Source organism: Streptomyces sp. NPDC005281, assembly GCF_040607495.1.
In the GTDB taxonomy this organism is placed as follows: Bacteria; Actinomycetota; Actinomycetes; order Streptomycetales; family Streptomycetaceae; genus Streptomyces.
On sequence record NZ_JBEXGX010000029.1, the window covers coordinates 57,474 to 112,405 of the forward strand.

The window sequence follows — 54,932 nt, forward strand, 5'->3', positions numbered from 1 at the left end:
TCGCCCTGCGCTACAAGAAGATCGCCTGACGCCCCGCCCGACGCCTCGAAGGCCACGCCGATCAGGCGTGGCCTTCGAGGCGTCCGCACGCCCCGCACCCTTGGAGATATCCGTCCCGGCCATGCTCCGGCCCACGCCGAAAAGGGCGGCGCCCCCTCGGTTCGAGGGGGCGCCGCCCTTCAGGTCAGGTCGACGGGACACGGCCGCGGCGCGCGGCTGCCGGGCGCGGCCGGCGGCCTACTGCCAGCCCGCGTCCGCCGGAGCGACCTGCCAGCCCGCGTCAGCCGGAGCGGTCTGCCAGCCCGCGTCAGCCGGAGCGGTCTGCCAGCTGGCGTCGGAGGCGACAACGGAGGAGGCCGGAACCGCGTCCGCCGTGGACCGGGGCATGGCCACCGGGGCGGCGAGAGCCGCGGCGACGACGAGGGAGGAGACCGCGGCGGCCTTGGCGATGCGGGTACGAAGCATGGCTGTTTTCCGTTCCTTCCGGGACGAGATGCGGTGTCCGGCCTGCTGTCGCGCCCCGCGGTGGCGCTCGGCTCGGCCGGTGATTCATAGGTTCGTCGCAGCTCAGGCCCGAGGAAAGGGTTCACGGATGGACGGAAGCGGCCTTGGACCGATGCGTCCACGGGGGCCGCCTCGGTCCACCGTCCGCGGTTCGAAGGCCAGGGGCATCAGCGGTACTCCGGCGCCGGTCGGCCGCGCCCTGGCCAACTCCGGTACGGCGCGCAGCAGTCGGCGGGTGGTGCGTACCGCTCTCTCCTCCGCCTCTTCGAGCGCGTCGGCCAACAGGTAGAAGCCGAGCGTGAGTTCAAAGGAGGAGACGGTATGCACGGCGACGTGCTCGACACCGTCGCGCGGGATGATCGCCGATCGCACCAGAGTCCTGATGTTGCATGGCAGTTCGTCGCCGGACGGCAGTTCCAGATATGTGTGGACCAGGTACATGCAGTCCAGAATCTCAACAGGATGTGCCAGCAAGTCTGCTTCTACGGTGGCCAGTTGAGGCCCTGGCCGCTTTGGGCCTCCCCCTGCGGCGATCCCCGGTCCTCTGCGAAGATCATCGTGGGACCGGGGAGGGTCTGTGGAAACTGGGGGGAACCTGATGCTGACCGCGCTTGGACTCGATACCGCCGCCGAGACGGTGTATCGCGCCATGCTCAGAAATCCGGCCGCCGGTGTCGCGGCCCTCGCCGACGCCGTGGGGCTGCCCGGGGAAGAGGTGCGCGACGCCCTCGACACGTTGAGCGAGCTGGCCCTGGTGCGCCCCGCCGCGGGGGACGCGGGCCGGCTCCGGGCCGTCTCCCCCGATATCGGCATGGAGATCCTGATGGGCCGCCAGCAGGCCCAGTTGGCGGCCCATCAGCAGCGCCTCGAATCCTCCCGGGCGGCCGCGGCGCAGCTCATCTCCGAGTACGCCGAGCTCCGCCCCGCCACCAGCCATCCCGGGGTGGAGCAACTCGTCGGCCTCGACCAGATACGCGACCGGCTGGCCGTACTCACCCGCGAGGTGCGCGAGGAGTTCCTGGCCTTCGCCCCGGGCGGACCACAGACCGCGGAGAACATGGCCGCGTCCCGGCCGCTCAACGAGGACCTCCTCGGACGCGGGGTACGCATGCGCACGATCTACCTCGACAGTGTCCGTACGAACCGGCCCACCGTCGAACACGCCACCTGGCTGGCCCGGCTGGGCGGCCGGGTCCGCACGGTTCCGTCCCTGCCGACCCGGATGATCCTCATGGACCGGCTGACCGCCATGATCTCGGTCAGCAGCGACGACACCGCCGCCGGCGCCGTCCTGCTGACCGGCCAGGGCACCCTCACCGCCCTGTGCGCGCTCTTCGAGACAACCTGGGAATCCGCCCAGCCGCTCGGCGAGACCGTGCCCACCGACCCGACCGGACTCACCGGCCAACAGAGGACCACCCTGCGGCTCCTGGCCGAGGGCCACACCGACGAGACCATCGCCAAACGGCTCGGGGTGTCCCACCGCACGGCCCGCCGGATCGCCTCCGAACTGATGGAACGCCTCGACGCTCGTAGCCGCTTCGAAGCCGGCGTACGAGCCGTCCAACAGGGCTGGCTGCCACCGCGCCCCTGAACCTTCACCCAGGCATCCCACGCTGGATCGACCGCGAGGCCGCCCGCCAAGACATCCGTTGCCTCCCCGCCCCGGGCGCGGTCCGTGAAGGCGTCGAGCACCTTCGCGAGCATCTCGCCGTCCGTTTCCTCGGCCGCCCAGGCGGCCAGGAGTTCGCTCTCCTTCTCCTCGTAGCGAGACATTGCAGGGCGTGAGATCTCCGCGGAGGTTGGACCAGAACCCGGATTTGGGCAGCACTTGTCGATCGCAGAGCCCCGAAATATCGATGCGAACGGACACCTCTGAGGGGCGATCCCTAGCTCGGCTTCCAGGCCGTGAGCTGGAAGAGCCGGGCCGTATGCATGTAGGGCGGCCGGGCGGTGGTGGCGAGTTCGAGGCGTTCGAGGTCTGCGTAGAAATCCGGTTCGTGCTTGCGTGCGTCGTCGGTGATGTAGTCGCAGAAGCTGCGGATGCCGTAGTGGGCGATGTCCCGGCATCCGAGCTCCCGCAGGGTGGGGATGATCTCTTCAGCCGTATGCAGTGTCAGTGCGGAGTCGAACATCTGCGTCCGCGCCTGATCGGTGTCGAGTGCCGCGAGCGCGGCCGCGGGGTCCATCTCCCGGACGGCGATGTTCAAGGGCGCCGAATGCCGGTTGATCGCCATGACGGAGACCAGGCCACCGGCCTTCAGCGGGGAGAGTGCCGAGGCGAGAGTGCCTGGGACGTCGTCCATGTATTGCAGGAGGTTATGGCAGAGCACGACGTCGAATTCCGCGTCGGCGAGATCGCGGGGCAGATCGGTCGCGTCGGCCTCGACACAGTCGATCAGCTCCGTCACACCGCCTGCCACAGCTCGCTCGGTGGCCGCTGCGAGCATGGCGGGTGCGTAGTCGACGACAGTGACGTGGTGCCCGCGGGCCGCGAGGCGGATGGCGTCTCCGCCGTCGCCGCCGGCGAGGTCGAGTATCCGCAGCGATTCGCCGCCCAGGCCGTCGAGATGACGGAGCAGGTTGGCCTCAGCGATCGAGTAGCGCAGTCGGCCCCAGGGGGCGTCCTGCCACTCCTGCCAAGTGGTCATCGCGGTGTTGAACTTCTCAGGAGCTTCAGGCATCTGGCGACGATAGCTGCCTGACGTCCTCAGCCGGCGTTGTCTTGTGCGGCGGCCCGGGCCTGGGTAAGGGTCAGGCGGTCGGAATCGGTGCCGAACTCGCGAGTGGTACGTCCAGCACGAGCGGGAGCGGGCTCGGGCTCGCCCGGCACTCGTCGCGGCAGTGGCCCGCCACCACGTTCCCAAAAGCGCGGGAGCGCAAGCAGCGGCGTGCCGCCCGCCCGGATGTTCTCGGCGAACCGCCGAAATGCGGTGCTCGGTAACGGAAATGCGCGGGTCGCAAGGGCAGTCCGCTGGACGGCTGCCGATCCGTGGGCGCTCGCGGGACACCGTCATGCGTCGGTGCCCCTACCCGAGCTTGCGCAGCACCTCGGTGATGTTGGCCCGGTACGCACGCAGCGCCCGCAGCCCGGCGGCGTAACGGTCGCGGTGCTGTGCGATGTCCACGGCCTGTTTCTGCGCCCGAACAGCGTGCCAGAGCTCGGCCGTGCGGTGGCGGCGCTTGCAGGTGACGTCCGCGACGGCGGTGGCCCGTTCCCGCCGCGACTGGCGGGTGTTGCCGTCACTGCCCCGCTGCCAGGCCTCATCCGTGTACGCCGCGATGGGGGTGCGATAGCGGGTGAATCCCTGGTCCGCCACACAGCGGGACCACACATCCCAGGCCGCGCGCAGGCGCGCGTCGAGCATGACCGCCTTGGCGACCTCGACCTCCCGTGTGGTTGCGTAGCGCCAGTCCCGCAGGTCGATGCCACGCATCAGCCGCCGGTTCGCCTCGGCGCCGCAGGCCGGCAGGTCCGCAAACTCGGCGTTGGTCATCCGGCGATCCTTCGGCCCGGGGACCAGGGGCTTTGCCGGGTCCCAGCCGTAGCCCCAGCGGCGGGCGTCGGCGAGATCCAGGGCGCCGTAGCCGGTGGCGACCGCGGTCATGCTGACGCCGTCGCCGGGATAGCGGGGGTCGAGCGGGAAGTCCCGGTGGCCGCGCTTGGCCATGCACTGCCGGATCAGCAACGCCGATGCCTGCTGCGATCGCTGATAGTCATGCGGCGTGTATTCGTAGCGGTCGGCCGGGAGCGGGCCGAGGCCCGCCCCGGCGCGGATGACCTCCGAGCCTTCTGGACCGGAGGCACAGATCGCAGCCAGCAGTGCCACCCCCGCAACAGCACCCAGCCGTAACCCCCGCCTCGTCATAGGACGGGATGCTAGCGGGCGGCATGCAGCGGCCGGCCGGGACCCCCAGCAGCTCATCCACGCACGCCGAAACCCCAAGCGACAGAAGTTTCGACCAGGCGATACCTGTCCCCTTCGCGGAACTCACTCTGTCCAGCCACGTTTCAACAGGTCAGCGGACTATGTCAGTTGACCGGGAGCCGCGCCACCGCCGTGGCGAGTGACGCTCGGGCAGGGGTAGCGTCATCGCTGCTCCACGGCGGGATGCCGGGGCGCAGGAGGGTGGTGGCGAGGCGGATCGCGCCGGGCCCGAGAGCGAGGGGCCTGGGCGCTGAGAACGGCCGGGGCAACGCGCGGGCCGTTCGGCCAGGCCAGTGCGACCGGCCCGATGTCGCCGTGCCGGGCGCGCGGCAGCACGTTCCGGCTTTCGAACCCTCCAGGTGAGGCCGGGCAGGTACCCAGCCGTGACAGGATGGCTTCATGTTGATCCGAAAGGGCGATGCCGCGTAGGCGTCCCGAGGCCGTCCGCGCAGAGCGGTGCCGGCCACGATGGCAGTACCCGGTCTCGAAGGTCCACGGTGTCTCCGCGCGGACTCGTGCGGCAATCCGCCGGGTCGAAGAGCAAGAGATGTGGCCGGACGCGGTCGCCAACGCACTCTCTTGTATCGAGTGGGCTTTCAAGCAGCCTGGCCGATACCTGGATGCCTCCGCATTCTGCTCGCCCGGGACAAACGATGCCCGTGATGACCTGGAGTGGGCGATGCGGCACCTCCCTCCGGGAGCCAAACGGGACTTGGGCCGACTGATCACGCGCATCGACGAGGAACTCGAGCGCCGTACCCTGCCTGAACCCAACTACCTTGAGCTGGCTACGTTCGGCTGGTGGTGGACCAGAATGCGTGAACGCTGACGGGCCTGGAGCCTGTGTGCCTCCCCTTCCATCGAACGCACCGTCACCCTCCGCGACCGTTCCTCAGGATCTGTGCCAGACCCGAGAACTGGCAGCAGGCAGTTGCGCCGGAACCTGAGTGACGTCAAGCAAACGTTGACCGTAGGCTCTCGGAGAAAGGCAGGTGCAGTGGACGTCACAGTGCAGTGGGTCAAGACGTCCTGGACGAAGCAGTCTCGGGGCGGAAAGGCCGCTGCCCGTAGGAACGCGGCGCCGGTCGGCTTCTCGTTGCCTCAGGTGCCCCCTGGGTTTGCCCACTTCGTCCAGATGTCCGAGCGTGACGGCTTCGAGCTGCGTTCGAGCCAGAAGGACCTTCGCGAGATCGGTGTCAGCCTGCGAGACGAAGGCGATCGGCTCCGAGTGCTGGCTCGAGTGGAGCCGCTCTTCGGCTTGCCTCCTCGGCCGCACAGGCCCCCGGCAGTTCGTCTGCTTCCCGGGCAATGGGTTCGCTGGCAGTTGAACTACCGGTTCTCCAGCGCCCTGGGAATCCGCGGGTGGTCGTACTGGCTCGACACGTTCAACATCGCTTACGGCCCCGTCGACCGGGATGTCTTCCTCTCGGAGCCGACCGTGCTCGTCGATGAGTGCGGACCAGTTCGATAGAGCACGTGGACTGCGCTCAGACAACAGCCGGGCCTCGCGAGGACGGTGTGCTGACCGAGCAGCGCGAGGGCCTGGACCGGCTCGGTCTTCAGGGGCCCGGCTTGCTGCCTGTTCACTGCGAGGGGTGGACCAGGCCGCCCTCGTAGGCGGCGATGACCAGGTGCGCCCTGTCTCTGGCTCCCAGTTTCACCATGGCCCGGTTCACATGTGTTTTGGCCGTGAGGACGGAGATGCCGAGGTGATCCGCGATCTCGTCGTTGGACAGTCCCACGGCTGCCAGCGTCACCACCTCGCGTTCTCGCGCGGTCAGACTCTCCAGCATCGGCGCAGCGTGCCGTGCGGGGCGTCGGCGGGCGATGAAGCGCTGGATCAGCGACCGTGTCGCTGTGGGCGACAGCAGCGCGTCACCGGCGGCGATCGTCCTGATCGCGTCGATCAGTTCCTGCGGGTTGATGCCTTTGCCGATGAATCCACTGGCTCCCGCCTGCAGTGCATCCGCTACGTGCTCGTCGGTCTCGAACGTGGTCAGGATGAGTACCTTCACACCGGCCAGGGCCTTGTCACCGGTGATGAGCCGTGTCGCTTCGATCCCGTCGAGACCGGGCATGCGGATGTCCATCACCACCACATCCGTCGGCCGGCTCCGGACTTGGTCCACGGCGTCCGAACCGTCGGATGCCTCACCGACCACCTCGATGCCCGGCGTGGCCTCCAGCAGGATGCGAAAGGTCCCTCTGAGCAGCGCCTGGTCATCGACCAGGAGGACGCGAATGCTCATTCGCTCTCCCGGGGACTTGCCGACGCAAGGCCGTCGGAACCGATGGGCAGGAGCGCGTGAACGCGGTAGCCGCCCGACGTCCGGAGGCCGGCCTGGAGGGTTCCGCCCGCCGCGTGCACGCGTTCAGTGAGGCTGATCAATCCCAGGCCCGTGCCGGAACCGTGACTCGGTCCGGTGCCCCCGTCGTCGGTGACAGAGACTTCCAGGTGGGTCCGGTGATCCGCGATGACCACGGTCACACGGGCGTCGGCAACATGCTTTCGCGCGTTGGTCATCGCCTCCTGGACCACCCTGTAGGCGGCCAGCTCCGTCAGGGGCGGAAGAGTGGCGGGCGGCCCGTCGCATCGGGCTTCCACGCGGAGGCCGGCATGGCGGAACGAGTCCAGCATCGCCGGCAGATCACCCAGTCCTGGCGCCGGGGCGAGGGGCTGGTCGAAGTCGTCGGCCTGACGCAACAAGCCGACGGTGGCGCGCAACTCGTCAAGCGCTGCTCGGCTGGTGTCGCGGATCTGCCCGAGGGCCAGATAGGCGCGCTCGGCATCCTGGCGAACCAGATAGTGGGCCACTCCGGCCTGCGCGTTGACCAGGGTGAGGTGGTGTGTCACCACGTCGTGCAGTTCCCGGGCGAGGCGCATGCGCTCGGCGACGACCTGTCGGCGCGCTTCCTCTTCCCTGGTCGCCTCGGCGTGCTCCGCGCGCTCCTGATAGGAGACCAGCAGTTCGCGTCGGCTCCGTACGGCGTCCCCGACCGCCGTGGGCAGTTGGGTCCACGCCAGAAGCGCGAGGTTCGACTCCACGGCCGACAGTTCGGGGCGTACGACGAACGCGGCAGCAGTCATCACGACCCCCACAGCCACGCCGGTGCGCACAGCCGTTCGGCGGTCCGTCCGGGCCGCGAGGAGGAAGAGCGCCGCGACCGCCGGCGCGGGAGGCGGCGACGCGTCGGGCACGAGGGCGAGGAGTACCACGCTGGTGGTGGCCGTTGCCCATGTCGTCACTCGTGGCCATCGGTGGGCACACAACACCAGCAGACTGCAGAGAGCGGATATCGCCCCGGCCGGACGAAGATCGGCCTGGCCCTGGTGCGACACCAGCATCATGATCGGTCCGGTGATGAGCACACAGCAGACAGCGGCCAGGGCGTCCACGGCGAATGGCCGCCGTGCCGAACGGTCGGCGAGGTTCCGCATCGCCGCCCGGAGGCCTGTGACTGGCGCCATATCCCTTCCTCTGTGTGTTGCGCATCACGCCCCGGCGAGCGCCGATGCGACCACGGTGCGATCGGGATTTCCCGTCACCGTGGTTCGCGGAAGTGATGCCGGAGTGGAAGCCTTCGGCGGTCTTCATCTCGGACTGATCCGGTGCCTGCGGTTCTTCGGAACAAGCCTCGGATGTCACGGTTGCGGTGGGTACAGGATGACACCCGCCCTGACGACGGGGTGTGTCAGGGCTCCTGGGCCGTTGCGGGCGCCGGGTTCTCCTCCTCCCACAGCGGGTGGTGGTGACGCGCCCAGTCCCGTGGAACCTGTCCGGTGCGCAGCCCACGACGGGACTGCGCGTCGCGGACGGCCATCCGTATGTGGCCGAGGACCAGAGCCGCGATGAGCAGGGCCAGCCAGTCGTGGACGAAGGTCGCTCCGGTACGCCACACGATGGGCGCAAGACGAGGGAACCACAACAGCAGCCCCGTGCCGATCATGACGAGCAAGGCCCCGGCCAGGACGTTCGCGTACAGCTTCTGCCCGGCGTTGAACTTACCGGCCGTACGGGGCCGCCCGTGAAAGGCGGCACGCACCCAGCCGCGGTCGTGCGGGCCGAACCGGTTCAGGCGGCTCAGATCGGCACGAAACGCGCGGGAGACCAGGCCCGCCAGAAGCGGGACGGGCATGGCGATGCCCGCCCACTCGTGCACGGTCACCAACAGCCGGCGCCGCCCGACGAGTTCGGCCAGCACCGGCAGGTAGAGGAAGGCGGCGGTGACGAGGGCGGTTCCTACCAGAGCGGCTGTGCCCCGGTGTATCCAGCGTTCGGCGGCGGTGAAGCGCTGGATCAAGTCCGGCTGTTCAGCTGGTCGGGTCATCATCGCGTCCGTTCGACTTGCCGACCCAGCCGTCCACCTCGTAGCCGCGACGCTCCCAGTAGCCCGGCTGGACGCGGTCGGTGACGGTGATGCCGGACAGCCACTTGGCCGACTTGTAGAAGTACATCGGGGCGGCGTACAGGCGTACCGGGCCGCCATGGGCAGCGCTCAGCGGCTCGTCTCGCATCTTGTAGGACACCAGCATGTCGTGGCGTCGCGCCTGCTCCAGGGTGAGGCTTTCGGTGTAGATCCCGTCGAAGCAGGTGAAGCTCACCGCGGCGGCGTTGGACTGCACTCCGGCGAGGTCGAGGAGATGAGACAGCTGTACGCCGGTGAAGGCGGTCTGGGGAACGCGCCAGCCGGTGACGCACTGCACGTCCCGCACCAGGCGGGTGCTCGGCAGGGCGGTCAGTTCGTCCATTCTGTACGAGGCGGGGTGGTCCACCAGACCGTCCACGGTCAGCCGGTAGTCGTCGGCGGAGAGGTGCGGGACCTTGTCGGCGACGGAGTAGAAGCGGAAGCCGCCGCCACCGGGCAGCAGTGAGACAAGGCCGGTGGGGTCCTTGCTGGCTATCCCGGCGAGTGTGTCGTCAAGCCTGCGTTGCGCGGGTGCGCCCACAGCCACTCCCAGGGCGCCGAGCCCCAGCGCACCGAGGATGATCCGTCGTCCGACGGGCCTGTCCTCGCCGTACCCTCGGCCGGAGCCGTCAGCACTGTTCGCACTCACCGTCGGTCTGCCCGCAGCTTCCTGATACCACCGACGAGGAGCGTCACACCCACGACGGCCACGACCAGACCGATACCCAGCCACTGCGATTCGCCGGACATCACTTCACTGTTGTCGACAACGCCAGAGCCCTGCAGCGACCACACCACACCTATGAAGAGCAAAAATGCCCCGACGACTGGCCGTACCCACTTCTTCATCTGCTGCTCCCTGGATTCTGCATGCGTCACCTGCGACGCGTCATGTCGAACGGGACCAGTCTCCCTGCGCACTGCTCTCCGGCAGTCATCCGCAGGAACGGAATGGGGCTACCACCGCTGCGGTGGACATCACTGCCGCGTACCACAGCCGCGGTACACGGCAGTGGGCGCGCCATTGCGAGCACCGGTCCGCGGGTGGAGGCAAATGCGGTGACGACGCCGACGGTGATCCGTACCGGCGCTCAAGTCACTCGTTCACGACCTGATGGCTCGCGCCGAGGCCCTGCGCTCGGCTGCCCCGACCACCAGCCCAGCCCTGCGACAGCAGCCCACACGGACGGCTGCCAGACCGCCGCCGAGCAAGAGATCGGATAACGCCGACGTCCTGGCCCGAGGAAGGAATCGGGATTGGGGTGGCTTTGCGCGTGGTGCCCGTAGAGGGTGAGAAGACGTGGTTGTTCCTGCGCCGAGCAGTTACTCGCATCCCGCTCGCCGAGCTGCATGCGGCCAGCAAGCTCGACTGGACTCGCGCATACATGTGCCCTGTCAATTACGTAGGGCCGCCGACGTGTAGGCCCCATACGTGTGAGGGCCCGGAACCGTACGGTTCCGGGCCCTCCACGTGGTAGTAGCGGGGACAGGATTTGAACCTGCGACCTCTGGGTTATGAGCCCAGCGAGCTACCGAGCTGCTCCACCCCGCGTCGGTAGGAACCACCCTACGCCATCGCAGCAGGCACTGAAGACCATGTGACTGCCGGGCGGCCGCCGGCCGCGGTGACGACGCCGACGATGCCCTCGCCACAGCGATGAACGAACTCGATGCGGCTCACGAAGCCGAGGCTCCGGCCGGTTCGGGTTCGACGCCGCCGAACTCGACCTGCACCAGGCGGAGTCCACACTCGGCCGGGCCGCCGACGCCCGCACCCACGCCGAAGCCTCGCTCAACCAATGCTCCACCGGCCGTCCACCGAGCTGTCGAAGGTGGGCGGTGCAGGCGGGAAACTGCAACATCCATTGGAACCTACTTCTCGCCCGCGGAGCCGACGGTATCGGCGTGCCGGGCCTCCATCGCGGCGATCACCCGCTGCCGAGCCACCCGCCGGGCCAGCTTGAGCTTTCCGTCGGCCAGCAGGAGGGGCGCGTACCAGAGCCAGCCCCACACGCTGTACGAGACGGTCCCGCTCAATACCAGCGCCTTGTTGGTGGCAAGGACGAGCACGAACGTGGCCGCGTAGGCGGCCGCCCGATGACGGACCATGAGCCGCAGCGGGGCCTGCCACGGACCGGCCAGCAGCTCCAGCGCGGCCGTCACCTCGGCGGCCCGCAGGTCCTCGGGATGTGCGGGTGCCTGCCCTCCCCGCTCCAGCGCTTCTGCCACATCAGTGCTGTGGGATGCCAGAGCCGCCCGCTCGGCCCGCACGGTGGCCGTCCTCTCCCGTATGTCCTGCCAGTAGCCCCGCCCGGCCCGGCCGAGCGCGTCCTCCACCCGCGCCGCCTCGGGCGAACCCGCCGGAGCCAGGACGGCGATCCGTTCCTTGAGCACGACAGCTCGACCGCTACGCCCCGGGTACGTCCAACTGTCGGCCCGCAGGCACAACTCCAGGTAGGAGACGAGCAGTCCGAGGTCGTCGGGCCACTGTGCGAGCCCGGCCTCGTAGGCCTTCTCCGCCTCGGAGTCGTGGTCGTCCTCATCCTCCGCCGCGTGTGCCAGGCCGAGCCATCGGTAGAGCACCGGATCGGGCCCAAGCTCCTCCAGGCCGGCTTCGGACAGCTTCCGGACCTGCGCGAACCCGTCCACAGCGAAGAACTCCTCGCAGCGGTCCGCGTATTCGTCGTGCGTCATGCTTCCCACCCCAGTCGATCAGTACGGCCACTCTCAGCCACACAAATCCACTGGTCAAGGCATTGTCGGCGGCTGTCAGGAGTTCGTTGACCGCAGCCGCTTCAGCGTCAGAACCAGTGCTCTCAGTTCGTCCACCAGCACATGCGCATGCCGCCCTCCGGCAACATCAAGGACTGCGTTGTCAGTGGGCGTGCGTAGGGTCACCGACAAGATCACCGGCTGGTGGAGGCCGGGGCTGTTCGGAGTGATCGCGGGGATGTGCCGGTGAGTTGGTGGACCAGGAAGCCGGAGTCACCGCCCTCGCGGCACACCGGCGGATCGTTCCCGGCATAGCGGCGTCGAGTGGTCGACCGGCTTCAGGCCTCACCGCGACACCGTGGTGCCTCTACGCCGTGGTTCCGATCGGCTCCTCGTCGGAATCGAGGATCGAAATCTCCAACTTGCGCAGCAGCCGCGCGAGTTGGCGGCGTTCGGACGGCGACAGCCCGCCGAGCATGAGGCGTTCGTTGTCGAGATGCTCCGCGAACGCGGTGTCCACCGTCGCGAGGCCCTTGTCGGTGAGGCGCGAGTAGACGACCCTGCGGTCGTCGGCGTCCCGCTCGCGGACGATGAGGCCGTCCTTCTCCAGACGGTCGATCCGCAGTGTCACGCCCGCCGAGGACACCAGTCCGGAGTCGGCGAGCTGTCCGGCCGTCAGCCGGTACGGATCCCCGGACCGGCGCAGCGCGGTCAGCACGTCGAAGCCCGCCACGGACAGACCGTGGCGCTCGATCGATGTGGTGAGTTTGGTGCTGTACCGCAGGAAGGAGCGGTGGAGGCGTGCGAGGATTTCCAGCGGGCTGGTGTCCAACTCCGGCCGTTCGCGCGCCCACTCCTCGATCACCTTCGCGACCGCGTCCCGGTCCGACGGCTTCGATGCAGCCATGCCCATCCCCTCGTACAGCGTCCGCCCAGCTTCTCACGGTGCTGAGAATCTTACCGCTGAAGCGATCGGTGGGCGGGGCCACCCGGCAGGGGTCACCTGCGAGTACGCCGCCTCAGTGCCTGGATCACTACGACGGCGAGCAGTACGGCTGCGGCAGGCGCGGCAGTCTTCCGCAGGAGCACGGGCAGCACCGCCGCTCCGAGGTCCACGGCCTCCGGCTCGCGCGAGAGCGGGCTGTCGGCCGTGCCCGGCGTGTTCTGCCCGGTGTCCCGCAGCAGCTCTTCGAGGCGGGTGGCGAACTGCTGGACGATGCGGTCGCCGACCTCGGTCATGATGCCGCGGCCGAACTGCGCGGGACGGCCGGTGATGTCGAGGTCCGTGCGTACGCGCACACGGGTGCCGGCCGGGTCGGCGGTCAGCGTTGCGGTGACCGTGGCTGACGCGGTGCCCGCGCCTCGGGTCTCGCTGCCGCTGAGGTCCAGGTGCATCGAGCGGGCGGATTCGTCGCGGGTGACGGTGCCCTCGCCGCGGTAGCTCATCTGTACCGCACCGACCTTCACCTTGACGTGTCCGGTGAAGGAGTCACCGTCGAGGGTGTCCAGCACGGCGCCGGGCATGCAGGGTGCGACCCGGCCGAGGTCGAGGAAGAGCTTCCAGGCGTCGTCGGGGTCCGCCGGGACGGTGAAGGAGTGCTCGAGTTGCATGGTGGTCCAATCGTGGGATCGGCCGGCCTGGAGGACCGGACTCGAAGGTGGGCCGCAGTCAGGTGCGGGGCGGACTCAGGTGCGGGCGGCCGTGCGGATCAGTTCACGCACTCGGCTCGGCGAGAGCGGTCCTCGGCGGACGATCACGCCGAAGGGGCGCAGCGCGTCCTCGACGGCGCCGGCCAGTACCGCCTGCGGGGCGATCGCTCCGCCTTCGCCGAGGCCTTTGACTCCGAGGTCGTTCATGGGGCTCGGGGTGTGGATCTCGTCCATGTCGAGGTCGGGCATCTCCGAGGACGTGGGCACCAGGTAGTCCATGTACGTGCCGGTGCGGGGCTGGCCGTCGGGGCCGTAGACCATCTCCTCGTACAGGGCACCGCCGATTCCCTGCGCGATGCCGCCGGTGACCTGTCCTTCCGCGATCATCGGGTTGACGATGTTGCCCGCGTCGTGGACGACGACGTAGTGCAGGATCTCGACCTCGCCGGTGTGTTCGTCGACCTCGACGACCGCCGCATGCGCTCCGCTGGCAACGGCGAACCCCGGTGGACGAAAGTGCACGGTCTCGCTGATCTCGGTGCCGTGCCGGCCGTCGGTGGGTTCGGGAGTGCCGGGCAGCGGGGCCCTTGCGGCCAGCTCCGCCAGGCCGATGGAGGGGCCGCCCGGCTCCTTGCCCGCCACGACGCCGTCGCTCAGGTCGAGGCCGCCGTCGGTGACGCCCAGGCGGCGGGCCGCGGCATCGATGATCTTCTCGCGCACCAGTCGGCCGGCGCGGTGGGTGGCGTTGCCCGCGTTGACCAGGGCGCGGCTGGCGATGGTGCCCACACCGAACGGGGTGGCGTCGGTGTCGCCGCCGACCACGTCGATGATTTCGAGCGGCACGCCGATGGCGTCGGCGGCGATCTGAGCCATGGACGTGCGGTGCCCCTGCCCCTGGGAGGGGGTGCCGATGGCGAGCCGCACCCTGCCGCCGGGAGTGATGTCGATCCGCGCTGTCTCGAACGGTCCGAGGCCGGTGGCCTCGATGTACATGGCGAATCCGATGCCGAGGTGTTTGCCGTCACGGGCCCCTTCGCGCTGCTGTGCGCGTCTTTGTGGGACATCCGCCTTGGCCACGGCGCGGCGCAGGAGTTCGGGGAAGTTTCCGGAGTCGTAGGACTGCGGGCTGCCCGAGCGGTCGGCCAGTCCGGTCGCGTACGGCATCTCCTGGGGCCCCACCAGATTGCGGGCCCTGAGCTCCTCCGGCGCGATGCCCAGTTCTGCGGCCAGCCGGTCCATCGCACGTTCCATGGCGAACACCGTCTCCGGGCGGCCCGCTCCCCGGTAGGGCGTGGCGAAGGCGGTGTTGGTGAGCACGCCGACGACGTCGATGTCCACGTTGGGGATGCGGTAGGGGCCGAGCAGATGGCAGAGGGAGTTGTACGGCACGACGAGGCCGGTCATGTTGTAGGCGCCGAAGTTGACGGTGATCCGGTCGCGCACGGCGACGATGCGTCCTTCGGCGTCCGCGGCGAGTTCGATGCGGTGGATCTGCTCACGGGCGTGCGAGGCGGCGGTGAGGTTCTCGTTGCGGTCCTCGCGCCACAGTACGGGGCGGCCGATGCGGCGGGCTGCGTGCGGGACGAGGAGTTCCTCGACGTAGAGGATGCCCTTCTGCCCGAAGCCGCCGCCGACGTCGGCCGCGATGACATGGACCGCCGCGGACTCCAGACCGAGGGTGTGGGCGATGGCGTCCCGCAGTCGGTGTGGGGTCTGGGTTCCCGACCAGATGGTCAGCCGGCCGCTGTACGGCTCGACCTGGGCCGAGATCGCGCGGGTCTCGATCGGGGAGGCGACGTAGCGGTGGGACTCGAACTGCTCGCTCACCACGGCGTGAGCGCCCGCGAAGGCCGCGTCCGGGTCGCCGACCCGGGTGGCGACGGCGACTGCGGTGTTGTCCGGCAGTTCTTGATGCAGCAGGGGGGCGTCCGCCGCCAGGGAGAGTCGGGGGTCGACGAGTACGGGCAGCGGGGCGTAGCGCACGTCGACGAGTTCCAGGGCGTCCTCGGCGAGGTAGCGGTTCTCGGCGAAGACGACGGCGACGGGCTGGCCCACGTAGAGGACCTTGTCGTGGGCGAGCAGCGGCATGGGGGTCATGCGGACCAGCGGGTCGAGGAGTGCGGCGAGCCCCGGCGGGGTGCGCAGTTCCTCCTGGTTCAGCATCGCGGGCAGGTCGGCCACGTCGTCGCCCGTCCACACGGCGACGACGCCGGGTGCGGTCAGGGCTGCGGTCACGTCGACGGACTCGATCCGGGCGTGCGCGTGCGGGCTGCGCAAGAAGGCGGCCTCGACGGCGCCGGGCAGGGCGATGTCGTCGACGTAGCGGCCGTTGCCGCGGAGCAGTCGGTCGTCCTCGACGCGGGGGACGGAACGGCCTATCCAGCTGCCGTCGCCTTGGTCTTGCCGGTGTTGCCGGTGCGGGTCGGAACGGTGAGGCATGCGGGTCATTCCCCGAATCGCTCGTCGAGTGCCTGGCACACGGCACGGCGGATGTTGCGGTAGCCGGTGCACCGGCACAGATGCCCGCTGAGCGCGTCGGCGACCTGCTCCTTGCCGGGGCGGCCGGGCTGTTCGGTCAGTGCGGTCGCCGTCATCACGAACCCGGGCGTGCAGAAGCCGCACTGCATGCCGTGGCACTCGTGGAAGGCCTGCTGTACCGGGGTGAGGGGGGCGTCGTCGGGGGCGAGGCCTTCGACGGTGCGGATCTCGGTGTCTTGGCACTGCACGGCCAGGGTCAGACAGGTGCGTACGGGTTCGTCGTCCACGAGGACGGTGCAGGCCCCGCAGACTCCGTGCTCGCAGCCGACGTGGGTGCCGGTGAGGCCGAGCCGGTCGCGCAGGAAGTCGCTGAGCAGCAGCCGGGACTCGACCTGGGCGGATACCGGCCGCCCGTTGACGGTGAGGCTGATCCGGTGCCAGGCGGAGGGCTCGGCGAGCGGCGGCGTGCGGGCGGCGAGCGGGGTGGGTGGGGACGGGGTCATGAGCAGCGCTCCCATGCGGTGGTGCAGGCGCGGACGAGGAGATGGGCGGCGCCCTCGCGCCGGTACTCGGCGGTGGCGTGGATGTCGTCGGAAGGGGTGAGGCGGGCCAGCGCGACGGCGGCCGCGGCGGCGAGGGCCTGCTGTCCGGCGTCGCTGCCCACCAGTTCGTCCTCGGCGGCGGGCAGGCGTACGGGGACGGGGGCCGCGCCGCTGAAGACCGCGCGGGCGGTGCGGACGGTGCCCGCCGTGGCGTCCCGTTCCAGCACGACGGCCACGCCGACGGTGGCGAAGTCGCCGTGTCTGCGGGTCAGTTCCTCGAAGGCCCAGCCGTGGTCCGCCGGGAGCGGGGGGAACACGACCTCGGTGAGGAGCTCGTCGGCTTCGACGGCGGTGGAGAAGGTGGCGACGAAGAAGTCGTGCGCGGTGACCGTGCGGGTGCCGCGTGGCCCGGTGATCACGAATCGGGCGTCCAGGGCCAGTGCCGCGGCGGGCAGCTCGGCGGCCGGGTCGTGGTGGGCGAGGCTGCCGCAGACGGTGCCGCGGTTGCGGATCTGCGGGTGTCCGATGTGCTCGATCGCGGTGGCCAGCAGCGGCCACCCGTTCCGTACGGCGGTGTCGGCGGCGGCGCGGGCCTGCCGTACCGCGGCTCCGATGTGGAGGCTGCCCGACTCATCCACGTGGAGGCGGCCGAGCTCGGGGATGCGGGTGATGTCCACGAGCAGCCCGGGCCTGGCCAGGCGCATGTTCAACATGGGGATCAGGGACTGACCGCCCGCCACGACCTTGGCCTCCCGCTCCTCGTCGGTGAGGAGGGCGAGGGCCTCGCCGACGGTGCTGGGGGCGGTGTAGTCGAAGGGTGAGGGCTTCAACCTGCTGCCACCGGTCCTCTCTGGTCGTCATCGCGCCGTGGCATTCGACACGGAGAGATCTATCTAGTACCTGAAATGATTTACACTAAAGTTTCTGCTTGGCAAGAGGTTCCGTGAGATTTCACAGTCCGAGGTGAGCGACGTGCGACAGGTCATCGACCAGGCGGCCGCCTGGCAGAACGCCGGAATCCGCTTCGCGATGGCGACCGTCGTACGGACCTGGGGCTCGTCGCCGCACGGGCCGGGCGCCTCGATGCTCGTGTCCGAGGACGGCCGCATCGTCGGCAGCGTCTCCGGCGGCTGCGTCGAAGCCGCGGTCTGCGCGATCGCGGAGGAGGTGCTCGCGGGCGGCCCCGCGACCGTCGAATGCTGGGGAGTCGGTGACGAGGACGCCTTCGCGGTGGGCCTGACCTGTGGCGGCACGATCGAGGTGCTGATCCGTGAGGTGGGTCCCGAGGTGCCGCTACGACGGATCGCCGCCGATCTGGCGGCCGGTGTCCCGGTGGCTCTGGTCACCCCCGCCGACGGCGGCGGCGCACTGGCCGTCGGCGGCGGGAGGACGACCGGTTCGCTGGGTGACCCGGGCGCGGACCGGGCGGCGGCGCTGGCAGCGGAAGGGATGCTGGGCCGCGCCGCGAACGGGTTTGTGACCAGTGGAAACGCGACCGGCGACGGCAAGGGCTGCGCGCCGCAGTGCCGACTGCTGGTGCAGTCCTTCGCCCCCCGGCCGCAGCTGCTGATCTTCGGCGCGGCCGAGTTCGCCCGCCCCCTGGCGGGCATCGGCGCCGCGCTCGGGCATCGGGTGACGGTCTGCGACGCCCGGCCCGCCTTCGCGGCGGCCGAGCGCTTCCCTGATGCCGACGAGGTCGTCACCGACCGCCCGGACCGCTGGTTCCGCACCCACCAGGACGCGGTCGACGCGTCGACCGCGGTGTGTGTGCTGACCCATGAACCCCGCTTCGACGTGCCGGTGCTGGGGCTCGCCCTGCGCAGCCGCGCCGGTTACGTGGGAGCCATGGGCAGTCGCCGCACGCACGAGGACCGGCTCGTACGACTGCGTGCGGCCGGCACGACCGAGGCGGAACTCGACCGGCTGCGCTCGCCGGTCGGGCTCGATCTCGGCGGGCGGGGACCCGAGGAGACCGCGGTGTCGATCATGGCCGAGATCATCGCGGTGCGGCGTGGCGGCAGTGGGCTTCCGCTCACCCTCCGGACCGGACCCGTGCACACGTTGTGACAGTTTTTGAACGACTGTTTTTATGAACACTCGTTTAAACTGAGCCCTGTGGACCCGAAGAACAGGGGCCGCCGACGAGCGGCCGGCAGCCCCGCCGCAGCGACCGAGCAGGAACCCGCGCAGCGCCGACCCGGCTCCCACGACCCGGAGGGCAATCGCCGTGCGGTCCTCGACGCCGCCCGGCGGCTCTTCGGCGCGCACGGCTACAAGGGCGTCGGGGTCCGTGCCATCGCGGCCGAGGCCGGGGTGACACCCGGCCTGCTGATGGCGTACTTCGGTACCAAGGACGGCCTGTTCCGCGAGGCGGTCGGGGCCGGGACGGGCGTCAGCCACGACATGCTCGCCGCCCACGACACGGGCGATCTGCCGGCCGCCCTCTCCCGCGCCTACCTCGACCGGTGGGACCGGCTGCCGGCCGACGATCCCTGGCCCGCCCTGATCCGCTCGGCCGTCAGTCACCCACCGAGCGCCGAACTGCTGCGCACGATCCTGGAGCGGCAGGTCGGCGAACCTCTCGCCCGGCTGCTCGGCGACTCGGCCGAGGCGGAGGTGCGCGCCGCCGTGGTCCGCAGCGTTCTGTTCGGCGTGATCATGGAGCGCTATGTCTTCGCCCATGAACCGGCGGCTTCCGTCCCGACCGGCGCATTCGCTCCCGCGCTGGCGGACGTGCTCACCACTGCTTTCGGTTCCGCCCTCGGCGCCGCTCCCGCGCGGCCACCGGCCGCGGCGGCCGCCGGCGCGGACGCCTCCGCGCGCCCGGAGAGCCGGCACCCGACGCCCCCTGGCGGGGACGACTCCCCGTCGTCCCTGTTCGCCAGGCTGAGCGAGTGCGCCCTGCGCCATCAGGAGATCGTCACCAGGACCGTCCGCGAGTACGGCATCACCCTGCCCGCGTACGACGTGCTCGCGGCACTGCGGGAGGCGGGTGAGCCCTACCGCCGGACGATGGGCGAAGTGGCGGCGGCCGGCACGGTCCGCGCCGGCGGTCTCACCCAGCAGGCGGACCGTCTGGAGGCGGCGGGCCTGATCCGGCGTGAGCGTGACGCCGACGACCGCCGGATCGTCCGGCTGTGCCTCACCCCGCAGGGGGTCGAGCTCGCCGGCCGGGTCGCCGCCGCACGGTCGGCCCAGGAACGTGAGCTGCTCGCCGGGCTGGGAGCGGGAGACCGGCGCCGGCTCTCCGGGCTGCTCGGCGCCCTGGGGGAGACACTCGGCGCCGGTGCGGCCGAGCAGTGATCACTGCTCGGCCGCCGGCTCCTTGCCGGGACTGCCGGCCCGTCAGGAGTTGAGTTCCTCCAGCGTCTTGCCCCTGGTCTCGACGGCGAACCAGGCGATCACGACGCCCACCGCGGCCACCCCGGCCAGCTGTGCGAAGACGAGGGCCAGACTGCCGCCCGCGGCGATGACCGCGCCGACGGTCACCGGACCGAGGATGACGCCGAACCGGTTCCACAGGCCACCGAACGCCGCGCCCTTGGCCCGGTTGACCGTGGGGTACAGCTCGGGCGAGTACAGGTAGAGCCCCGCGTTGACCGCGTACAGGAAGAAGGTCGTACAGGAGGCGAACACCGCGACCTGGCTGCCCGAGGTCGCGCCGGCCAGAGCGAGCACGCCCAGCGAGAGCACGGTGCCCACCAGCGCGCCGATCAGCGCGGGCCGGCGGCCGATGCGGTCGATCAGCAGGGCCACGACGAGCGTACCGAGCAGGCCGGTGATGTTGCTGAGCAGTGTGTAGACGAGTGCGGTCGTCAGATCCAGGCCGAACTGCTTCGTGTACAGCGACGGCAGCCAGGTGGAGATGCCGTGGTTGACGTAGTACGCAACGAACCACAGACCCGACAGGACCGCCGTGCGCCGCAGATAGCGCCCCCGGAACAGGTCGCTCAGGCGGCCGGAAGACGTCTCGTCGGGCAGGTCCGTCGCGGGGACGGGCAGTTCCTCGGCGGTGTCGCGGACGACCTCCGCCTCGATGCGGGCGATGGTCTCCTGCGCCTCCTGTGTCCGTCCACGCGCCAGCAGCCAGCGCGGGGACTCGGCGACGTGCCGGGGCAGCAGGGCGGCGATCAGCACCGGGAGCACGCCGACGAGGAACATCGCCCGCCAGCCGAAGTGAGGCACCACCCACACAGCGATCAGGGTGGCCGCCGCGAGTCCGGCCGGGAAGACCAGCTCGTACAGCAGGACGAAACGGCCCCGCTTGTCGGAGCGTGCTATCTCGTTGATGTAGGTCGCCGCGACGGGGACGACACCGCCGATACCGAGGCCCTGCACGAACCGGAAGAGCGAGAAGGTCTCGATGCTGCCCGAGAAGGCGACGGCGAGGCTGGCCAGACCGGTGACGGCGACGCCCAGGGCGACGGTGCGCACCCGGCCGATCCGGTCACCCATCCAGCCGGCGACCAGGGCCCCGAGCAGCATGCCGATGGAGGCGGAGGTCACCGCGAAGGTGGCCTGCCCGGTGCTCAGATGCCATTCCTTCGTCAGAACGGGCAGCGCGGAGGCGGCCAGCAGCTGGTCGAACGCCTCGAAGAAGGTGACGGCGCCGATCAGGAACCGGACCTTGACATGCCAGCGTGAATGCGGCAGTCGTTCAAGTCGCGCGGCTATGGAGCCGAGGGCTGGCTTAGCGGCCACAGTCGTCATGGAGGGGGTCCTTCCGCGGACAGAGGAGTTGCGGAGACGGTAAGTTCCCATACCTAAGCGGTCAATGGTTAAGAGCTTAGGAATCTCGGATCCGACAACTCGACCACCACCATCGGCGCCCATGGATGTCGTGCTCAAGACGTCGCGGGCAACGATTCCACCTCCGGGGTCTTGCGGAAAAATACTTAAGTGCTTAGATTTCTAGGCCATAGGCAGTGCGGACTGCGAAATCGCGCCGAGTGCGTCCGCACGCGCAGCCCGCCCCCCTTCCCATCGCCTCGCCCGGAGGTCACCCGTGCCGCACTTCCCCACCGACATCCTGATCGCGGGCCAGTGGCGACGCGGTGCGGGTGAGCCCGTCGACACCGTCGACCCGGCAACCGGCCGCGTCCTCGCCACCATCCACTGCGCCTCCGCCGACGAGGTGTCCGAAGCGGCCGAAGCCGCGGCGAAGGCGGCGGCGGACCCGGCCTGGCGCGACCTGCTCGCCCACGAACGCGCCAGGCTGCTGCACCGGATCGCCGAGCTGACCGAACAGGCAGCCGACGAGCTCTCCGCGCTGCAGACCGCCGACACCGGCAAGACCCTCACCGAAACCCGGGCCCTCGCGCTCAGCGCGGCAGGTACCTTCCGCTACCTGGCGGCCGCCCTGGAGACGGCAGAGGACTCACTCACACCGTCCCGCGGCCCGTACATCACCATGAGCGTCCACGAAGCGATCGGTGTCGTCGGTGCGATCAACCCCTGGAACTCCCCGATCGCCAGCGACGCGCAGAAGATCGCCCCCGCGCTCGCCGCAGGGAACGCGGTCCTCCTCAAGCCCGCCGCCTGGACCCCGCTGGTCTCCCTCGCCCTGGGACGACTGATCACCCAGGCACTCGACGAGTTCCGCCTGCCCACCGCCCTGCTGTCGGTGCTGCCCGGCAGCGGACGAGTGGTCGGCGACGCCCTCGTACGCCACCCCCTCGTCGCCCGCATCGCCTTCACCGGCGGCACGCAGACCGGCCGGTCCATCGCCGAGAGCGCCGCCAAGAAGCTCATCCCCGCCTCGCTGGAACTGGGCGGCAAGTCGCCGACGATCGTGCGCGCCGACGCCGACGTCGAACAGGCCCTGGCCGGAGTGCTGTTCGGGATCTTCTCGTCCAGCGGCCAGTCCTGCATCGCCGGCTCCCGGCTCTTCGTGGCACGCGAGATCTACACCTCCTTCGTCGGCGAACTCGTCAACCGCGTCCGCAAGCTGCGCCTCGGCCCCGGCACCGAACCGACCACCCAGGTCGGCCCGCTGGTGCACCACCGCCACCGCGACTCCGTCGCCGCCTACGTGGACCTCGCCCGCTCCGAGGGCGCGCGGGTGCTGTGCGGCGGGTCGGCACCCGCGGGGAAGCGGTACCAGGACGGCGCCTACTACCTGCCCACCGTCCTGGAGGGGCTGGCGAACACCTCGCGCACCTGCCAGGAGGAGATCTTCGGCCCGGTCCTGGTCGCCCTGCCCTACGACGACGAGGACGACCTGGTCCGCCAGGCCAACGACTCCGTCTACGGGCTGGCCTGCGGCATCTGGACCCGCGATCTGCGGGCCGCAGGGCGGATCGCGCGCCGGGTCGAGGCCGGAACGGTCTGGATCAACACGTACAAGCAGTTCAGCGCCGCCACCCCGTTCAGCGGATGGAAGGACAGCGGCCTCGGGATCGAGAAGGGCCGCGACGCGATCCGCGCCTACCAACGCCAGAAGTCCCTGTACTGGGGCACCTCCGACCTGCCGCTCCCGTGGGCCGACTGACCTGGCACGCCGCCCGCCCGTCCGTCCCTCTGGAGAGACCCATGCACCCATCACCGCCCGGTCCGATCGCCCGGCTCCGCTCGCTGCGCTACGTCGAGCTGCACACCCCGGCCTTCACCGAGGCCGCCGACTTCTACGAGGAGGTCTGGGGCCTCGAGACCGTCGAGTCCGACACCGGCGCCCGCTGGCTGCGTGGCACGGGAGACGAGCACCACGTTCTGCACCTGACCGAGCGGGAGCGGGTCGGCCTGGGCCGAATCGCCTTCGCCGTCGCGACCCCGGCCGAGGTCGACGAAGCCGCCCGGCGCCTCGAAGCACGCTCCATCGTCCCCGTCTTCGGGCCCGGTCCGCTGGACCAGGCGGGCGGCGGCTACGGAGTGCGGTTCACCGACCCCGAGGGCCGCCTCATCGAGATCAGCGCCCTGGTCGAGGCGGTCGTCCCGCGCGGCCGGGACGGCGCGGTACCCGTCGGGGTCACGCACGCTGTGCTCAACACCACCGACATCGACGCCGCCGTGCAGTTCTACTGCGAGGTCCTCGGGCTGCGCGTCTCCGACTGGTCCGAACACCAGATGGCATTCCTGCGCTGCAACGCCGACCACCACTGCATCGCGTTCAACCAGGCCGAGTGGACCTCGTTGAACCACGTGGCGTACGAGATGACCTCCGTCGACCACTTCATGCGGGGCCTGGGACGGCTGCGCCACCACGGCATCACCCCCCAGTGGGGCCCCGGCCGGCACGGCCCCGGCAACAACACCTTCTCCTACTTCACCGACCCGTCCGGGCTGGTCTGCGAGTACACCTCCGAGGTCGCCCAGATCGTCGAGGACGCCTGGATCGCCCGGGTGTGGCGGCGGGTTCCGGACCTGTCCGACCTGTGGGGCACCGCGGGTCCGCCGTCGAAGGAGATCCGCTGCCACATGGCGGGCGCGCCGGACCCCGGCCCGACCGCTCCCCTCGACGCCCAGGAGGCCACCGTATGAGCACCCTGCGCAAGGTCGGCATCGTCGGCTGGGGTGCGATCGGCCGGGTCGTCGGCACCGCTCTCGCCGAAGGGCAGGTGCACGGCGCCGAACTGGTGTGCGTCGTCGACAACCGCCCGCTCGGTGAGGCCGCACCGACACAGCAGCTCACCCTCGAGGAGGCCCTCGAGCGCTGCGACCTGATCGTGGAGGCCGCGGGCCAGGGCGTCGTACGGGAGTGGGGCGAGCGGGTGCTGGCCTCCGGGACCGATCTGCTGATCGCCTCCACCGGCGCGCTGACCGACGAGGAGCTCGCGAAGCGGCTGCTTGCGGCGGGACCGGGCCGGGTGTACTTCACCGGCGGTGCCGTCGGCGGTCTCGACCTGCTCCAGGCCGCCCGCTGCCTGGGGCCGCTCAACGACGTGCGCCTGACCACCACGAAGCTGCCATCGACCCTTGAACAGCCGTGGATGGACGAGGAGTTGCTGACCCGGATGCGGACCGCGACCGGACCGGTCGAGGTCATGTCCGGCACCGCCCGCGAGGTACCGGTCAAGTTCCCCAAATCGACGAACGTGGCCGCCTCGGTCGCGCTGGCCGTCGGCGACCTGGACGCTGTGCGGGTCCGGGTCGTCGCCGACCCCGCCGCGCACCACACCCGCCATGTGATCGAGGCATCCGGAGGGCACGGCACGTACCGGTTCGAGGTCGCGCACCTGCCGGACCCGGGCAACCCGGCGACCAGCCAGGTCGTGCCGTACGCAGTACTGCGCAGCCTCGCGGCGCTCGCCGGCCGGACGGGGCAGGTCCTGTGAACGCCCGGGTCGACGTCCATGTCGAGGAGGCCGGTGACCGCGGCCCACTGCTCCTGTGCCTGCACGGGATCGGCTCGTCGTCGGCCGCGTTCGCCCCCCAGCTCGCCGAACTCTCCTCGTACGTCAGGGTCGTGGCCTGGGACGCCCCCGGCTACGCCAAGTCCCCCGACCCGCAGGCCCAGCTCGGCCTCGACGACTACGCGGACGCGGCGGCCGCGCTCATCCGTGAGCGCGCCACGACCGCGCACGTCCTCGGCGTCTCCTGGGGCGGCGTGATCGCGCTGCGGCTCGCCGCCCGCCACCCGGAGCTCGTCGCCTCGCTGATCGTCGCCGACTCCAGCCCCGGCTCGGGCGCGGACGAGGCGAAGGCGAAGGGCATGCGGGCCCGCGCCACCGAGCTGGCCGAGCTCGGCCCGCGCGCCTTCGCCGAAGCACGCGGACCGCGACTGGTGTCGCGGGGTGCGCCGGAGGAACTGGTGCGGCGGGTCGTGGAGACCATGGCGGTCTCGGTACGGCTGCCGGGCTACGCGTACGCCGCCGAGTCCATGGCCGCCGCCGATCTGCGCGACGAACTCCCCTCGATCGCCGCGCCCACCCTCGTGCTCTGCGGCGAACAGGACCAGGTCACCGGCATCGAAGCGAGCCAGGCCATCGCCGGGGCCATCCACAGGACCGCCTACGTGATCGTCAAGGACGCCGGTCACCTGGCCAATCAGGAGCAGCCCGGGCACTTCAACGCCTGGGTCCTCTCCCACCTCCGCATCACCGCCTCCATCTCCGAGTAGGAGCTGTTCCCATGCCTTTGACCACCACCGAGTACGACAACGGCGGCGACCTGTCCGCGTACACCGACCGTCTCATCGCCACCAAGGCCTCCCGCGTGGCCGACTTCGACACCCTGTCCTTCCAGGAGAAGGCCGGCGCGCAGTTCCGCCGCGGCCAGATCCGCTACGTCGGTTCCGGCGCCACCGGCAACCACGAGAGCGACAGCCGGATCATCTCGTCCGGCGGGTTCACCTTCTCCAACATGCTGCTGCCGCCCGGCGCCGAGGGCCCCGCCCACACCCACCACGATGTCGAAGAGGCCTTCTTCGTCCTGGAGGGGGAGGTCAAGGTCGGTATCCACCGGGGCCCCGACGAGGCCGTGTACCGCACCCTCGGCTATCGCGACATGATCGTCGTTCCGGCCGGCGTGACCCGTTCCCTCAAGAACGAGGGCGACACCGACGCCCTGTTCTGCGTCGTCATCGGCACGCAGAAGCCTCAGGTTCCGACCTACCCCGAGTACTCGCCGATGCACGGCGTCACCCGTGGCTGACCAGCCCCCGGCCGACCTGCGCACCGTCGTCGTCACCGGTGCGGGCCGTGGCCTGGGACTGGCCATGGCCCGCCGGGCAGGTGCCGACGGTTTCCGGGTCGTCGTCGCCGAACTGGAGCGGGAGCGGGGCGAGCGGGCTGCCGCGGAACTGCGCGCGGAGGGCACCGACGCCCGCTTCGTCCGCTGCGATGTCGCCGACCCCGCCTCGGTGGACGCCCTGGCGGCCGCCGTGCGGGAGATCGGCCCGCTGTACGGCCTGGTCAACAACGCGGCGCTCGCCAACGGTGTGGGCGGCAAGGAGTTCCAGGACATCGACATCGAAGTGTGGGACCGGCTGATGGCGGTCAACGCCCGCAGCCCCTGGCTGCTGTCGAAGGCGCTGTACCCGCTCTTCGCAGCACCGGGCCGGATCGTCAACATCGCCTCGGACGCCGCGTTGTACGGCTCCCCGCGCCTGGCCCACTACATCGCCTCCAAGGGCGCGGTCATCGCGCTGACCCGGGCCATGGCACGCGAACTCGGTGACAAGGGGATCACCGTCAACGCGGTCGCTCCCGGACTCACCGAGGGCGAGGCGACCGCGACCGTGCCCGCCGATCGGCACGACCTCTATCGCATGAACCGCGCCATCTCGCGGGCGCAGCAGCCGGACGACCTCACCGGGATCGTCTCCTTCCTGCTCGGCGAGGAATCCCGCTATCTGACCGGACAGGTGATCGCCGTCAACGGCGGCTTCACCATGAACTGAACTGTAGGAGAGACGAGTTATGGATCTGGGCCTCGCCGACCGCACCATCGTGGTCACCGGCGGCAGCTCGGGCGTCGGCCTGGCCACGGTCCGCGTCCTGCTCGACGAGGGCGCCCGCGTCGCCACCTGCGGCCGTGACGCCGACCGGCTGGCCAAGGCAGCAGCCCGGCTCGGCGCCGGGCGTGACCGCCTGCTGACCGGCGTGTGCGACATACGGGACGCCGACGCCGTGCGCGACTTCGTCCGGCGCGCCGCACAGGAGTTCGGCGGCATCGACGGACTCGTCAACAACGCGGGACAGTCCCGGATGAAGAGGCTCGACGACTCCACCGCCGAGGACTGGCGCGACGAGTTGGAGCTCAAGTTCGCCGGGGTGCTGAATCCTGTGCAGGCGGCGCGCCCCTATCTCGCCGCATCCGGCGCGGCGAGCATCGTCAACATCAACGCGGTCCTCGCCAAGCAGCCCGAGCCCCGGCTGATCACGACGAGCGCCGCACGCGCCGGCATCCTCAACCTCTCCAAGTCCCTGTCGGTCGAACTGGCCGCCGACGGCGTCCGGGTCAACTCCGTCTGTCTCGGGCTCATCGACACCGGTCAGTGGACCCGGCGCCACGCGGCAGCGGACTCGGGCAGAACCTACGAGGAGTGGCAGGGCGAACTTGCGGCCGACCGCGGCATCGCGCTGGGCCGCCTCGGCCGGGCCGAGGAGGCCGCGTACGCGGTCGTCACCCTGCTCTCGCCGCGCGCCTCGTACATCACCGGCACCAGCATCGACGTCTGCGGCGGCGTCGGCCGCTCCATCCTCTGAGGAGAGACCATGCGATACGACACCGGAGGCGATCTCCTCGTCACCGTCCTGCGGGAACTCGGCATCGACACCGTCTTCGGCATCGTCAGCGTGCACAATCTGCCGCTCGTCGAAGCCGTCGACCGCGAACTGCGCTTCGTCCCCGTACGGCACGAAGCGTCGGCCGTGAACGCGGCCGACGCCTACGGGCGGGCCCGGGGCACTCTGGGCTGCGCACTGACCTCGACCGGAACGGGCGCGGGCAACGCGGCCGGATCGCTGATCGAGTCGCTCAGCGCAGGCAGCTCCGTGCTGCACATCACCGGCCAGGTGGAGAGCGAATTCCTGGGGAGCGGGCGGGGGTTCATCCACGAGACCAAGGACCAGCTCGGGATGCTGACCGCGGTCTCCGCGTACGCGGCGAGTGTGCCGGACACGGAACAGGCGGGCCGGATCCTGCGCGAGGCGGCCCGTGCGGCGCTCGCCACGCCGGGCGGCCCCGCGAGTGTGGAGTGGCCGATCGACCTCCAGTTCGCGGCGCAGAGCGACGGGCCCGTCGAGCTGTCCGCGCCCGCCGTCCCGACTGCCACGGACAGTGAAATCGCGGCCGCCGGGGCGCTTCTGGCTTCGGCCCGCCGGCCGCTGATCTGGGCCGGTGGCGGCGCGGTGACCGCGCGCGGCGAGCTGGCCCGGTTGCTGGAGACGACCGGAGCGGGACTGCTCACCTCCAACTCCGGGCGCGGCACCGTGCCCGAGGACCACGAACAGGTCATCGGCAACTTCGCGACCACCCCCGCGGTGCGCACTCTGCTCGCCGAAGCGGACGTACTGCTCACGATCGGCACGCACTTCCGCTCCAACGAGACCGCCGACTACACGCTGGAACTCCCCGAGGCACACATCCAGGCCGACGTCGAGGCGGCCGCGCTCGGCCGGGTGTACCCGGTCGCCCACGCGCTCCACAGCGATGCGGCGGCCGCCCTGGCCGCACTGCTGCCGCACGCCCGGCCCGCGGAGGCCGGCTGGAGCGACCGCGTCGCCGCCGTACGCACGCAGGTGCGGGCGATCCTGCACGACAACATCGGACCGCAGGCTGCGATCTGCGACGCGATCCGGGCCGTCCTGCCCCGCGAGGCGGTCGTGGCGCGCGATGTCACCATCGCCTCCAGCAGCTGGGGCAACCGGCTGCTGGAGGTGTACGACCCGCGGGACAACATCTTCCCGCGCGGCGGCGGCATCGGACAGGGGCTCGGCATGGGCATCGGCGCGGCGCTCGCCCGGCCCGGCGCGCCCACCGTCGTGATCGCCGGGGACGGCGGACTCGCCGTCCACCTCGGCGAACTCCTCACCCTCGCGCAGGAACGCCCCCGCCTGACGCTGATCGTCTTCAACGACGGCGGCTACGGCGTCCTGCGCAACATGCAGGACCGCTACAGCGAGCGCCGTTCCGGGGTCGACCTGGTCACCCCCGACTTCGAACTGCTGGCGCGCGCCTGCGGGCTGCCGTATCTGCGCATCGCGGCCGAGGAACACGCGGAACCGGTCCTCAATCAAGCCCTCGCCTCACAGGGACCGACCCTCGTCGAGGTCGATCTGACGGAACTCGGCCCGATGAAGATCCCGTTCACCCCGCCCGTGCGGATCCCGGGCCAGTAGCCCGGCCGCCCGTACTGCCGGTATGGAGGCAACAGGCCATGAGCGAGAACTCGCTGCAGCTGATCGTCCGTCGTATGACATGGGAGGCCGAGGGCGTACTGTCCGTCGAACTGACTCACCCCGACAACAAACCCCTGCCCGCCTGGACGCCGGGCGCGCATCTCGACGTCCATGTCGGCGGCCAGGTCCGCCAGTACAGCCTGTGCGGCGACCCGCACGTGCCGGACGTCTACCGCATCGGGGTGCTCAACGAAGCTGCCTCGCGCGGTGGTTCGCGGTATGTGCACACGCAGCTGCGTCCCGGGCAGCCGGTCACGGTCTCCGAACCGCGCAACCACTTCACGCTGGAGGATGCCGACGCCTATGTGTTCGTCGCCGGTGGCATCGGGATCACCCCGCTGCTGGCGATGGCCCAGGAGGCCGCCCGCCGGGGAGCCGCATGGCGGATGGTCTACGGCGGCCGAGGGCGGGCCTCGATGGCGTTCATCTCGGAACTTGCCGCGCTCGACGGTGACGTCACACTCGTTCCGCAGGACGAACTGGGCCACATCGATCTGGATGCCACGCTCGCAGAGCTGCCCGACGGCACGCTGGTGTACTCCTGCGGCCCCGAACCGCTGCTCACCGCCGTCGAGGCGCGCTGCCACCAGGACCGGCTGCGCCTGGAGCGGTTCGCCGCACCGCTCGTGGAACGCACGGGCGACGATGAGGCCTTCGAGGTCGAGTGCCGCACCTCCGGGGTGACGCTCACCGTCGGCGCGGACACCTCGATTCTCGACGCCGTGGAGGGCGCCGGGCTCGACGTCCCGAGCTCGTGCCGCGACGGGATCTGCGGGTCCTGCGAGACCCGGGTATTGGACGGCACCCCCGACCACCGCGACTTCCTGCTCAGCGAGGCCGAGCGTGCCGCCGGCGCCACCATGATGATCTGCGTCTCCCGGTGTGCCTCCACGAGCCGCCTCGTCCTCGACCTGTGACACCTTCCCCGCACTTTTCAGGAGACACCGTGACCGACACCTGGCCGTACCTGGACGTCCACCAGACCCGTACGCACGAGCCGAGCCCCTACGAGTACAAGCTCGCCGCGACCCTCGAAGACGTCTTCACCGTCGAAGGACACGAACTGGCCGACGTGGTGCGCGGGCTCAACGCCCGACAGCTTCACGCCGCTGACGGCACACCGTGGACCGTGGAATCCTTCCGCGCCGAGATGAACCGACTGGGAGCCTGACCATGACGCTGTCGTCCTCCGCCACGGCGGACCACATCTATGCCACCGGTCTGCGCAACCAGTGGCACCCCGTCGTCCCCTCGCACTTCGTCGCCCCGGGCGCGATGCGCAAGGTGACCGCGCTCGGCGAGCAGTGGCTGCTGTTCCGCCGCTCCGACGGCGCCCTGTCCATGCTCGCCGACCGCTGCCCCCACCGCGGTGCGCCGCTCTCGCTCGGCAAGCACCTCGGTGACCGGGTCGCCTGCTGGTACCACGGAGTCGAGGTCGAGCCCGACGGCACGGTCTCCTCCGTCCCCGGGCTGCCCGGCTGCAGCCTGGAGGGCAAGAAGTTGGTCACTTCGCTACCGGTACGCGAGGTCGCGGGCGCGGTCCTTGCCTACTTCGGGGACGAGGAGCACCCGGATCCGGCCGCGCTGACGCTGCCCGAGCCGCTGACGGACCCCGAGGTGGATGCGTTCCTGTGCTACGCCGAATGGGACACGCCCTGGCGGTACGCCGTGGAGAACCTGCTCGACCCGATGCACGGAGCGTTTCTGCACCACGATTCCCACACGATGTTCGACGGTGACACGACGGCGAAGTTCCGTATCCGGGAGACCGGTCGAGGCTACTTCTTCGAGAAGACCGACCAGCGCGGCGTCAACTTCGACTGGGTGGAGCTGTGCCGCACCGGCGTGGACTGGGTCGACCTGTCCATCCCGTACCCGCCGTCGGCCGGCCCCGGCGGACCGTTCGGCATCGTGGGCATGGTCTGCCCGGTGGACGAGCAGCGCACCGGCGTCTTCTTCTGGCGCTATCGCCGTGTCGAGGACTGGCAGCGGGCGTCCTGGCGCTTCCTCTACAGGACGCTGATCGAGAAGCGCCACTGGGAGGTCCTGGAGCAGGACCGCGTCATGCTGGAGGCCATGCCGGCCGACGCCGACCAGCGGGAGAATCTGTACCAGCACGACCTGGGGGTGGTGCGGCTGCGCCGGCTGTACAGGGCGGCGGCCGAGGCCCAGTCGTCGGCGGGCGCCTGACGGCTCGCCGTTCATCATTGAGTACGAGCGGGACATCGATGCCGGCGTCATCCACCAGGGATTGTTCTCCCTCTCGTGGCTGATGGATCACCGGGCCGAGTTCGAGCACCGTGACCCGGAAGCCGACTGAACCCACGGGCACCCATGGTCAATTGGTCTGTACTTACTCTCGCTAAAACCTGATGCGTACGAGTAGCGTGCGCTCACCCCCCGCTTCCCTTCGGTCCCACATGAACCCTGAGTCGCACAAGGAGAAACGGGATGCCAGACGAGTTCGGGTTCCCCGACCACCCACCGCACCACCGGGCAGCGCCGCACGGCCCCGCGCCCTACTTGTCCCCCTCGTATCTCACTTACCCCTGGCAGCCGCATCCGGAGCCCGACAGGGGAACGACGCCGCGCTATCCGGCACTCGGCCGCCACAGCGACCTGCGTGTCCTGCGCAGTGCCTACCGTTCCCTGCGGCGCGTGGCAACGTGCACGGCGCTCGGGTACTTCACCCTCTTTCTCGTCCTGTCCGCGTTCGCGCCTTCGCTGATGACGGGCACCGTCTCGGGCGGTCTGTCCACGGGGCTGCTGCTCGGGCTGATCCAGGTTCCGGTCACCTGCGTGGCGATCGGGCTCTATGAGTCCACGGCGCGCCGCAGGGTCGACCCGATCGCGGACCGGATCCGACTGCAGGCCGAGCGGGGAGCTGGACGTTGACCGGTTTCAGCAGTTCGGCGCAGGCGATGTCTTTGATGGCCTTCACGACGGTCGCCACGATCATCCTGCTGCTGTGCGTGATGACAGGTCCCGACGGAGACGACCTCGACGAGTTCTATACGGGGTACGGATCGCTGTCGCCGATGCGCAACGGCCTCGCCATCGCCGGTGACTACATCTCCGCCGCGACGGTCCTCTCCACGGGCGGGGTCATCGCGCTCGACGGGTACGACGGCGTGGTTCTGGCGCTGAGCATAGCCCTCTCCCTCATGCTGCTGATGTTCCTGCTGGCCGAACCGCTGCGCAACGCGGGCCGGTTCACCATGGGTGACGTGCTTGCGCGGCGGATGCCCGGACGCGCGGTGCGCATCGCCGCGTGCGCCGCGACCATCGCGGCGCTGGTGCCGATGATGCTCATTCAGCTCGCCGGCACCGGTGATCTGCTGGCTTTCATCCTCGGCTTCTCCAGCGACTCGCTCAAGACCGGGTGCATCGTGGGCGTCGGCGCCTTGATGATCAGTTATGCGGCGATCGGCGGGATGAAGGGCACCGCTCTCATCCAGATTCTGAAGATCGTGATGCTGTTCGGCTCCGGTGCGATAGTCGCCGCCTTGATCCTGCGGCAGTTCGACTGGGACATGGGCAAGCTGTTCTCCGCCGCAGCAGCACACAGCGGGGTGGGGCTGTCCTTCCTGCATTCCGGTCTCGAGTTCGCCGACGGGCCCAACCCCCGGCTCGACATGATCAGCTCGGAGATGACCGTCGTCCTCGGCGGCGCCTGCCTGCCGCATGTCACCATGCGCATGTACACCGCGAATACTGCCCGCCAGGTGCGCCGGTCGATGTCCTGGGCGGTGCCGTGCGTGGCCCTCTTCATGCTGATCACCATGATCGTCAGCTTCGGCGCGACGGCGCTGATCGGGCGCGCGACGATCGCAGGTGCCGACCCGACGGGCAGGACCGCCTATCTTCTGGGGTCGCGTGCCGCGCTCGGGGCCGACGTCTCGTCGGCCGAATCATTCCTGTTCACCTTGGTCACGACGGCGCTCTTCCTCACCCTGCTGGCATCGGTCGCCAGCATGATCCTGGCCTGCGCCAACACCCTCGCGCACGACGTGTTCGCCAGCCGGCGCAAGGAGACGACCCCTCGCCGAGAGATGACCCTCGCACGGGTGTCCGCCCTGGCGGTGGGCGCCCTCACCATCCTTCTGGCCACCCTCGTGCAGCACCACAACCTGCAGCCGCTGGCCCTGCTGTCGGCCTCCCTCGGCGCATCGGCACTGGCACCGGCACTGGTCTACAGCCTCTTCTGGCGCCGCTACACCCGTACGGGCCTGCTGTGGACCCTGATCGGCGGCACGCTCGTCACCATCGTCCTCATGACCGGCACCAACCTGGTCTCCGGTTCCCCCTTCTCCGCCTTCCCTCACTCCGACTTCAACTGGTTCCCGTTCACCACCACCGGCCTGGTCTCCATACCTCTGGGCTTCGCGCTCGGCTGGGCAGGAACCATGCTTTCGGGGCGGCGGAACGCGGAGGAACAGCGCCGGCAGTACGAGGCGGTCGAGGCATGGATCCTTGCCGGGGTGGCCCGACGAGGAGGCTGACGCCCCAGCCGCTACAGCGCAGGGCACGCCGGGGACGTGGCAACGCCCCGGGCTTCCCGTACCAGGCGCCGGCCGGCCGGCTCGATCGCGCCGCGCCGTCCTGCCCACGCGTAGAGCACCCCGTCCGTGCCGATGTGCAGGGGACGGGGCGTGAGCGGGTCGAGCTGCCCGCATGTTCCGACCACGCTTCGTGCCGGCGGGCCGTCGCTGCCGTACTCGAGTGGACCACGAGATCACCTCGAACCGGACTTCCAGGGGAGAACGCCGGGGCCCTGAACGGGTACCGGCCTGGTCAGTCTCGCCCTGTGATGGCTCCAGGTGCGCCAGGGCGGTGACATCGGGCGGAGCGTGGTGGCCGGTCTGCGGCCACCACGACCCCCAGTCTCGGCTGGCTGATGCTGCTCTTCCCGGGCCGCATGAGCCAGCTGATGGCACCGAGGACGAGGCACGATTCCTGGACCGGTCGCGGACGCGGTCGTGGACGGTCGAACAACGCGTCAGCCGGCCCGAAGGCCGACCGCCATCGTCAGTTCGAGGACCCGGTGCGGGGAGCCGAGGTCCGGAAACAGTTCGCGCAGCTGCGACATCCGGTACCGGACGGTCTGGGGGTGGACGAACAACGCCGCCGCCACCTCGTCCCGCCTGCCGTGGTGCAGCAGCCATGCCCGCAGCGTCTCCTCCAGGCGCCGCGCGGTCGCGACGGGCAGGGTCCGCAACGGTGCGAGGGCTCGGGCACGCAGGTCCGCGAACGCGTCCGTGTCGGCGCTGAGCACCAGTTCGGGCAGGTGGTCCTCGGTGTCGCGGATGTCGCAGGAGAGGGAGCGTGCGCGTACGGCTCGTGCGTACGAGGCGGACGCGCGCGTCCATGGCCGGGCCGGGCCGACCACGGCGGTGCGGTCGGTCAACTGCCTCAAAAGATGTGCTCGGTCGGCGTCGGGGACGAGCAGCACGCCGACGGCGTCCGGCAGATCGTCGAGGACGAGGGTGCTCGGGTCGAGGGTGCGGTAGGCGGGCCGGGCCTGGGCGGCGGGCAGCAGGACCGCGGTCAGTGAGACCGGAGGCTGCCACCCGGCCCGTTGGGCGGAGGCCAGCAGCACGTCCGGGCTCGCGTCGGCGAGGAGGTCGCGGACCAGTTGTTCCAGGTGGCGCTCATGGGCCCGGCCGCGGGCGGCCAGTTCGTCGGCGTGGCCCGCGGCGCTCGCGGCGGAGAGCTCGTCGATGTAGGCGAAGGTCAGCTCGGCGAACTTGGCGACCTCGGCGGCGGGCAGACCTGCGGGTACGGCACCGGCGGCCAGGCATCGCCAGGCCACGCGGGCGCCGACGCGGTAGGCGGCGAGCAGGGCGTCCATCGAACGGCCGTCGCGCACCTCGCCGCGGCCCAACTCGTAGGCTGCGTCACCGCCGTCGCCGCCCGTGGCGTTCCCGCTCGCGAGGTCCAGGTAGTGGCCCAGGGCGGTACGGACGGCTCGGCGCATGGTGGCGCCCATGCGGCCCGAAAGGGCGTTGGCGTAGGGAGGGACCTCGTCGATGATCGCCTGGACGACCTCGTCGGCGGTCGTCTTCAGCGCCGCCCGAAGTGCGGTGACCGTCGTCTCGTCCAGGGCCAGTTCGGTGGCCCTCCGGATTACATGGCTCATTTTTTGTTCCCTGCGAACAATTCCACCGACCAGATTTACGTCCTGCGGACAGGACTTTACGCCCTGAGGCGTATCAAGCTGGGATCATGACGAGTGCAGCCCTCCGCAGCAGGGCATGGAAACTGCTGGAGATGGTCACGACGCCGCTGCTGCCGTCGGACTACCTCGACCTGGTCAGCCCGCTGCGTGCGGGCGCCGACCTGCGGGGGCGCATCGAGGCCGTGCACCCCGAGACGGACGACGCCGCGACCATCGTGATCAGACCGGGACGGGGCTGGCGCGGCCACACGGCCGGTCAGTACGTGCGGATCGGGATCGACGTCGACGGGGTGCGCCTGTGGCGTGCCTACTCGCTCACCTCGCCGACGAACCGCCAGGACGGCCGCGTCACGATCACCGTGAAGGCGATCCCGGACGGCAAGGTCAGCAACCACCTGGTCCGCAGGGCGAAACCGGGCACGCTGATCCAGCTCGACCAGGCGACCGGTGACTTCGTACTGCCGAAGGCCAAGCCCGCCAAGGTGCTCTACCTGACGGCCGGCAGCGGCATCACGCCGGTGATGGGCATGCTGCGCGACACCGAGTTCGACGACGTCGTCATGGTCCACTCCGCGCCGCAGCCGGGGGACGTGATCTTCCGCGACGATCTGCACGACCTGGTCGCGGACAAGAAGCTGCGTCTGACCGAGCTGCACACCGACACGGACGGCATGCTCGACATCGCCCGTCTGGACGAACTCGTGCCCGACTGGGCCGAGCGTGAGACCTGGGCCTGCGGTCCCGCGGGCCTGCTCGACGCCGCCGAAAAACACTGGAGCGAACACGGCGTCCAAGAGCGCCTGCACACCGAACGCTTCCGCCCCGGCATCGTCGTCGCCGGCGACGGTGGCCAGGTCACGTTCAGCACCACCGGCAAGACCGTCGACGCGGACGGCGCCACGCCGTTGCTGGACGTCGGCGAGGAGGCCGGCGTGCTCATGCCGTCCGGGTGCCGCATGGGCATCTGCTTCGGCTGCGTCACACCGCTCAAGGCGGGCGCCGTCCGCGACCTGCGCACCGGCGAGATCACCGAGGCCGAACCGGGCGTCCTCATCCAGACCTGCGTGTCCGCCGCGGCGGGCCCCTGCGACATCGAACGGTAGGAGCACCTTGACCGCCATCGACCCCACCGCCCACCTGACCGCGGAGCAGATCGAGGAGCTCGGCCGCGAGCTGGACGCGATCCGCGACGAGGTGATCGCCGCCCGCGGCGAGAAGGACGCCGCCTACATCCGCAAGGTCATCGCGGCGCAGCGCAAGCTCGAACTGGTCAGCAGGGGCGTGCTGCTGTTCTCGATCTTCCCGCCCGCGTGGCTGATCGGCACCGCCGGCCTGTCCGTGGCCAAGATCATGGACAACATGGAGATCGGCCACAACATCCTGCACGGCCAGTGGGACTGGATGCGCGACCCGAAGATCCACTCCACCACCTGGGACTGGGATCACGTCTCGCCGGCCGAGCAGTGGAAGCACTCGCACAACGAGCTGCACCACACCTACACCAACGTGATCGGCAAGGACAACGACCTCGGCTACGGCATCATGCGCGTCGACGAGGACCAGAGGTGGCACCCGTTCCACCTCGGCCAGCCGCTGTGGAACTTCATCAACGCCTGCTTCTTCGAGTACGGCATCGCGGCGTACGACCTGGAGCTCGGCAAGAACCTGCACAAGCGCCGCCGCAAGACCCCGGAGTTCCGCGCGCGGGCCAGGGCCGTGGGCCGCAAGATCCGCAAGCAGGTGCTCAAGGACTACGTGATCCACCCCCTGCTGTCGGGCCCGTCGTTCCTCACCACGCTCGCCGCCACGTTCACCGCGAACGTGGTCCGCAACATCTGGACCCACTCGGTGATCATGTGCGGGCACTTCCCCGAGGGCGTGCAGGTCTTCGAGCGCCGGTCGATCAGGGGCGAGACGCGCGGCCAGTGGTACCTGCGCCAGATGATGGGCTCGGCGAACATCAGCGGCAGCAAGGCCATGCACTTCATGACCGGCAACCTGTCGCACCAGATCGAGCACCACCTGTTCCCGGACCTGCCGAGCAACCGGTACGCCGAGGTCGCGGTGAAGGTGCGCGCGCTGTTCGACAAGTACGAGCTGGAGTACGTCACCGGACCGCTGCCCAAGCAGGTGTTCTCCGCGTGGCACAAGGTCTTCCGACTCTCCCTGCCGAACAAGAAGCCCAAGCTCAAGACGCCGGACCGCGAAAAAGAGCTCGTCGCGGCCTGATTCCCGGTCCTGGTTCAGGTCCTTCGGCCGTACCGGCGGCACCGCCGGTACGGCCGGTTTCGGTGAGATCCGTTGCGGACGGTGGGCGACCGCGACGGCAGACCGTACGACACGGGATCCGGGGGCAGCCCGGTGTCCGGCTGCGCTACTACCCGGACGTGCGCCAGGAGCTCAGCTCACAGCCCCCGGCACGCCCGGCGAGGTGTTGCACTGCGCTGACCTGCCATGGTCGGACCGGTGGTCGGGTACGTACGCGCACTCGGTCTGCCGACGGGCGGGCTGGGTGGAAAGCATGGGGCTGGGCCGTGGACACTGCCGGAACCGATGCCCGCCGTCCCTGTGTCCGACCCGGCTCTGCTGCCGGGGTGGGCGGGCGAGCCGAAGTTATGGCGGTACTGCGGAGCAGTACGGGCCGAAATCACCTGTCCTCAGGCAGGTAAAGGCGTCAACTGCTTACCGGTCGTGCGAGGTCACCGGTCGTGACACCGAAACAATGGTCACGATGCCGTCAAGACCTTTGAAATCATCCGGGTTGGTGGTGAAGAGCGGGAGCCCCTCGGCTGCGGCAATCGAAGCGATCATCAAATCAGCCACTCGACGGCGCGGGGTACGACCCACACTCATCACTGCTGCGCAAATCCTGCCATAGATACGGGCGGCTTCTGCATCGAAGGGAATCGGATCGAATTCGTTCTCAGCACGCTGGAGGACATCCATGCGGCGCGCCCGTTCCGCGTGTTCGTCATAATCGCTCTGCTCCCTGTTGCCACGGACCTGATGGGGCCCCGCGGAGAGTTCCGCCAGAGTGATCGAACTGATGGCTACTTCCGCGGGAAGTTCTTGAGGATCGACCCATCGACGCAGGATCATAATGTTGGTATCCAGCAGACCCTGCTGATGCTCAACGGGCATAGGGATCGTCCATCCCCTGGGCTGCGACATCTTCCTGATCCCCACGGAAGGTGTCTAGCGAGATGTCGGGCGCCGTTCGGGACATGGCCGCGAACTCACCACGCGAGACGAAACGCCTACGCCGACGCAAGGGGACCAGTTCACCGATCTGATGACCATCCCTGGTAACAGTGAAGGCCTGACCTCGCTGAACAGCGTCCATGATCTCTTTAGATCTCGTGCGCAAGTCACGTTGGGTAACTTCGGGCTGAGCTGTCATATTCTCCACAATAACGTAATGGTGCCACCTGGTGCTACCTGGTAGCACCAGGGAGATGGAGCAGCGAGCAAGCCTGCTCGAAGGCGGCCTGGCGCTAGCCACGGCTGGCGGTTTGCGGTGCAGCCAGCCTAGGAACGCTCCGCCCGGCAAGGGCCGCACAATATCCGGCTGCGCAGTTGGCCATAGATCTTGCGGAGCCGACGGCCCTGGCCAGGTACCGCACCGGCCGAGGCGCAGCGAGAGCTGGCCACCCCACCGTCATGCCCGGTCCGCGGCGGCGAGCACCTCGTCGACCATGGGTTTGTCGAGGGCCGCGTGTACCAGGCCGTCCGCCAGCAAAGGCATTGCGACGGGACACGAGGCCGGCCAGCTTCTCCGGCGAGGCAGGAAGTCCGAGCCGTCGGGCGCCGTCCAGGGCCTTACGAAAAAAGGAAACGCGGCTGGAGCTACGCGAACGACAGCTTCGGCCGGTGGTGCTCCCACCACGGCAAGCTTCTCGACACGGCGGGGTGGCCCGCCCCCGCGCCGATCTGATCGAGCCGCAGACCCGACGACGAGTCGCTCTCGTGGCCGAGGCGAATCCTGGCGGCCGGTCGGGGCGCCCCTCCCCCGGGGCCGACGGGTGCCCCGGAGGCCGACGAAGACCCCCCGCGCCGGGCCGACGCGCCTTCACTTTCGCTCCTTCTTAGGAAACACGTACTCGTCGAGGACCAGGCCGACCGCGACGGCCGCCGGAATGGCGACGAGGGCGCCGACGATACCGAGGAGCGCCCCGCCAACCAGCACCGCGAGGACGGTGACCAGTGGGTGGACGTCGACCGCGAACTTCATGGCCCTCGGCACGATGAGGTAGTCCTCGGCGACCCGGAAGACGACGTAGAAGACCGCGGTCGCGATCGCGATGGGCAGGGACACGGACAGCGCGACGAGGCTGACGACGATACCGGCGAGAGTGGAGCCGACGATCGGGATCAGGTCCATCAGTGCGGTGAATATGCCCAGGGCGGCGGCGTAAGGGACGCCGGTGCCCGCGCACCAGGCGAAGGTCGCCATGCCGGCGATCCCCGAAGTGACGAGGTTGCCGAGCATGAACTTCCCTATCCGGTTCATGATCTCTTCGGCCACGCCCTCGACGCGTTCGCGCCGGCTCGCGGCCACGAAGCGGTAGCAGAACTGCTTGATGGCCGGCAGGGCCGCCATGCAGTACAGGGTCACCGTGATCACGATCGCCGTCGACGTGAGGGTACTGAGGACCATCTGGCCTGCGCCCAGGACACCCCCGGCCAGGCCGGCCGCTCCGCCTCCCGAGCCGATCTGCTGCTTGGCCTTCTCGACCAAGTGGTAGCGGTCCTCCAGGCGGCCGATCGCCGACTGGTGGTCGTGGACCTGCTGCAACCAGCCGGGCACCGCGTCGACCACTGCGGACATCTCCTTGGTCACCGGCGGAATAACCAGAGCCAGGAAACCGCCGAGTACCACGATGAATCCCGTCAGCACGATCGCGACGGCCCAGCCGCGCCGCAGACCCCGGCGTGTGAACCACGCGACGAGTGGTTCCAGACTGATGGCGATGAACACGGCCAGCAGCAGCAAGGTCAGCATGGAGCTGACCCGCAGAACGGTCTGAACGGCGAGCCACGCCAGACTCGCGCCCAGGCCCAGAGCGAACCCCACCGTCACCCAAGACCGTCTGCGGCCGCCGCGGGGATCTCGAGGCGGCGGCTGCTCCTGGGCCGCCTTCCGAGACATCTCCACGGCGTCCGCCAGGCCGGGGCCGTGTGCGCGCGTCCTTTCCACCGCACCATGCCCCTCCGGAGCGGACTCGGACCCGGGCCCGGACTGCGCAGACATCGCGACGCCTCTCCTCGACTGCCCTTGAACGGGCATGGGCACATCGCTCGGGACACTCCTGAGCGCCTCCCGCCCTGTGCCGTCGCCCACGAGCAGTTCGTCCGAGACGCGTTGCGGCACAGAGCCGGGTACCCACGGACTCCGCTCGTACCGCGTTCGTGCCCCGCCCAGCGCGTCGCGAGCCGACCGGGACGCGAAATCTGTGAACGCTTGGCCGAGATCCGATCTCTTGAGACGGGAGCCATCCGGCTCCGAGTCCAAGCCGGTCGCCTTTCGGCCCAAGGCCGCCCAGCCGTACGACGAGCGGTGCCTGAGCCGGCAGTACGACCCGGCGGACCGTGTCTGTCCGGACGGTGGACGGCCGGGTCAAGAACGTGCCGTTCGTGTGCTCCGCCGATGCGCTCTGGATGCTCCAGACGCACCGGCAGGCGTCTGACAGGTCATTCATTCGCAGGAGTTGTGCCGCCTATCCCCTGCGAATCGCTGTCCTCGTCTGCGCCGCCGTCTTGTCGGGCCTTGCGGACCTGCCCGGGCGGCTCCTTGCGTGCCTTCGTGATGCCCTTGCCGGCAGTGTCCGGCCCGGCTCCTTCCGCCGTGCCGGCCCTGTCGGTATGCGGGGTTGGCGCCAGGCCGGTGGCCGGGGCCCTGGTCGGGCTGCCGGCAGGTGTACCGCGTCCGGGTATGGAGTCGCGTTGCGGACGGGCGGTAGCCGAATGGCCCTCGGGCGGCGTTACGGCCGGTGCGTGACTGCCGTCGTCGCGTGCTGACGCTTTCGGGGAGACGGAGGGGACGGCCCGGTCGCCGGCCGACGCTGCCCGGTCACCCCCGGAGCTGTGGGCGGAGGATCCCACGGCGAGGGTGGCGAGTGCCGCGGCCAGTGCGGCCACCGTTCCGGCCACCCGCAAGCGGCTCCGGACAGGCCCGGTGCGCACAGCAGTCTGCCGAACGGGCCATGGCGTGGGCTGCTCGGTGCCGGTCAGTGGCACGTTGTGCGGGTGGGTACGGACGTTGGTGGTCGCCTGCAGTGCGGCAACAACGCTCGTGGCGTGGGCGGCTGGTGCCGTGGGGGCCGCAGCCGGCTCGGCGGCCAGGCGGGCCAGTGCGTCGGCGCAGTCACGCGCCGTGGGCCGCTCTTCCGCGCCGAGGGCCGTCATCGGCTGCAGCAGGGCAGCGAGTGTCCGGGGCACGAAGTCGGGGACGCCGGGTCGGCGGTGCAGCCGTGCGATCGCGGCTTCCAGCGGGCCGCCATCGTACTCGAGCCGGCCGGTGAGGCATTCGAGGAGGACCAGGCCGAGGGCGTAGACGTCGGCGGGCCGGCCGACGGGCTCGCCCAGGACCTGCTCGGGGGACAGATAGGCCGCGGTTCCGATCAGGGTGCCGGTGGCCGTGCGGGTGGTGGTGTCCAGCAGTCGTGAGATGCCGAAGTCGGTCAGGTGGGGGTCGCCCAAGCCGTCCAGGATGATGTTGGACGGTTTCACGTCGCGGTGGACCACTCCTGCCTCGTGCGCGTGGGCCAGGGCATCGGCCAGGCCGGCTCCGAGCGTGGCGGTGGCCTTCCAGGGCAGCGGGCCTTCGGCGATACAGGTCTTCAGGGTGGGGCCCTCGATGAGTTGCATGACGAGGTAGGCGTCAGCGCCATGGCGTCCGGCGTCGTAGGCGGCCACCAGGCCCTGATGGTGCAGCCGAGCCAGGAGCACCGCTTCGCTGCGGTAGTCCTCCTCCGTGTCGAAGCCGGTACCGGTCCGGAAGATCTTCACGGCCACTGGCCGCCGCAGCCGCAGATCGAACCGCGGTGGACATCCGCGGCACCGCCTGAGCCGATCAGTCCGTCGAGGCGGTAACGGCCCGTCAAAACCCGCGCGCTGCCTTTGGAGGCCAGAGCGAAACCCGACTCGACGAAGCCCACCTCGAACCTCCCTGGTTCCTTGACACGACCGGCGACGCCCGCTGTCACGGCTGCGGGATCCGCGTACCCACCGGGCACGCCCCTATCCCCGGTGCCTGCGACGGGGGGGGCGGGACCTCGCAGTACTCCCGGCCAAAAGGCAGGGGTACGGGGTCGTGCGTCGGGCGCGGTAGGCCGTCGCCCCGGCAAGCCTGGATGTCGGAGTCCGTCGAGCGGAGGAGAGCGGCGGGATGGGCACCGCCTTGGAGGCGTCCTTTGGGGCGAGCCCCCCCGCCCGCAGGATCGGGATGCCGGGGACGGAGGCGCCCCTCCCTCCCCTCACAGCGGCTGGGAGGGGAACTGGTCGGCAACACAGTGAGAGAACTGGCCTGTTTCATGTTCAGCGTCAGCGGTTCTGGCCCGCTCGCACGGCGGCTCATGAAGACCACGTACGCCCGCCCGGCTCCGGCCTTCGTCCCCCGCGCCCCCTCGGAGCGCTCCGGCGTGCTCGTCCCTGCCGCCGGTCAGGCGACGCGTTCCAGGCCCGCCTTCACCGACTGCCGGGTGCCGTCCCGTTTGGTCGTCTCGTAGGCGAAGTCCACTGTGTCGCCGGGGCGCAGCGTCAGGGTGATGCGGCCGTTCGTGATGCAGTTGCCGGACTGGATGCTCTCCCCGAGGGTCACCTGGTCCGTGCCGGCGACCGCGGTCAGAGTCACGGTGCCGTAGCAGTCGGAGGACTCCATCGCGTAGTGGACGCTCCCGACCCGCTCCCGCAGTACGCCCTGGTCGAGCTCCACGGTGAACCGGTGACCTGACAGAGCGGTCGAGTTCGGGACCGGCTGGTACCGCCTACTGGCCTTGTTCTTGGCCTGAGGCGCGGCCGCTGCCACAGCCACTCATCTGTCCCGCTGGGAATAGTTCACCCCGTATCCGTTTCCAAAGCGCGACGCCTTAGAAGGGGCTTTGCACGGCGTAGCGCTCTTCAGGAAATAGGTGAAATCCACAGGGCACACGGTGGCCCGGAGGTTGATACCTATGGTTCCTGCTCGTTCTTCTGTTCGCCTTGATCCTCTTCGGTGCCGGTTTCGCACTGAAGGCCTGTGGTGGGTCGCTGTCATCGTGCTGATCGTGTGGGCCATCGGCTTCGTCATCCGTCCCGGGGCAGGCAGCTGGTATCGCTGGTGGGCGGCCTGAGCTTTGTCGGCCCGGAGGGCGCTGCGGCGCCAGGAACCCCGGTACCCGGTACAGCACTTCCAGCCATCCGAACGTTTCTACGGGTCAGAATGTGTCGGGCCCCAATGCCCGGGAACCCGACTCCGCGAGGAAACGTCATCGAATTTCGGTGACACCTCGACAGATCCCGTAGTTCAGCTGCGGATTCAACGAATTTCGATGAGGGAGCCTTTCGTATGAGTGACAGCATCTGGGGCTATCAGCCGACCGCCGGCTACATCGCGGGCACCGACCTGATCGGATACAAGGTCGAGGCCACCGACGGCAGCATCGGGAAGGTCGACAAGCACTCGGACGAGGTCGACTCCTCCTACCTCGTCGTCGACACCGGCGTATGGATCTTCGGCAAGCACGTCCTGCTTCCGGCCGGCACCGTGCAGTCGGTCGACCAGCAGGAGCAGAAGATCTACGTCGCTCTCACCAAGGACGAGATCAAGCACTCCCCCGAGTTCGTCCAGGACAAGCACCTCGGCGACGCCGACTATCACGAGCGGGTCGGCGGCTACTACACGGGCCTGCGCACGATCTGACCTCACAGCACCGGCACGAGGGGCGGGTGGCGAACAGACTTCTGTTCGCCACCCGCCTCGTGCAGCATGCGGACGACCGACCTGCCTGGCCGGCACTTGCCGGTCAGCCAGCTCCGGACATCGGGGGCTGGGGCGGATGAGGGCGGGCAGCGAAGACGATGATGTCGTCGTCAGGGTCTCTCCGAAGGCATCCACCAAGTGGGTGCACAACGCCTCCGGCTCCCCAGGCCCCTCTGCCACAACAGCGCTCAGAAGGTCGAGGCGCTTGTTGAGTTCGCTGTCGCGGGTCTCGATGAGCCCATCGGTGATCATGCCGAGCCGGCTGCCCGGCTCGGCGCGATGGCTGACAGCCCCGGGCTGCGGCAGACCCAGGCCCAGGAGCGGGCCCTGGTCTCTCAAATAGCGGGGCACCCCGACGGGCCCCAGGAGCAGAGGTGGCAATTGAATCCTCCCCCAGCTGAAGCAGGGGGATTCCTGACTCACGCTGCCTGCGGGGCAGCGGCCCAACAGGTCTTCCGCCATCAACACCGGCCCGATCGTGCCGGTGCCTTTCCCTCTGTATCGCTCAGAAACTCCCGATCAAGTGCTCAGGAGGCGGTTGAAGAAGGAGCGGTAGCGGCGCAGCGCCCTGCGCAGCTCCTCGGTGTCTACTTGCTTGTCATGTCCCCACTGGCCTTCCAGATCCTGCTTGTGCTGGGCGAAAGTAGTGGCCAGGGTCTGCATCAGGTCGGCGACAAGGGCGTCGGCGGCGTGCACGGCCTCACGCGGGTCGTCCACGAACTGGTTTTGGATCGCCTGCCAGTGGTTCCGGAAGCGACGGTCGTCGTCGGCCGTCAGCAGCTCGGGCACTTCGTCATCCGATGCGGACTCGGCCGAGGCAGGCAGGCGGCCTGGAGGGGAGTCGGTCGCATCCGTCGGCGCTCCGGTCTTCTCGCGTGTACCGACCGCGGCCGCGGCAAAGGCGTCGCCGCCCTGCCGCTCATCGGCCCGGGCGCTCTCCCTGTCCGCGGCGGCGGTCGCGCCGGCCTGGTCGCCCAAACCGTCCGCCCCTGGCGTCGCCGTGGACTCGCCGGGGTAGGCCGGCGCCCGGGATGTGTCGTCCTGCGGGGTACCGACTTCTTCCGAGGTGTCGGTGGGGCGGGCAAGATCCTCGGTGCTCAGGCTTCCGGGCGTCGTGCCGCTGTCGTCGTTGCGGTGCATCGTGGTCCTCCTCGCGGGTGGTGGCCGTGATCAGGAAGCGGCTGGACGTGCCCGGCCGCCATCGGAGAGGAGCTCGTCGAAGAGCGCGCGGTAGTGGACCATCGCGCCGCGCAGTTGCTCAGTTGTCGCCCGGTGGCGAGTGCTGAGGGTCTCCACCTGGTGCGCGGCCCGGTAGTGCTGGAGGGTCTGGCCATGGTCGACCGAGAGATCCCGTATCTGCTGGTCGAACCCTTCCGTCGGGTATCCGCGATCCCGCATGAGGGCCGTCACCAGTTGGTCCGCGTCGTGCACGGCGTCTTCCGGCCGGTCCACGAACTCGTCCTGGACGTTCGTCCACTCTCGCGTGTAGCGGTCACGCACGCTGTCGGACAAGGGGCGGATATCCAGCGCGTCGTGTCGGCGCTGACGCTCACGGAGTTCACGCTCGGCGGCATGCCGGTCGTCGGCTTGCTCAAGGGTCCGGTCGTACTCCGGTCCGAAACGCTCCTGCAGGCGACGGCGCCGCATCACGAAGACAGCCGCCACGATCAGAGCGATCACCACGACGATCGGAACGATGATGGCCAGCAGAGTTCCCGTCGACATGACTTCACGCTCCTCACAAAACGATTCGGTCATTTCCTTCCATTCGGCGAGTCCCCGTGCTGCCGCGTTTCACTCGCCCGCCACCGAATTCGCCTCACGAAGGCACGTCTTGTCCGGCCCGGTTCTGAGGGCGCACGCGGAGGTGACGGCCCCTGCCGGTGGCACCACCTCACGCCGGTACCGTTCCGCGCCGAGCCCTCGCCGACCTCACCCACGCCCCAGCGAGCAGCCCGAGGGGAACTCCAACGATCGAAGTACCTCAGCACAGCCGCAGCACTTCCATCGGGTCACGTGGGGCAGCAGCTATGACGCGCCCGGTCCCGCCGCCTGATAGTCCAGCCGCTCCATGTCCGCTATCGACCCGCCGCAAGACCCGCCTCGGCTGGTGCCGCGTGTACCGCCTCGATACCCGGGCCGAGTCGCCCGGCCCGAAGTCCTTGAGATCCGCGCGCAGCTCGCGCGTCACGACGATCGCCATAGGGGCTCCTTCAACGATCAGCGAAGGCACGCACTGCGGCTCACCGGCAACGCGCTGCGGATCGAACTGTGGGACAGCAGCCCGTGCAGCCCGCCACGAAGGCCCCGGACCCCGGGCGGGTCGGACGGTGCAGGACTTCTTCAACTGCCGTGAGGGGCGTCTTCCCCCGGGTGGTGGACCTCGGCCGATTCTGCGGCTCTGGCCAGTTGGGAGGCAGGGCCCGCTTCTGAGCAACGCCGACCACGCCTGCGAACGTGGGCCAATTGGAGCGGTGGTGGGAACCCGCCGCCATGAGCCGGCCTACGGCGCCTGGCCCCAGGGACCGCTCGCGGGATATCTCGACGCAGATGGGGCACTCAGTTCAGGCCAGCCCGGGCCGGTGCGTTACGACTGCTGAAGAAGGTCCGCGCAGGTGATGAAGGAGGCATGCGAATGGCTATGCGACTCGTACGGCTTCTGGGACTGGCGACCGCCGCCTACAGTGCAGCGATCATGGTGCGGCCCAAGGGGCTAGCTCGCCCCTGCGGCATGACCGGCCCGGACAGCGAGGCTCCGCCGGCGACCGCGACCCTGATTCGCGCCATCGGCGCCCGGGACACCGTCATCGGCGGCGCCACGATCCTGGATCGCGGTCCTCACGCGCTGCGGGCCGTGAGTTTCTGCCGTGCCACGGCGGACCTGTGCGACGCGGTCGCCTTCGGCCGCGTCCTCGACGGGAAGCAGCGCACGAAGATCGCGGGATTCGCTGCAGGATGGGGAGTCCCGTGCGAAGCAGCCGCCATCAGCGGCGCCCGAGAGAGCCGCTGACATTCCCGGGCCCGCCGGCGCCGTCCCCAAGTGCGCGACGCATCCCCTCCTACCGCCGGGCGAGACCCCGCTCGTAGAAGGCTCCACCGCAGAAGCGCATCAGGGAACAGCCCGACAGCGGGTTCTGGGAACATCGCCCTGCTTCTGGCTCGCGCTGACTGTGGCGTCGGATCGAGCCGACGTCTGCGACCCGCTTTCTCCCATCCCCGGCTGAAGCAGCCGGTAGCCACGAAGGAGCCCCGATGAAAGCCTCGAAAATCGTTTACAAACCAGTCGGGATCGCCCTGGGAGCCGTCAGCGGCATGATCGCTGGCGCCGCGTTCAAACAGACGTGGAAGGTGCTCGGTCGCAACGAGGACGCACCCGACGCCACCGACGAAGATCGTAAGTGGAGCGAGGTGCTCCTGGCCGCGACTGTCCAAGGTGCCATCTTCGCTGGCGTCAAAGCCGCCGTCGACCGCACCGGCGCCGCCACCATACGGCGCCTGACCGGCACCTGGCCCAGCTGATAGAAGAACGGGGCCGCCGATCGCGGATTCCCGGCCGGCACGCCGGGATGGAGCGGGAGACCGTCGACGCTCCGCGGGCCGAAGACCCGTCCCACCGTGCGGGTCCCGAACTCGCTACCGGCCTCTGCGACGTCCGCGCTCCCTCATCCGAGCCCCCGGCAGGCCCACTGCCGGTGGGGCCGCCCCACGCTCAACCGCGCATCCGTCGGCGGGCATCGTGTTCAGGCACCTGGCAGGAACAGGCAGAACAGATGGCCGTGGGGATCGCGGAGGACTCTTACGTCCTTCTGAGGCTGATGAGCCTCCAGCGTCGCACCCAGGGCACAGGCGCGTGCGGTCTCCGCCTCCAGGTCGTCCACCTGCACATCCAAGTGGGCCTGCATCTGCTGCACTCCCGGGCGCTGCGGCCATACCGGTGGAGTGTGATCGGTCTCCAGCTGGAAGCTGAGGCCGGGGCGTTCTCGCTCCGGATGCCTCAGGCGTACCCACTGCGGTTGGCGATCGACTTCTTGCCAGCCCAGCAGGGCCCGATAGAAGTCAGCCAGGGCGGGAGGGTCGGGAGTGCCCAGCACAAAGGCACCAAGCGTTGTCGTCATGCCTTCAGCAGTTCCCCCGGCACTCGTTCTGACTCACGGCGTTCCCGGTCCAGCTCAGCTGGAGGTGGCTCCTCGAGGAAGAACGTGGTGCGCACGGTGCTTCGGTGCCGAGAGGCGTCTGGCCGGGGATGCCTGGCCCGTTGGCGGGATTGCGCTGGGGCGCCGCCCAGGCATCTCAGGACCAAGGCGCCTTCTTCCGCGCCGCTGCGCGGGCCTTGGCCCAGGCCTGGGGAAGCTGTCGCTCCCGTGCGCCGGCCGCGGCCGCCTCCCGACCGTGCAGGATGCCCCAGGTGAAGCCGGGCTCCCCTGCCGCGTGGGCGGAGACGGCGAGCTGGCGCAGGGCGTCACGCGTCACCACACTGTCGTGCTGGGCTCCGCTCACCCGCTGCACAGCCTTGACACGCTTGCCAAGTCGCCGTGCGGGACGGCCCAGGGCCGGACGGGCCGCCTCGGAGGCGTAGCGCAGCCTCTTGGCGGCTTTGCGGGCATGGTGGATCGCGGTGTCCCGTTCGGGGCCCGGCACCATGGCGAGTGCCGGTTCCATGCGCCTGGCGAGTCGGCGGTACTCCTTGCGAAGTGCCTTGCCGAGGACTTTCCCGGGCTTGCCGACCGCTTTGGCTGCGTGCAACGGTGGTACTTCGGTGAGGGACTTCAGGTCCTGCAGCAGGTTCAGGTAGCGGGGCGATGCGAGCGCCTCGAGAGTGCGGCGTCGGGCCTCGGTCTGCCGCGCCACGTCCCAGACCTTGAGCCGTGCCTCGGCCGGGCCAAGGACCAGCTCGCCGGGCAGTTCCCGCAGGCCCGAGGTGAGCCGCTCGCGCAGCACTTCGTGGTCGCGTTCCTGGCCGAGTTCGCCTGCGAGCCACTTCAGATCACGGCGGATGGGGTCGGTGGCTTCCCTGTCGAGGACGGGGCGGTAGGAACGCAGGCAGCCGCGCAGGCGGCGTGCTGTGGTGCGCATCTGGTGGACGGAGTCGGGCACGTCGCGGCGGACTGCGGGGTCAAGGTCCGTGAGGGCGTCGACGAGTCGGGCGATGTATGCGAGCACGTACGAGCCGGCCGTTCCCGGCTCAAGGTCAGCACGGGCTTCAGTCGCGTGTTGCAGGATGGACGTCGTCTCCGTCAACGCACGGAGCACCTTGGACGGGCTCTGTGCCTGGTGGAGACCGCGCTTGCGCACCGCTTTCTCGACGCTGTCCAGAAGGGCCGGGTCGCTGTGGACGAGTTCGACCTCCATCTCCGTCCAGGCCGTGCGTCCTTTGTCGTCGAGGAGTGCCTCGGCGGACACCTCGTCCATGCTCAGCTTCGCCAGGACGTCGCCTTCCGCATCGAGGAGATGGTGCAGGGAGTGGCTGGAGCGGATCCGCATCACGGGCCGCAGCGCTGCGCCGCGAGTGCGGGAGAGCGTGAGATCCCGCAGTTCCTCAGGAGCGTCCTTTGCGCCGAGAGGGGCCTGGATCTCCTCACGGCTGTCGCCCGGGAGGGGGAGTTTCAGGTGCCAGCCGGCATCGGTGCCACCCGTCCTGCGGCGCAGGGATGCATGGCTGCGTGTCAGTCGCAGGTCGCTGCTGTCGTAGTAGACGGCGTCCAGCTCCTGCACCCCCTGGTCCGCCACGGAGGCGATGCGGCTGGCGCCGGCCAGGGCGGGCAGCCAGGAGATGTCGGCGTCGGGCACGGCGTATGTGCGTTCTGTCTCTCGCGTCGAACGAGCCATATCAACCGCGTAGACCCATTTTCAGGATTCAAACGTATTGATCGCTGCTTGCACTTTTGGGGTCGGCTAGCCGCTTGGTTGCCTGCCTGTGGTCCGCTGTCGCGATGCGCCGGCGAGTTGGGTGACATGCTCGCGGGCCCCCGCAGGGTGGGTTTGAAATCGCGGACACCGATCACAAGGCCCTTTGACACAGTCTTTATACGACCAGGTAGGAGACACAAATGGGCATCATCGCGTGGATACTCATCGGTCTGCTCGCCGGCCTTATCGCCAAGGCGCTCATGCCGGGCAGGGACCCGGGCGGCATCATCATCACGATGCTCATCGGCATCGCAGGAGGCCTCCTCGGCGGCTGGCTCGGCAAGGTCATCTTCGGTGTCGACTCCATCGACGGCTTCTTCGACCTCTCCACCTGGATCGCCGCCATCGTCGGCTCGCTGATCCTCCTCGCCCTGTACCGGGTCATCACCGGAAACCGCCGCCACGCCTGACCGCCGTCGCTCCTTCGCCACAGCGGCTCCACTCTCTTCTCTCTGTCCCGGGGCGGAGCCGTAGCCGTGCCCGGCGGGCTCACGGGGGCGCCGGGGTGCAGGGTCTAGGAGATGAGTTCGTCCAGGAGTTGGGGACCGTTGTTGCGGACGTTGTTGACGGCGGTGGAGACGGGGCGGGCATCCAGGTGGCCGTTGGCCGGCTGACCGAGCAGGCCCGCAGCTCGTCGGGATCCTGATGATCGGGGTCCAGCCAGGCGTCGTAGTGCTCGGGGGTGAGGGCGAGCGGCATGCGGGGGTGGACGCGGCCAGCGGTGTCGGTGGCTTCGGTGGTGATGATGGTGCAGGTCATCAGCCAGGCGGCTGGGTCATCGTCCTGCTGAACCGTCTGGTCGCGCCAGTACGCGTACAGCCCGGCAAGCGCCATCACCTGATCGTCCTCGGGGTGGATGAAGTACGGCTGCTTGCGCACCTTGCCGGTGCCGGGGTCTTCGACCTGCTCCCATTCGTAGAAGCCGTCGGCGGGCAGCAGGCAGCGGTGGCGGGTGAACGCACGGCGGAACGCGGGCTTTTCGTGCACCGTCTCGACCCGTGCGTTGATCATCCGGGCGCCGGCCGTCGCGCCCTTCGCCCAGGATGGGACCAGCCCCCAGCGCAGCGGTCGCAGCTCCCGTTCCGCTGGACCGGTGTCGTCCTTGCCGCGAGGTGTGCGTTCAAGGACGGCCCACACGTCATCGGTCGGGGCGACGTTCCAGTTCGGCGCGAGCGTCTCCCGTGCGGGTACGTCGGGCACGCGGAAGAGCGGGGCCAGCTCCTGCGGGCTGCGAGTGGATGCGTACCGACCACACATGCCTCCACTCTTTCACCGCCGAAAGGCGCGCGCCCCGCGTCGACACTGTTGTCACCCGAGGCCTTGAACTTCGGCCCCGACGCGATCCGCCCCGTCACCACCCTCCTGCGAGTCGGCTGACCCCCTCGTCTTTCCCGAGGACCGGTTCAGGACGGGGAAGGCGTAGTAGACGATGCCCCAGCTGGTGATCTGCGTGACGCAGAGGGCGGGCAGGGCGGCGCGGGGCCGCGTCCGGTCCCCCGATCCGGTCGCGGCCCCGCTGGTGTGGAGGTTGGTCATCGGCGAGGTCAGCAGCAGCCGCCCGCGACGGCCGCTTCCTTCGGTTCGGCCTTCCCGGTTCCGGTGCAGCAGGTGCTGCCCTGCTGCTTGGCCAGGGAGTCGGCGTCGGCCTTGACGACGTACACCTCCCAGGGCTCCTTGCCGGGGCCGTGGACCCAGACCTTGTCCTGGAGGGCGTAACAGCAGGTGGTGTCGTTCTCGACGTCGGTGGCCAGTCCGGCCTCGCTCAGGCGGGCGGTGGCGGCGTGGACGGCCTCGGTCGAGTCGACCTCGACGCCGAGGTGGTCCATGCGGGTTGTCTCGCCTTGGGTGCCTTGGACGAGGACGAGCTTGAGCGGGGGTTCGGCGATGGCGAAGTTGGCGTAGCCGTCGCGGAGTTTGGCGGGCTCGGCACCGAACAGCTTGCTGTAGAAGGCGATGGACGCCTCCAGGTCGGGGACGCGGAGGGCGAGCTGTACACGGGACATGACGAACCTCCTTGAGGGGATTGCGGGTTCAGCAGCCGCCGGATGCGGCCGGGGCGCCGACGCGATCTGCAGGGTGGCCGGGGCCGCGCAGCACCCGCCTGCCTCGCTGCTCTGGGCGGCGTCGGGGTCGTCGAACAGGCCGGCGCCGCCGCACACGCCGGTCTCGGGGAGGGTCAGCTCGACGCGTTCGGCGGCTTCGCGGTCTCCGGCGAGAGCGGCGGTGATGGAGCGGACCTGCTCGTAGCCGGTCATCGCCAGGAACGTGGGGGCGCGGCCGTAGGACTTCATGCCGACCAGGTAGATGTCCTGCTCGGGGTGGGAGAGCTCGCCGACGCCGTGCGGGTAGACGGTTCCGCAGGAGTGGACGTTGGGGTCGATGAGCGGGGCGAGATCGGTCGGGGCCTGGAGGCGGTCGTCGAGGCCGAGGTGGACCTCGGAGAGGAAGGAGAGGTCGGGGCGCAGGCCGGTGAGGACGATGACCTCGTCGACCGGGTCGAGGCGGCGACCGTCCTCGGCGACCAGGATCAGGCGGCCGTCGGAGTCGCGTTCGACGGCCTCGGTGCGGAACCCGGTGGCCGCGCTGGCGTGGCCCGCCTCGACGGCGGCCTTCGCGCGCAGCCCCAGTGCGCCTCGGGCAGGGAGCTCGTCGGCCTCTCCGCCGCCGTAGGTGCTCGTGCCGATGCCGCGGCGCAGGATCCACACGGCGTGCGTGCCCGCTTCGTCCTTGGCCAGGTCGGCCAGGGTCGCGAGTGCGGTGAAGGCGGAGGCGCCCGAGCCGACGACGGCGGTGCGCCTGCCCGCGTACCGGGCGCGCACGGCCGGGTCGGTGAGGTCGGGGACGCGGTAGGAGACGCGGTCGGTGGCCGACTTCTCGCCGAGGGCGGGCAGCCCGTCGGCGCCCATCGGGCTGGGGGTGGACCAGGTGCCGGAAGCGTCGATGACGGCGCGGGCGGTGACGCGCTCCTCATGGCCGTCGGCGAGCTGGATGTGGACGGTGAAGGGCTGCTCGTCGCGTCCGGCGTCGACGATGCGGTCACGTCCGGCGCGGGCGACGCCGGTGACGGTGGCGCCGTAGCGAACCTTGTCGCCCAGGGTGTCGGCGAGCGGCTGCAGGTACTTCTCCGCCCAGTCACCGCCGGTCGGGTAGGCGCCGTCGGGGCGAAGCCAGCCGGTCGGGGCGAGGAGCTTCTCGGCGGCGGGGTCGATGACCTCGGCCCACGGGGAGAACAGCCGCACGTGCGCCCAATCGCGGACGGCCGTGCCGGCACTCGATCCGGCTTCCAGCACCAGCGGTTCGAGACCGCGCTCGACGAGGTGGGCGGCGGCGGCCAGGCCGACGGGGCCGGCTCCGATGACCACGACGGGCAGATGGCCGGCGGTGGGCACGGCTTCGATGGACACGGCCACGAGATTCCCCTTTGATTCGACATTTGTCGATGGCTTGCGCGGTCAGCATGGCACCTGTATCGATGAACGTCAACATAGACATGCATCGAATCTGGAGGGGTGCGCTCGTGGGGCACGTCGACGTGAGAACGATCGGCCACGGCCAGCCCGCGCCTACTGGAGGCCACGCCCCTGTGCGGCATCGGCCGGAGTCTCGGCCGCATCGCGCGTCGCCCGCCTGTCAGCCCCGCCCGGGCCGAGTCGCGCACCCTCGCCCACTTGGTTCGACGTATGTCAACATAGATGCATGTCGAATACGAAGGTGCTGCCGCTGCTTCAGCCCGAGGTTTCCGATTCCGTGACGCCGTGCTGCCCGCCGCTCACCGAGCGCCCGTTCACCGCGGAGGAGGCCGAGACCGCCGCCCGGATGTTCAAGGCCCTGGGCGATCCGGTCCGGCTGCGACTGTTCTCGGCCGTCGCCTCGCACGAGGGCGGCGAGGCGTGCGTGTGCGACATCTCCGACGTCGGCGTCTCCCAGCCGACCGTCTCGCACCACCTGAAGAAGCTCAAGGATGCGGGTCTGCTGACCTCGGAACGGCGCGGAACGTGGGTGTACTACCGGGTCGAGCCGTCGGTTCTGACCGCAATGGGCAAGCTGCTGACCATTGCACCTGCTGCGGCCTGACGACTGCCGGAATCGCGGAAGAACGCAACCGCGTCCAGCCCACCAGCATGACCGTCACGCCCATGGCCAACGCGCACGCCGACGAAATCCTGGCGATCTACCAGGCTGGGATCAACGAGGGCAATACGACCTTCGAGACGAGCGCCCCACCTGGCAGGTGCTCGACGCCGCCAAGCTGCCCGAGCACCGGTTCGTCGCCCTCGATGCAAGCTCACGGCAACCGCCGGGGACATGTTCCCAACGCCCAGCGCACGACTGAGGGGCTTGAGTGCCGGCTCCACCCGAGCCGAAAGAGCTCTCGCCTGAGCGTCTGGTCAGTCGATGGTACCGACGGTACCATCGGTACCATGTCGCAGCCCAAAGCTATGAACCTACGCTTTCCCGATCCGGCCCAGCGCGCCGCGATCGAGGCCGCCGCGCGGCAGGAGGGCGTCAGCCTGCAGGAGTACATCCTGTCCGCTGCATACGCTCGCGCCACTGCCGTGGAGGCACGCTTCCTCGACGCCTTCAAGGAGTCGATGTCCCGCAGCGGCGACGTGTTCGCAGAAGGCGCCGGCGCGGCTGATCCCGGCGCGGAGCAGCGTGCTGCCGAGCTGGCTGCGCGGCAGGCTCTTGAGGAGCAGCAGGAGCGGGGTCACGCCGCGTGACGCAGCACGAACCGCTCCAACCTCTCGATGTCGCATTCTTGCTGCATGCGGCCGAGCTGCTTCCCGGTGATCCGCAGGTGGACGATTTGGGTCCGTTGTACGCGGC

The 54,932-nt window shown here is 69.6% G+C and carries 55 protein-coding genes, 1 tRNA gene and 6 pseudogenes (2 of these 62 cut by a window edge); 29 read left to right on the forward strand and 33 right to left on the reverse strand.

What is annotated here, in order from left to right:
* Positions 1–29, forward strand: partial view of a tachylectin-related carbohydrate-binding protein gene (locus ABZV42_RS32365; RefSeq protein WP_356054920.1) — the final stretch only. The gene continues 1,261 nt to the left of window position 1, outside the view; 29 of the gene's 1,290 nt are visible here — the last part of the coding sequence; its start codon lies beyond the left edge, outside the window; the stop codon is at positions 27–29.
* A gap of 208 nt (positions 30–237) precedes the next feature.
* Here the strand turns inward: ABZV42_RS32365 and ABZV42_RS32370 are convergent, their stop codons facing one another.
* Together ABZV42_RS32370 and ABZV42_RS32375 are read right to left on the reverse strand one after the other, a co-directional pair.
* On the reverse strand, positions 238–465 hold the full coding sequence (locus tag ABZV42_RS32370; protein ID WP_356054922.1) for a hypothetical protein: 228 nt from the start codon (positions 463–465) through the stop codon (positions 238–240).
* A 102-nt stretch (positions 466–567) separates the two neighbouring features.
* Positions 568–945: a hypothetical protein gene (locus ABZV42_RS32375; RefSeq protein ID WP_356054924.1), complete on the reverse strand. Its 378-nt coding sequence runs from the start codon at positions 943–945 to the stop codon at positions 568–570.
* Positions 946–1,102: 157 nt separating this feature from the next.
* Here ABZV42_RS32375 and ABZV42_RS32380 point away from each other — a divergent pair, with 157 nt between their 5' ends.
* Positions 1,103–2,098, forward strand: a complete 996-nt coding sequence (locus ABZV42_RS32380) for a helix-turn-helix transcriptional regulator (protein WP_356054926.1) — start codon at positions 1,103–1,105, stop codon at positions 2,096–2,098.
* 295 nt (positions 2,099–2,393) lie between these two features.
* Here ABZV42_RS32380 and ABZV42_RS32385 read toward each other — a convergent pair whose 3' ends face one another.
* Together ABZV42_RS32385 and ABZV42_RS32390 are read right to left on the reverse strand one after the other, a co-directional pair.
* Positions 2,394–3,188 carry a methyltransferase domain-containing protein gene (locus ABZV42_RS32385; protein WP_356054928.1) on the reverse strand — a complete coding sequence of 265 codons (795 nt, stop codon included), beginning with the start codon at positions 3,186–3,188 and terminating at the stop codon, positions 2,394–2,396.
* Positions 3,189–3,533: 345 nt separating this feature from the next.
* Positions 3,534–4,334: a hypothetical protein gene (locus tag ABZV42_RS32390; RefSeq protein ID WP_356054930.1), complete on the reverse strand. Its 801-nt coding sequence runs from the start codon at positions 4,332–4,334 to the stop codon at positions 3,534–3,536.
* Positions 4,335–5,430: 1,096 nt separating this feature from the next.
* Here ABZV42_RS32390 and ABZV42_RS32395 point away from each other — a divergent pair.
* On the forward strand, positions 5,431–5,904 hold the full coding sequence (locus tag ABZV42_RS32395) for a hypothetical protein (protein ID WP_356054932.1): 474 nt from the start codon (positions 5,431–5,433) through the stop codon (positions 5,902–5,904).
* A gap of 112 nt (positions 5,905–6,016) precedes the next feature.
* Here ABZV42_RS32395 and ABZV42_RS32400 read toward each other — a convergent pair whose 3' ends face one another.
* From ABZV42_RS32400 to ABZV42_RS32455, 12 genes are all read right to left on the reverse strand, one after another.
* Positions 6,017–6,682, reverse strand: coding sequence for a response regulator transcription factor (locus ABZV42_RS32400; RefSeq protein WP_355989602.1), 666 nt, complete (start codon positions 6,680–6,682; stop codon positions 6,017–6,019).
* A complete protein-coding gene (locus ABZV42_RS32405; RefSeq protein ID WP_356054934.1) occupies positions 6,679–7,902 on the reverse strand; it encodes a histidine kinase in 1,224 nt (407 codons plus the stop codon). The genes ABZV42_RS32400 and ABZV42_RS32405 overlap by 4 nt, the downstream gene beginning before the upstream one ends.
* A 224-nt stretch (positions 7,903–8,126) precedes the next feature.
* Entirely contained in the window at positions 8,127–8,762 is a 636-nt protein-coding gene (locus tag ABZV42_RS32410) for a cytochrome b/b6 domain-containing protein (protein ID WP_356054936.1), read from the reverse strand.
* On the reverse strand, positions 8,746–9,489 hold the full coding sequence (locus ABZV42_RS32415) for a molybdopterin-dependent oxidoreductase (RefSeq protein WP_356054939.1): 744 nt from the start codon (positions 9,487–9,489) through the stop codon (positions 8,746–8,748). Before ABZV42_RS32415 ends, ABZV42_RS32410 begins: the two co-directional genes overlap by 17 nt.
* Positions 9,486–9,689: a hypothetical protein gene (locus ABZV42_RS32420; protein WP_356054941.1), complete on the reverse strand. Its 204-nt coding sequence runs from the start codon at positions 9,687–9,689 to the stop codon at positions 9,486–9,488. The genes ABZV42_RS32415 and ABZV42_RS32420 overlap by 4 nt, the downstream gene beginning before the upstream one ends.
* A 629-nt stretch (positions 9,690–10,318) precedes the next feature.
* Positions 10,319–10,392, reverse strand: a tRNA-Met gene (locus ABZV42_RS32425).
* A gap of 320 nt (positions 10,393–10,712) precedes the next feature.
* Entirely contained in the window at positions 10,713–11,534 is an 822-nt protein-coding gene (locus tag ABZV42_RS32430) for a hypothetical protein (RefSeq protein ID WP_356054943.1), read from the reverse strand.
* Positions 11,535–11,919: 385 nt separating this feature from the next.
* Positions 11,920–12,459, reverse strand: a complete 540-nt coding sequence (locus ABZV42_RS32435) for a MarR family transcriptional regulator (RefSeq protein WP_355989616.1) — start codon at positions 12,457–12,459, stop codon at positions 11,920–11,922.
* Between the two features lie 92 nt (positions 12,460–12,551).
* Positions 12,552–13,163 carry an SRPBCC family protein gene (locus ABZV42_RS32440; RefSeq protein WP_356054945.1) on the reverse strand — a complete coding sequence of 204 codons (612 nt, stop codon included), beginning with the start codon at positions 13,161–13,163 and terminating at the stop codon, positions 12,552–12,554.
* A gap of 75 nt (positions 13,164–13,238) precedes the next feature.
* A complete protein-coding gene (locus ABZV42_RS32445; RefSeq protein WP_356054947.1) occupies positions 13,239–15,641 on the reverse strand; it encodes a xanthine dehydrogenase family protein molybdopterin-binding subunit in 2,403 nt (800 codons plus the stop codon).
* Positions 15,642–15,646: 5 nt separating this feature from the next.
* Positions 15,647–16,183 (reverse strand): (2Fe-2S)-binding protein, encoded by a 537-nt coding sequence (locus ABZV42_RS32450; RefSeq protein WP_356054949.1) that lies wholly within the window; start codon positions 16,181–16,183, stop codon positions 15,647–15,649.
* Entirely contained in the window at positions 16,180–17,052 is an 873-nt protein-coding gene (locus ABZV42_RS32455; RefSeq protein WP_356054951.1) for an FAD binding domain-containing protein, read from the reverse strand. The genes ABZV42_RS32450 and ABZV42_RS32455 overlap by 4 nt, the downstream gene beginning before the upstream one ends.
* 142 nt (positions 17,053–17,194) lie before the next feature.
* Between ABZV42_RS32455 and ABZV42_RS32460 the strand changes: the two genes are divergently transcribed.
* On the forward strand, positions 17,195–18,289 hold the full coding sequence (locus ABZV42_RS32460) for an XdhC/CoxI family protein (RefSeq protein WP_356055014.1): 1,095 nt from the start codon (positions 17,195–17,197) through the stop codon (positions 18,287–18,289).
* Between the two features lie 48 nt (positions 18,290–18,337).
* The gene (locus ABZV42_RS32465) at positions 18,338–19,525 is read left to right on the forward strand and encodes a TetR family transcriptional regulator (RefSeq protein ID WP_356054953.1); all 1,188 of its coding nucleotides are present in this window, start codon (positions 18,338–18,340) and stop codon (positions 19,523–19,525) included.
* A gap of 42 nt (positions 19,526–19,567) precedes the next feature.
* On the opposite strand, the gene ABZV42_RS32470 is transcribed toward ABZV42_RS32465, so the two are convergent.
* Positions 19,568–20,932, reverse strand: coding sequence for an MFS transporter (locus ABZV42_RS32470; RefSeq protein WP_356054955.1), 1,365 nt, complete (start codon positions 20,930–20,932; stop codon positions 19,568–19,570).
* A 295-nt stretch (positions 20,933–21,227) separates the two neighbouring features.
* On the opposite strand from ABZV42_RS32470, the gene ABZV42_RS32475 reads away from it, so the two are divergent.
* The 14 genes and pseudogenes from ABZV42_RS32475 (at position 21,228) to ABZV42_RS32540 (ending at position 33,563) form a co-directional block, all read left to right on the forward strand.
* Complete coding sequence (locus ABZV42_RS32475; protein ID WP_356054957.1) at positions 21,228–22,712, forward strand: aldehyde dehydrogenase; 1,485 nt, start codon at positions 21,228–21,230, stop codon at positions 22,710–22,712.
* Between the two features lie 41 nt (positions 22,713–22,753).
* Positions 22,754–23,698: a VOC family protein gene (locus ABZV42_RS32480; protein ID WP_356054959.1), complete on the forward strand. Its 945-nt coding sequence runs from the start codon at positions 22,754–22,756 to the stop codon at positions 23,696–23,698.
* Entirely contained in the window at positions 23,695–24,492 is a 798-nt protein-coding gene (locus tag ABZV42_RS32485) for an aspartate dehydrogenase domain-containing protein (protein ID WP_356054961.1), read from the forward strand. Before ABZV42_RS32480 ends, ABZV42_RS32485 begins: the two co-directional genes overlap by 4 nt.
* Positions 24,489–25,277 (forward strand): alpha/beta fold hydrolase, encoded by a 789-nt coding sequence (locus tag ABZV42_RS32490; protein WP_356054963.1) that lies wholly within the window; start codon positions 24,489–24,491, stop codon positions 25,275–25,277. The genes ABZV42_RS32485 and ABZV42_RS32490 overlap by 4 nt, the downstream gene beginning before the upstream one ends.
* A gap of 11 nt (positions 25,278–25,288) precedes the next feature.
* Positions 25,289–25,810 (forward strand): cupin domain-containing protein, encoded by a 522-nt coding sequence (locus tag ABZV42_RS32495; protein WP_356054965.1) that lies wholly within the window; start codon positions 25,289–25,291, stop codon positions 25,808–25,810.
* Positions 25,803–26,558 carry an SDR family oxidoreductase gene (locus ABZV42_RS32500; protein ID WP_356054967.1) on the forward strand — a complete coding sequence of 252 codons (756 nt, stop codon included), beginning with the start codon at positions 25,803–25,805 and terminating at the stop codon, positions 26,556–26,558. The genes ABZV42_RS32495 and ABZV42_RS32500 overlap by 8 nt, the downstream gene beginning before the upstream one ends.
* A gap of 19 nt (positions 26,559–26,577) precedes the next feature.
* On the forward strand, positions 26,578–27,366 hold the full coding sequence (locus ABZV42_RS32505; RefSeq protein WP_356054969.1) for an SDR family oxidoreductase: 789 nt from the start codon (positions 26,578–26,580) through the stop codon (positions 27,364–27,366).
* Between the two features lie 9 nt (positions 27,367–27,375).
* Entirely contained in the window at positions 27,376–29,001 is a 1,626-nt protein-coding gene (locus tag ABZV42_RS32510) for a thiamine pyrophosphate-binding protein (protein ID WP_356054970.1), read from the forward strand.
* A 38-nt stretch (positions 29,002–29,039) separates the two neighbouring features.
* Positions 29,040–29,978 (forward strand): PDR/VanB family oxidoreductase, encoded by a 939-nt coding sequence (locus ABZV42_RS32515; protein ID WP_356054972.1) that lies wholly within the window; start codon positions 29,040–29,042, stop codon positions 29,976–29,978.
* A 29-nt stretch (positions 29,979–30,007) separates the two neighbouring features.
* Positions 30,008–30,232: a recombinase-like helix-turn-helix domain-containing protein gene (locus ABZV42_RS32520; protein WP_355989645.1), complete on the forward strand. Its 225-nt coding sequence runs from the start codon at positions 30,008–30,010 to the stop codon at positions 30,230–30,232.
* A 2-nt stretch (positions 30,233–30,234) separates the two neighbouring features.
* Positions 30,235–31,251 carry an aromatic ring-hydroxylating dioxygenase subunit alpha gene (locus ABZV42_RS32525; RefSeq protein ID WP_356054974.1) on the forward strand — a complete coding sequence of 339 codons (1,017 nt, stop codon included), beginning with the start codon at positions 30,235–30,237 and terminating at the stop codon, positions 31,249–31,251.
* A gap of 13 nt (positions 31,252–31,264) precedes the next feature.
* Positions 31,265–31,360: pseudogene (locus tag ABZV42_RS32530) on the forward strand (transporter); the annotation flags it as partial.
* Positions 31,361–31,512: 152 nt separating this feature from the next.
* Positions 31,513–31,956, forward strand: a complete 444-nt coding sequence (locus tag ABZV42_RS32535; RefSeq protein WP_356054976.1) for a DUF485 domain-containing protein — start codon at positions 31,513–31,515, stop codon at positions 31,954–31,956.
* A 26-nt stretch (positions 31,957–31,982) separates the two neighbouring features.
* Entirely contained in the window at positions 31,983–33,563 is a 1,581-nt protein-coding gene (locus ABZV42_RS32540; protein WP_356055016.1) for a cation acetate symporter, read from the forward strand.
* A gap of 497 nt (positions 33,564–34,060) precedes the next feature.
* On the opposite strand, the gene ABZV42_RS32545 is transcribed toward ABZV42_RS32540, so the two are convergent.
* Entirely contained in the window at positions 34,061–35,200 is a 1,140-nt protein-coding gene (locus ABZV42_RS32545) for a helix-turn-helix domain-containing protein (protein WP_356054978.1), read from the reverse strand.
* An 86-nt stretch (positions 35,201–35,286) separates the two neighbouring features.
* Here ABZV42_RS32545 and ABZV42_RS32550 point away from each other — a divergent pair, with 86 nt between their 5' ends.
* Together ABZV42_RS32550 and ABZV42_RS32555 are read left to right on the forward strand one after the other, a co-directional pair.
* Positions 35,287–36,342 carry a ferredoxin reductase gene (locus ABZV42_RS32550; protein ID WP_356054980.1) on the forward strand — a complete coding sequence of 352 codons (1,056 nt, stop codon included), beginning with the start codon at positions 35,287–35,289 and terminating at the stop codon, positions 36,340–36,342.
* 7 nt (positions 36,343–36,349) lie between these two features.
* Positions 36,350–37,468 carry an acyl-CoA desaturase gene (locus ABZV42_RS32555; protein ID WP_356054982.1) on the forward strand — a complete coding sequence of 373 codons (1,119 nt, stop codon included), beginning with the start codon at positions 36,350–36,352 and terminating at the stop codon, positions 37,466–37,468.
* A gap of 453 nt (positions 37,469–37,921) precedes the next feature.
* On the opposite strand, the gene ABZV42_RS32560 is transcribed toward ABZV42_RS32555, so the two are convergent.
* From ABZV42_RS32560 to ABZV42_RS32585, 6 genes are all read right to left on the reverse strand, one after another.
* Positions 37,922–38,380, reverse strand: a complete 459-nt coding sequence (locus tag ABZV42_RS32560) for a type II toxin-antitoxin system VapC family toxin (protein ID WP_356054984.1) — start codon at positions 38,378–38,380, stop codon at positions 37,922–37,924.
* Positions 38,370–38,639, reverse strand: coding sequence for a type II toxin-antitoxin system prevent-host-death family antitoxin (locus ABZV42_RS32565; protein ID WP_356054986.1), 270 nt, complete (start codon positions 38,637–38,639; stop codon positions 38,370–38,372). Before ABZV42_RS32565 ends, ABZV42_RS32560 begins: the two co-directional genes overlap by 11 nt.
* Before the next feature lie 669 nt (positions 38,640–39,308).
* Entirely contained in the window at positions 39,309–40,319 is a 1,011-nt protein-coding gene (locus ABZV42_RS32570; RefSeq protein ID WP_356054988.1) for an AI-2E family transporter, read from the reverse strand.
* Positions 40,320–40,930: 611 nt separating this feature from the next.
* On the reverse strand, positions 40,931–42,247 hold the full coding sequence (locus tag ABZV42_RS32575; protein WP_356054990.1) for a protein kinase: 1,317 nt from the start codon (positions 42,245–42,247) through the stop codon (positions 40,931–40,933).
* Positions 42,244–42,396, reverse strand: a complete 153-nt coding sequence (locus ABZV42_RS32580) for a hypothetical protein (protein WP_356054992.1) — start codon at positions 42,394–42,396, stop codon at positions 42,244–42,246. The genes ABZV42_RS32575 and ABZV42_RS32580 overlap by 4 nt, the downstream gene beginning before the upstream one ends.
* Before the next feature lie 503 nt (positions 42,397–42,899).
* The gene (locus ABZV42_RS32585; protein WP_356054994.1) at positions 42,900–43,271 is read right to left on the reverse strand and encodes a hypothetical protein; all 372 of its coding nucleotides are present in this window, start codon (positions 43,269–43,271) and stop codon (positions 42,900–42,902) included.
* Between the two features lie 146 nt (positions 43,272–43,417).
* On the opposite strand from ABZV42_RS32585, the pseudogene ABZV42_RS32590 reads away from it, so the two are divergent.
* Both ABZV42_RS32590 and ABZV42_RS32595 read left to right on the forward strand, forming a co-directional pair.
* Positions 43,418–43,569: pseudogene (locus ABZV42_RS32590) on the forward strand (hydrophobic protein).
* Positions 43,570–43,784: 215 nt separating this feature from the next.
* Entirely contained in the window at positions 43,785–44,138 is a 354-nt protein-coding gene (locus ABZV42_RS32595; RefSeq protein ID WP_356054996.1) for a PRC-barrel domain-containing protein, read from the forward strand.
* Between the two features lie 189 nt (positions 44,139–44,327).
* Here the strand turns inward: ABZV42_RS32595 and ABZV42_RS32600 are convergent.
* The 3 genes and pseudogenes from ABZV42_RS32600 to ABZV42_RS32610 all read right to left on the reverse strand — a co-directional run.
* Positions 44,328–44,660 (reverse strand): annotated as a pseudogene (locus tag ABZV42_RS32600) (SpoIIE family protein phosphatase); the annotation flags it as partial.
* 57 nt (positions 44,661–44,717) lie between these two features.
* Positions 44,718–45,338, reverse strand: a complete 621-nt coding sequence (locus ABZV42_RS32605; RefSeq protein ID WP_356054998.1) for a hypothetical protein — start codon at positions 45,336–45,338, stop codon at positions 44,718–44,720.
* A 30-nt stretch (positions 45,339–45,368) separates the two neighbouring features.
* Positions 45,369–45,923, reverse strand: a complete 555-nt coding sequence (locus tag ABZV42_RS32610) for a hypothetical protein (RefSeq protein ID WP_356055000.1) — start codon at positions 45,921–45,923, stop codon at positions 45,369–45,371.
* A gap of 910 nt (positions 45,924–46,833) precedes the next feature.
* Here ABZV42_RS32610 and ABZV42_RS32615 point away from each other — a divergent pair.
* Both ABZV42_RS32615 and ABZV42_RS32620 read left to right on the forward strand, forming a co-directional pair.
* Complete coding sequence (locus ABZV42_RS32615) at positions 46,834–47,208, forward strand: hypothetical protein (RefSeq protein ID WP_356055002.1); 375 nt, start codon at positions 46,834–46,836, stop codon at positions 47,206–47,208.
* Between the two features lie 242 nt (positions 47,209–47,450).
* Positions 47,451–47,717: a DUF4235 domain-containing protein gene (locus ABZV42_RS32620; protein WP_356055004.1), complete on the forward strand. Its 267-nt coding sequence runs from the start codon at positions 47,451–47,453 to the stop codon at positions 47,715–47,717.
* Between the two features lie 221 nt (positions 47,718–47,938).
* Here ABZV42_RS32620 and ABZV42_RS32625 read toward each other — a convergent pair whose 3' ends face one another.
* Both ABZV42_RS32625 and ABZV42_RS32630 read right to left on the reverse strand, forming a co-directional pair.
* Positions 47,939–48,313: a VOC family protein gene (locus tag ABZV42_RS32625; protein ID WP_355991524.1), complete on the reverse strand. Its 375-nt coding sequence runs from the start codon at positions 48,311–48,313 to the stop codon at positions 47,939–47,941.
* A gap of 175 nt (positions 48,314–48,488) precedes the next feature.
* The gene (locus ABZV42_RS32630; RefSeq protein WP_356055006.1) at positions 48,489–50,024 is read right to left on the reverse strand and encodes a CYTH and CHAD domain-containing protein; all 1,536 of its coding nucleotides are present in this window, start codon (positions 50,022–50,024) and stop codon (positions 48,489–48,491) included.
* A gap of 221 nt (positions 50,025–50,245) precedes the next feature.
* Between ABZV42_RS32630 and ABZV42_RS32635 the strand changes: the two genes are divergently transcribed.
* On the forward strand, positions 50,246–50,515 hold the full coding sequence (locus ABZV42_RS32635) for a GlsB/YeaQ/YmgE family stress response membrane protein (protein WP_355991527.1): 270 nt from the start codon (positions 50,246–50,248) through the stop codon (positions 50,513–50,515).
* Between the two features lie 104 nt (positions 50,516–50,619).
* On the opposite strand, the pseudogene ABZV42_RS32640 reads toward ABZV42_RS32635, so the two are convergent.
* The 4 genes and pseudogenes from ABZV42_RS32640 to ABZV42_RS32655 all read right to left on the reverse strand — a co-directional run bounded on the left by ABZV42_RS32640 (position 50,620) and on the right by ABZV42_RS32655 (position 53,494).
* Positions 50,620–51,362, reverse strand: a pseudogene (locus ABZV42_RS32640) (SOS response-associated peptidase).
* Between the two features lie 144 nt (positions 51,363–51,506).
* Positions 51,507–51,641 (reverse strand): annotated as a pseudogene (locus ABZV42_RS32645) (MFS transporter); the annotation flags it as partial.
* 8 nt (positions 51,642–51,649) lie between these two features.
* On the reverse strand, positions 51,650–52,108 hold the full coding sequence (locus ABZV42_RS32650) for an ArsI/CadI family heavy metal resistance metalloenzyme (RefSeq protein WP_356055008.1): 459 nt from the start codon (positions 52,106–52,108) through the stop codon (positions 51,650–51,652).
* A gap of 28 nt (positions 52,109–52,136) precedes the next feature.
* Positions 52,137–53,494: pseudogene (locus ABZV42_RS32655) on the reverse strand (FAD-dependent oxidoreductase).
* Between the two features lie 307 nt (positions 53,495–53,801).
* Between ABZV42_RS32655 and ABZV42_RS32660 the strand changes: the two are divergent.
* The 3 genes from ABZV42_RS32660 to ABZV42_RS32670 form a co-directional block, all read left to right on the forward strand.
* Complete coding sequence (locus tag ABZV42_RS32660) at positions 53,802–54,179, forward strand: metalloregulator ArsR/SmtB family transcription factor (RefSeq protein WP_356055010.1); 378 nt, start codon at positions 53,802–53,804, stop codon at positions 54,177–54,179.
* A 365-nt stretch (positions 54,180–54,544) separates the two neighbouring features.
* Entirely contained in the window at positions 54,545–54,826 is a 282-nt protein-coding gene (locus ABZV42_RS32665) for a DUF1778 domain-containing protein (RefSeq protein ID WP_356055018.1), read from the forward strand.
* Positions 54,823–54,932: the beginning of a fic family toxin-antitoxin system, toxin component gene (locus tag ABZV42_RS32670; RefSeq protein WP_356055012.1), read on the forward strand. The gene runs 277 nt beyond the window's last position; 110 of the gene's 387 nt are visible here — the first part of the coding sequence; its start codon is at positions 54,823–54,825; its stop codon lies beyond the right edge, outside the window. Before ABZV42_RS32665 ends, ABZV42_RS32670 begins: the two co-directional genes overlap by 4 nt.

Excerpts from the sequence above, each read along its gene's own strand:
- ABZV42_RS32445 (WP_356054947.1), bottom strand. The coding sequence starts at position 15,641 with ATGCCTCACCGTTCCGACCCGCACCGGCAACACCGGCAAGACCAAGGC.
- ABZV42_RS32485 (WP_356054961.1), top strand. The coding sequence starts at position 23,695 with ATGAGCACCCTGCGCAAGGTCGGCATCGTCGGCTGGGGTGCGATCGGC.
- ABZV42_RS32610 (WP_356055000.1), bottom strand. The coding sequence starts at position 45,923 with ATGTCGACGGGAACTCTGCTGGCCATCATCGTTCCGATCGTCGTGGTG.
- ABZV42_RS32470 (WP_356054955.1), bottom strand. The coding sequence starts at position 20,932 with ATGACGACTGTGGCCGCTAAGCCAGCCCTCGGCTCCATAGCCGCGCGA.
- ABZV42_RS32605 (WP_356054998.1), bottom strand. The coding sequence starts at position 45,338 with ATGCACCGCAACGACGACAGCGGCACGACGCCCGGAAGCCTGAGCACC.
- ABZV42_RS32635 (WP_355991527.1), top strand. The coding sequence starts at position 50,246 with ATGGGCATCATCGCGTGGATACTCATCGGTCTGCTCGCCGGCCTTATC.
- ABZV42_RS32430 (WP_356054943.1), bottom strand. The coding sequence starts at position 11,534 with ATGACGCACGACGAATACGCGGACCGCTGCGAGGAGTTCTTCGCTGTG.
- ABZV42_RS32495 (WP_356054965.1), top strand. The coding sequence starts at position 25,289 with ATGCCTTTGACCACCACCGAGTACGACAACGGCGGCGACCTGTCCGCG.
- ABZV42_RS32560 (WP_356054984.1), bottom strand. The coding sequence starts at position 38,380 with ATGCCCGTTGAGCATCAGCAGGGTCTGCTGGATACCAACATTATGATC.
- ABZV42_RS32435 (WP_355989616.1), bottom strand. The coding sequence starts at position 12,459 with ATGGCTGCATCGAAGCCGTCGGACCGGGACGCGGTCGCGAAGGTGATC.
- ABZV42_RS32615 (WP_356055002.1), top strand. The coding sequence starts at position 46,834 with ATGGCTATGCGACTCGTACGGCTTCTGGGACTGGCGACCGCCGCCTAC.
- ABZV42_RS32565 (WP_356054986.1), bottom strand. The coding sequence starts at position 38,639 with ATGACAGCTCAGCCCGAAGTTACCCAACGTGACTTGCGCACGAGATCT.
- ABZV42_RS32385 (WP_356054928.1), bottom strand. The coding sequence starts at position 3,188 with ATGCCTGAAGCTCCTGAGAAGTTCAACACCGCGATGACCACTTGGCAG.
- ABZV42_RS32410 (WP_356054936.1), bottom strand. The coding sequence starts at position 8,762 with ATGACCCGACCAGCTGAACAGCCGGACTTGATCCAGCGCTTCACCGCC.
- ABZV42_RS32420 (WP_356054941.1), bottom strand. The coding sequence starts at position 9,689 with ATGAAGAAGTGGGTACGGCCAGTCGTCGGGGCATTTTTGCTCTTCATA.
- ABZV42_RS32630 (WP_356055006.1), bottom strand. The coding sequence starts at position 50,024 with ATGGCTCGTTCGACGCGAGAGACAGAACGCACATACGCCGTGCCCGAC.
- ABZV42_RS32450 (WP_356054949.1), bottom strand. The coding sequence starts at position 16,183 with ATGACCCCGTCCCCACCCACCCCGCTCGCCGCCCGCACGCCGCCGCTC.
- ABZV42_RS32480 (WP_356054959.1), top strand. The coding sequence starts at position 22,754 with ATGCACCCATCACCGCCCGGTCCGATCGCCCGGCTCCGCTCGCTGCGC.
- ABZV42_RS32540 (WP_356055016.1), top strand. The coding sequence starts at position 31,983 with ATGTCTTTGATGGCCTTCACGACGGTCGCCACGATCATCCTGCTGCTG.
- ABZV42_RS32665 (WP_356055018.1), top strand. The coding sequence starts at position 54,545 with ATGAACCTACGCTTTCCCGATCCGGCCCAGCGCGCCGCGATCGAGGCC.
- ABZV42_RS32370 (WP_356054922.1), bottom strand. The coding sequence starts at position 465 with ATGCTTCGTACCCGCATCGCCAAGGCCGCCGCGGTCTCCTCCCTCGTC.
- ABZV42_RS32380 (WP_356054926.1), top strand. The coding sequence starts at position 1,103 with ATGCTGACCGCGCTTGGACTCGATACCGCCGCCGAGACGGTGTATCGC.
- ABZV42_RS32515 (WP_356054972.1), top strand. The coding sequence starts at position 29,040 with ATGAGCGAGAACTCGCTGCAGCTGATCGTCCGTCGTATGACATGGGAG.
- ABZV42_RS32440 (WP_356054945.1), bottom strand. The coding sequence starts at position 13,163 with ATGCAACTCGAGCACTCCTTCACCGTCCCGGCGGACCCCGACGACGCC.
- ABZV42_RS32400 (WP_355989602.1), bottom strand. The coding sequence starts at position 6,682 with ATGAGCATTCGCGTCCTCCTGGTCGATGACCAGGCGCTGCTCAGAGGG.
- ABZV42_RS32525 (WP_356054974.1), top strand. The coding sequence starts at position 30,235 with ATGACGCTGTCGTCCTCCGCCACGGCGGACCACATCTATGCCACCGGT.
- ABZV42_RS32650 (WP_356055008.1), bottom strand. The coding sequence starts at position 52,108 with ATGTCCCGTGTACAGCTCGCCCTCCGCGTCCCCGACCTGGAGGCGTCC.
- ABZV42_RS32545 (WP_356054978.1), bottom strand. The coding sequence starts at position 35,200 with ATGAGCCATGTAATCCGGAGGGCCACCGAACTGGCCCTGGACGAGACG.
- ABZV42_RS32595 (WP_356054996.1), top strand. The coding sequence starts at position 43,785 with ATGAGTGACAGCATCTGGGGCTATCAGCCGACCGCCGGCTACATCGCG.
- ABZV42_RS32660 (WP_356055010.1), top strand. The coding sequence starts at position 53,802 with ATGTCGAATACGAAGGTGCTGCCGCTGCTTCAGCCCGAGGTTTCCGAT.
- ABZV42_RS32375 (WP_356054924.1), bottom strand. The coding sequence starts at position 945 with ATGTACCTGGTCCACACATATCTGGAACTGCCGTCCGGCGACGAACTG.
- ABZV42_RS32505 (WP_356054969.1), top strand. The coding sequence starts at position 26,578 with ATGGATCTGGGCCTCGCCGACCGCACCATCGTGGTCACCGGCGGCAGC.
- ABZV42_RS32620 (WP_356055004.1), top strand. The coding sequence starts at position 47,451 with ATGAAAGCCTCGAAAATCGTTTACAAACCAGTCGGGATCGCCCTGGGA.
- ABZV42_RS32535 (WP_356054976.1), top strand. The coding sequence starts at position 31,513 with ATGCCAGACGAGTTCGGGTTCCCCGACCACCCACCGCACCACCGGGCA.
- ABZV42_RS32510 (WP_356054970.1), top strand. The coding sequence starts at position 27,376 with ATGCGATACGACACCGGAGGCGATCTCCTCGTCACCGTCCTGCGGGAA.
- ABZV42_RS32405 (WP_356054934.1), bottom strand. The coding sequence starts at position 7,902 with ATGGCGCCAGTCACAGGCCTCCGGGCGGCGATGCGGAACCTCGCCGAC.
- ABZV42_RS32625 (WP_355991524.1), bottom strand. The coding sequence starts at position 48,313 with ATGACGACAACGCTTGGTGCCTTTGTGCTGGGCACTCCCGACCCTCCC.
- ABZV42_RS32550 (WP_356054980.1), top strand. The coding sequence starts at position 35,287 with ATGACGAGTGCAGCCCTCCGCAGCAGGGCATGGAAACTGCTGGAGATG.